This is a genomic window from Ruegeria sp. AD5, from assembly GCF_056542345.1.
Genome location: NZ_JBQFZR010000005.1, coordinates 1 through 57671 on the forward strand (window position 1 = coordinate 1; position 57671 = coordinate 57671).

Here is a 57671-nt window from a genome sequence, read left to right on the forward strand (position 1 = left end):
AGGCAGGCGCGGGCTGCGTCCGCGCCTGCCTGGCCCAACGGGAGGAGACGTTCCGTAAGGAATGTGGACGACGGGCGGGAGTGTTTTGGTTCAGACGTCCAGCGAACGGGCGATGAGCTCTTTCATGACTTCATTCGTCCCGCCATAGATCATTTGGACCCGCGCATCCGCATAGAGCCGCGCGATTGGGTATTCCATCATGAACCCATAGCCGCCGAACAGTTGCAGGCATTCGTGCATCACTTCGTTCTGCACCTCAGAGCCCCAGTATTTCACCATCGAGGCCGTCGCAGCATCCAATTCACCGGCCTCCAGTTTTCCAATGCAGTCATTGACGAAACTGCGCAGCACCTCGGCCTTGGTCTTACACTCGGCCAACTTGAAACGTGTGTTCTGGAAATCCATCACCCGTTGTCCGAACGCCTTGCGCTCCTGCACGTAGTCCACCGTCTGCGATATGGCGAAATCGATCGCGCCCAGCGCCATGATCCCGATGGTCAGCCGCTCCCACGGCAACTGTTTCATCAGTTGATAAAACCCCTGCCCCTCTTCCGGACCCAGTAGGTTGGTCATTGGAACTTTGACATCCTCAAAGAACAACTCGGCTGTGTCGTTGCCCTTCATTCCCAGTTTCTTGAGGTTCCGCCCCCTCCGGAATCCATCAGCCCCGTCGGTTTCGACCACAATCAGAGAGACACCCTTCGCCCCTAACGACTTGTCAGTTTTGGCAGCCACGATAACCAGATCAGCCGATTGCCCGTTGGTGATAAATATCTTGGACCCGTTGAGCCGATAAGAATTGCCATCCTTCTCAGCGGTCGTCTTCACGGCTTGCACATCCGATCCCGTGCCCGGCTCGGTCATGGCCAGCGCGCCGATCATCTCACCCGAGGCCAGTTTCGGCAGCCACTTCTGTTTCTGATCCTCACTGCCATAAGCGGTGATGTAGTGGGTCACGATAGACTGGATGCCATATCCCCATCCTGCGTCCCCGCGCGCAGTCTGCTCATACAAAGTAACGGAATCGAAACCCATCCCGCCGCCGACGCCACCATATTCCTCAGCAATCGAACCGGCCATCAGACCCGTCTCTCCCGCCTGCAACCAAAAGGTACGATCAACCGCCCCGTTCTCGGCCCATTTCTCGGTATTGGGTACCAAGGCATCATCCATGAACCGGCCCGCCATTTCAGCAAACATTCGGTGTTCGTCAGTAACCCAGGCGGCGGTGCTGGTAAAAAGCGACATCAAATAGCTCTCCAGATCAGGTGTTTGCCCAAAACTAGCCGGGTGTGTGATTCCTTCCAATCCATGTGACGTGGCGTCCAGGACAGATGCTACGCAACGTCCTTGGCAACGTTGCCGAATTTGGGGCCAAACGTTCACATCTGTGTTCCCACGCCTGACAGAGCAGGCCATCATCGACCATATTGCGCAAACGCCCCGGAAGACCCAGGAGACAGCATAATGCCCCGCGCCTTTTCTGAACTGACCTTCACACCCGCCGTTCGCGCCCATCAAGAACGCATGGGATCCGCAGCGACCTACGCGAAATTCCTGAGCCGAGGACCAAAACAGGGCCACCAAATCGGACCGATCGAAGAGGCGTTCATTCGCGCCCGCGACGGGTTCTATCAGGCCACCGTCTCAGAAACCGGCTGGCCTTATGTGCAGTTTCGCGGTGGGCCGATAGGGTTTCTGAAGGTGCTGGACCCGCACACCATCGGCTATGCGGACCTGTCTGGTAACAAACAATATATCTCGCGCGGCAACCTGGATGGAAACGACCATGTGGCGTTGATCTTGATGGATTACGCGAACCAGCGCCGTCTCAAGATTCTTGGGCGGATGACATTCAAGGAAGGTGCCGCGGCAGCAACTGATCTTTACATCGAAGGCTCCGAGACCGAGGCAGAACGGGCCGCGATCATCAAAGTTGAAGCGTTTGACTGGAATTGCCCCCGCCACATCACGTCGCGCTTTACCGAGGCCGAGCTTCGGCCACATCTGAATGATCTGGGTCAGCAACTGGCTGTTCTGCAAGCAGAAAACCAGCGTTTGCTGCGGGAATTGGCTGAGCTCAAAGCTGCTGGCGATATACGAAGCTGAAATCCGCGCCAGTTCAGATGTGAAACGAATGGCGCGCGATCCCTATGGATCTGGGCAGCAAATTGTGACGCAGGGTTGCCCTTTGGCCCAAGCTTTGCTTTGTCCTTTCTAAACATCACGACCTGCCGTCCGCTCGAGGCAGGAGCGGATAACAGAGAGGATCATCACATGGCAAAAGTTGCGTTCCTTGGCCTAGGCGTCATGGGCTACCCGATGGCCGGGCATCTTCAGGCTGCCGGCCACGAAGTCACCGTCTACAACCGCACCGCATCCAAGGCCGAGGCTTGGGTCGCCCAGCATGGCGGCGCGATGGCCCTGACACCGCGGCAAGCCGCAGAAGGGGCCGAATTCGTGATGGCCTGCGTTGGCAATGACGACGATCTGCGTATGGTTTGCACAGGTGAAGATGGCGCCTTTCACGGAATGGCCAAGGGTGCGGTATTTGTTGATCACACCACCGTCTCGGCCAAGGTCACGCGCGAGTTGTACGAGGCTGGCAAGACACAGGGGGTTGCTTTTTTGGACGCCCCGATCTCGGGCGGTCAGGCGGGAGCCGAAAATGGTGTGCTATCGATCATGTGCGGCGGTGACATGGACGCTTATCGTGCTGCTGAGCCGGTGATGCAGGTCTATTCCAAAATCTGCCGCCGCATTGGAGACAGCGGCGCGGGTCAAATGACCAAAATGTGCAACCAGATCGCGATTGCCGGGCTGGTGCAGGGCCTGAGCGAAGCATTACATTTTGCCGAGAAGGCCGGGCTGGATGGCCGAGCTGTGGTCGAAGTGATCAGTCAGGGCGCGGCTGGCAGCTGGCAGATGGCCAACCGGTATGAAACCATGCTGGATGACCATTTTGAGCATGGCTTTGCAGTCGACTGGATGCGCAAGGATCTGGGAATCTGTCTGGATACCGCCAATGAGACCGGGGCTTCACTGCCAGTGACGGCGCTCGTCGACCAGTTCTACAAAGACGTGCAGAAACTTGGCGGGGGCCGGTGGGATACGTCCTCGTTGTTCAAAAGGTTGCGAGCACTGGACTGAGCAAAGGGGGGCTGTCTGCCCCATCGCGCCAGGGCGCGACTCCGCCCGAAGACATTTTTGGCCAGATGAAGAGGATCACCGTGGCAGTTGCAAGAGATAGCGCATGAGCGACTTGAACACTTTCTGGGCTGGTCGCCTGCGTGAACACTGGGGTCTGGACGCCCGTCTGACGCGTCTGGATGGGGAGTACGACCTCAACTTTCTGGTCGAAGCCACCAACGGGCAGGATTATGTGCTCAAGGTGATGCACGCGGGGTGCGATGCGGCATTGGTCGATCTACAGATCAAGGCGCTGGGACATCTCAGCGCAGCAGCGCCTGGATTGCCCTTTCCTGCCGTTTATCCCGATTTGAACGGGATGATGTTGCCTGAGATTGCCGACGCGCATGGGCAACCGCGACAGGTCTGGCTGCAGGAACGACTGCCGGGGGCATGCTATGCAAGCAGCGCGCCCAAGACCGAAGACCTAATACTAAAACTGGGCCGTGTTCTGGGCGCAACCGACCGGGCGCTGGAGGGGTTCACCCACGAGGGCTTGCATCGCGCCGATTTCAAATGGGATTTGACGCGGGCGAGCTGGATCGTCGACCAACTAGAGGCCATCTCTGATCCGGCAAGACGCGCGCGCGTTCAACAAATCGCGGCGGATTTTGAGGCGATCTCTGATCAACTGGGTGCATTGCCAAAGCAGGCGATTCACAATGATGCCAATGATTACAATATCCTTGTTGAAGGCAATCTGGGCGAACGACGCAGCATCTCGGGTCTGATCGATCTTGGCGACATGTGCGCAGCGCCGCGCGTTTGCGATCTGGCTATTGCCGGGGCCTATGTCGTTCTGGACCACCCTAAACCCGAGCGCGCATTGGCTGCGCTGGTACGCGGGTATCACGCCGCCAATCGGTTACGCCCGGATGAGATCGACCTGATCTGGCCTTTGTTGCAAGCACGGATGGCGGTGTCCGTGGTGAATTCGACGCTGATGGCGATTGAGAACCCGGATGATCCGTATGTCACGATCAGCCAGGCCCCGGCGTGGCGATTGATTGAAAATGAGGCAATCAATGGCGCACTCATGCCCGCCCGATTGCGCGCCGCGTGTGGCTTGCCCGTTGTGGATGGGGCCGAGCGCATCCATGCCTATCTGTCCAACCATCGTGGACATTTCGCGCAGATGTTCGGGCAGGATCTGAGCGACACGCCAATGGGCTCACTGTCGGTGGAAAACTCAACCTGGCCTCAAAACCCGTTCCACATGCCGTTGGACGAGGCGGCGCGGGTTGGTGAGGAGTTTGGGGAAGGTCCCTGGCTTGGGTATTACAGCGAGCCTCGCCTGATCTATGCTGAGCCGGGGTTTCGCAAGGGACCGTGGAAAGCGTCGGATCGGCGCACAGTGCATCTGGCCGTGGATGTGTTTGCACCCGCCGGAACAGTGCTGCATGCACCTCTCAGCGGTCGGGTCGAAGCGGTTGAAAACAGGGACGCACATCTCGACTATGGCGGGGTTGTGATCCTGCACCACGAAACGCCCGAAGGGGATGCATTCTACACGCTTTATGGCCATCTGGACCCTGAGGTGAGTGAGCGTTTGAAACCAGGTGACCCGGTGGCTCAGGGTGCAGCTTTTGCCCGTCTGGGCGATGCCAGTCAGAATGGCGGATGGGCCCCGCATGTGCATTTCCAACTGGCGCTGACGACCGACGGTATGCAGGCCGACTGGCCGGGCGTAGCGGATCCTGATGAGCTCGAGCTTTGGCACGCGGTCTGCCCCAACCCCGCAGCACTGTTGAACTTGCCTGATGAAAAGGTTTTCTATCGACCAACCGACAAGCAGGCGATCCTGCAGGACAGGCGCGAACACTTCGGCGGAAATCTCAGCCTGACATACGACGACCCGGTCATGCTGGTGCGTGGCTGGAGGCATCACCTGTTCGATGAATGGGGGCGACCCTATCTGGATGCCTACAACAACGTTCCGCATGTAGGCCATGCGCATCCGCGTATTCAGGCGGTTGCAGCGGATCAGCTGAAGCGCATGAATTCGAACACGCGCTATCTGCACCCGGCGCAAACCGCCTTTGCCGACAAGGTATTGTCGAAACTGCCGGATCACCTTGAGGTCTGTTTCTTCGTCAACTCAGGGACTGAGGCCAACGAATTGGCTCTGCGTCTGGCGCGCGCGCATACCGGGGCAAAAGGGATCGTGACGCCCGATCACGGCTATCACGGCAACACAAACGCTGCGGTGGCGATCTCGGCCTACAAATTCAACAAACCTGGCGGTATTGGGCAGGCAGATTGGGTGGAACTGGTTGAGGTCGCGGATGACTATCGCGGCTCGTTCCGGCGTGATGACCCCGAGCGTGCCCGGAAGTTTGCTGACCTGATTGATCCGGCGATTTCGGCATTGCAGGCAAAAGGGCAAGGCCTAGCCGGGTTCATTGCTGAAACATTCCCCTCGGTCGGGGGACAGATCATTCCACCAAAAGGCTATCTGTCTGCGGTCTATGAAAAAATCCGTGCCGCCGGAGGGGTGTGCATTGCCGATGAAGTCCAGACCGGCCTCGGTCGTCTGGGCGAGTATTATTTTGGCTTCGAGCATCAGGGCGCGCTGCCTGACATCGTGGTAATGGGGAAGCCCATCGGTAACGGTCATCCGCTGGGCGTGCTGGTCACAACCAAAGAGATCGCCGAAAGCTTCGACAACGGGATCGAGTTTTTCTCGACCTTCGGAGGATCGACCCTGTCCTGCCGGATCGGAAAAGAGGTGTTGGACATCGTCGATGATGAAGGCTTGCAAGAGAACGCCCGTGTGATGGGGGCTCACCTGCTGGATGGCCTCAAACAGATCGAAGCTGACTTTGGCTGTGTCGGCGATGTGCGCGGTATCGGCCTCTTCTTGGGTGTGGAACTGGTCAATCCTGACGGTTCGGAAAGCGGTGAGATTTGCAGCTACGTCAAGAATCGGATGCGCGATCATCGCATTCTGATCGGTAGCGAGGGACCCAAGGACAATATCCTGAAAATCCGGCCACCGCTAACCATCGAAGCAGAGGACGTCGACATGATTCTTTGGGCGCTGCGGGAGGTTCTTGGCGAAGTGGGTGACTACAGCCCTGCCCCCATGTGCGATCACGATCATCATCATGCGGGCTGCGGCTGCTGCTAAGAAACACAAAACCCCAGCGAAATTGCTGGGGTTTTGTCGCCGTCGATCAGTGGAGCACTGAATGTGGGGGGTGGTGCCCGGTCGTCGGCAAAGGGATCGAAACGGTCATCCGGCGTAACGCCAAGCCCAGTTCCTCGGACAATGAGGCCAGTGCCGGGGCGAAATCGGGCCGTACGATCAGCGAGGCCATCATCATTGCATCTTCACGCGCCCCTTCAGAGGCGGCACCGATCATCTGGGCAAAACAATTCTCATCAGCGCCCAGACATGCACATCCCAGCCCATGACGCACCAGCGGACGGCGACCGTGATGTGCACAAAGTGAACACAGCCGGTCCAGCGTCAGCATCGTGGCGCGTCCCTGATCTGCACCTAGCGCGATGTCAAAATCGCTTGCGGCATTTGCCCGGCCTTCGGCCCCATCACCCCAAAGCCGCAGATACATGACGGCTCCGGCCTCAACGGGGTTCAGGTCAGCCAGACGGCCAACAGCCGCCCCGCCACGCGAAGAAGGTGCGCTCATTTTGTCAGGATCAGTTTGCCTGCGCGGGTGATACGCAGCGTATAAAGCTGATCGCCCAGCTCGATATGGGCCAGATTGCCGCCATTGGTGAGGTCTTCCGCCTTGTGGGCCGGAAGCATCGAAACAGCGTAGCTAAGGGTCGAGGTAGGGGTTTGCGCGTTCATTGGGGCATCTCCAGAGCATCTGTGGCACTTGGCCTTGTCTGTCTTCGTTTCGCTTGATCTGGCTGACCCTGTTTTGGGCTGGCTATCTGTTCGTGTGATTAATCTGATAAAAATAGTAAGGTTTGTCAAGCTGCTGTTTTTTCAATCGCTCCCACGGGTCTCTATTGCGCCGTCGCACAGCACGACCTAGGCATTGGACATCAACAAACAAAGGCGGATTCGCAGATGGCAGCAGTTGTCGTATTTGATCTGGATGGCACGCTGATAGACAGCCTCGCCGACCTTGCGGCCGCGGTAAACCGAATGCTGCACGATCAGGGGCAACCCGCCTTGCCCCAAGATACGATCCGAGGATTCGTCGGGAATGGATTACCCAAGCTGGTCAAGCGGGCGATGACCCATTGCGGGCTGGAGCCAACGCTTCACAAGGACCTGACACAGCTTACCCTCAAGCACTACAATGCAGGCGCATGCGATCAGACCGTGGTCTATCCCGGCGTATTTCAGGCTCTCGATGAGCTGCTCGATATGGGCTGTGCGCTTGGGGTCTGCACCAACAAACCCGAAGCCCCTGCCCGGCATGTGTTGGACGAGCTGGGCTTGCTACCCTATTTCAACACGGTGTTTGGCGGAGACACACTGGATATACGCAAACCCGATCCAGAGCACTTGCACGCCTGTTTCAAGACCCTTCCAGCCGCAGGCCCACAGATCTTCGTTGGCGACAGCGAGGTTGATGCCGAAACTGCGCAACGGGCTCAGGTCCCGTTTTTGCTGTTTGAACAGGGATATCGAAAGTCGCCGGTTTCGGACATGCCGCACACGCTCAGTTACGACAACAGTACCGCACTGCCTGCACTTGTTCGGAAAATCCTGACGCAGGCATAGACCCCAAAAAAGGTCGAGGGGCCGGCCAAGGGGGTAAGAAGCCAGCCCCTCTTCGGGGGAAATTAGTGAAAGTGGATTGGGCGCACTGGCCCGGTAGTTAATGAAAAGTTAACGCACCTGCGCGGATCGCGAAATTGGGGGATTCCCGTAGTGCTGCGATTTTTTTCCCAAGCCCCCAGATTATTTTGCGCGTAGAAGCCCAAAAACCAGGATTTATGCGGCTTTCTCAGCCGCGGCCCGCGCGATCACCAGTTCCTCGTTCGTCGGAATCACCATCAGTTTCACACGGGATAGATCGGTTGAAATGACGCGCAGATTGTCTGCGTTTGCATCGTGGTCCAGTTCAAGACCCAACCACCCCATGTCAGTGCAGATACGATCACGGATATAGGTCGAGTTCTCACCGATCCCGCCGGTAAACACGACGGCGTCCAGACCTCCCAACACAGCGGCCAAAGCGCCCAGCTCGCGGCGTATCCGGAACGTGTAGTAGTTGATGGCATTGCGTGCACCCGGCGTATTCGACGCCTCAAGCGTACGCATATCATTGGTCATTCCGGAAAGGCCAAGCAACCCGGATTTACGATACAGAAGATCCGAAATCTCATCCGCATTCATGCCTTGCTGATCCATCAGATACAGCACAACACCCGGATCCAGCTGGCCACAACGCGTTCCCATCGGCAAACCATCCATGGCCGAGAACCCCATGCTTGAACCGACCGAGCGACCTCCGATCATGGCGCACATCGAGGCACCGTTGCCAAGATGCGCCACAACCACCCGTCCGCCATGTATCAGCGGCGCAGTCTTGGCCAGATGGTCCGAGATGTAATCATAGCTCAGACCGTGGAAGCCATAGCGGCGAACGCCCATATCGTAATACTCGGTCGGCAATGCGAAGGTGTCATTGACCCAAGGGTGGTGGCGGTGAAAAGCGGTATCGAAACAGGCAACCTGCTTGGCATTGGGGAACCTGTCCATCGCAGTACGTGCGCCCTGCAGATTGTAAGGTTGGTGCAGGGGCGCAAAAGGCTCGAGTTTTTCCAGAATCTGCAAGCTTTCGGGGGTCAGCAGAATGGGCCTGTCATTATCCGGGCCGCCATGCACGATGCGGTGTCCAACTGCGGTCACGCCCGCCGACGGGAACTGCCGTTCCAGCAAATCCAGAATATAGTCCAAGGCGCTGGCCTGATCGCACAGCGCTTCAGAAGCGGTATCGGCAAGCACGCGGCCATCCGTGGTCTCTGCTTTGATGCGCGCCGCGCGGCTGCCGATGCGTTCCACCTCTCCCGAACAGACAAGGATCGGATCTGCTTCGCCCGCGGAGAACAACCCAAACTTCAGCGAGGACGAGCCTGAATTCAGTGTGATGATATGGTCCATCAGATCTTACCCGACATCCGCGCCGCATGCAGGGCCGCGACGGCACAGGAAACGAGCCGCGCCTTTTCGCCATCTGCGCGACTGGTCAGAATAATCGGTACGCGCGCGCCCAGCACCACCCCGGCAGCCTCGGCGTGCGCGATATACGTCAGTTGCTTGGCTAGCATGTTGCCTGCGTCCAGATTGGGTACGACAAGAATGTCTGCCCGTCCGGCCACCTCGGACACGATCCCTTTGGTGCGCGCCGCGGCCAGGCTGACCGCGTTGTCCATGGCAAGCGGCCCATCGACCAAGCCACCCCTGATCTGTCCCCGCTCGGCCATCTTCGACAGCAATGCGGCATCAATCGACGACCGGATTGCTGGATTCACCGTCTCGACCGCCGACAGAACACCCACTTTCGGAGCGCCAATTCCGATTGAGATTGCCAGATCGATCGCGTTCTGCGTGATGTCGATCTTGGTTTCCAGATCCGGCTCGATATTGATGGCCGCATCGGTCACCAGCAAGGGATGCGGCTGGCCGGGTATATCCATGACGAAGACATGCGTAAAACGGCGCCCCGCGCGAAGTCCACGATCCCGCCGCAACGCCGCCCGTAGCAGTTCGTCCGTATGAAGATGCCCCTTCATCAATGCTTCAACATGTCCTTCGACAACCAGATCAACCGCTTTCTTGGCGGCGTCCAGATGGTCCTTAACGGGAACGATCTCAACATCACCCAAGGGCAACTCAATCTCACGCGCTGCTGCAGCAATCTTGTCGGGGTCACCTATCAGGACCGGCTTGATGATGGTTTCACGCGCCGCCAATAAGGCCCCCCCCAGCGAGTTGGGCTCTTCTGGGGCGACAACTGCCGTGGGGATCGGAGGCAGCGGGCGCGAGCGATCGAGCAGTGCATCAAAATGCCGGTGCCGCTCGACGACCAGACCAGGCACTTCAATCTCATTGAATGACAGTTCTTTCTCCGGAGCGATCACGACCGCGATGCCGGACACGATCAGCGCCGCATCACTAGGGCGCATCACCTGAGTTTCCAGAACTACCTCGCGGTTATCGCGTTTTTTGATAACCGTAACTCTGGCCAGCAGTTCTTCACCCGCATATGCCCGGGCGCTAAAATCCAAGCTTTGCGACTTATACAGCGTACCCGCGCCCGGCAGGATATTCCCCAAAACGGCCGAGATCAGAGCCCCAAGAAACATCTCGGGCGCGATCGCCTCGTTTACGTTATCACCGTCCCCATCTTCGTCGGCCAGGTTCAAAGGGTTATGGTTGCCGGAATTCGATGCGAAGGCATAAAAATCATCCTCTGTGCAGAACCGGGTCAACTCGGCGGTGTCACCGATCTGAAGCTGATCAAAGGGCTTGTTGTGATACTGCATTGAAACTCTCGGCGGCTGTTTTGCACCGATCATTATGAGATTTCACGTAAATTTCCAATGACGTTTGGTGGGTTTCTAGGGCTCAAACCCATCTGGCACACCGAACAGTGGCGCATCCAGTGTGGTCCCGGTCAATGCACCCATGAACGCCACCAGATCTGCGATCTGGGCATCGGTCAGTTCCAGCGGTTCGATGTCAATTTTCTGACGATGACGCTCCATCTCGAACCGGTCCTGCCAGACGATGAAATCCACATTCTCAAGCCACGGCACGTTGGGCAGCCCGGCCAAATCAGGGGTCCAGGCAGCGAGGCTCTGAGATGGGTTCAAGTGGTGGCGAATAATGCCTTCCAGATCGGGAAAGGCACCGTTGTGACCATAAGGCGCTGTCTCTGTCACATTGCGCAGCATCGGTGTGCGAAAGCGATAGGCGTCCTCAAAACGGTTGCTTTCACCCATATGACCCACGTCGCGGGCATAGGGGTCCCATTGGCGGGTCTTGCCCGGTCCAAATGGCGGCAGGCCGAGCGCGTGGAATTTTTGATCCGATAGCAACGGGCCGGAATGGCAGTTTGCGCAACCTGCCTCACCATAGAACAAGGTCATACCATCGTATTGCTCGGGCGTCAGAGCGGCATGGTCTCCGGCCAGATATTGGTCGAACGGACTGTCGGTGCTGCGCCATTCCAGCGCCATGAACGCGGCCAGCGCGTTGGTGATCTGAGTTATCGTGATGTCCTCGGTCGTGTCGATGTCATCGAACGCCTTGACCATGGCGGGCCCATAGCGCGGATCAGTGCGTACCCGTTTGGCGAGGATCGGCCAGCCCTTGTCGATGCGGTCATGCACCGCGCCGGTGACCTGATTTTCGGCCACATTCCCGGCCATTTCAAACTGCGAAGTCAGCGGGAAAAGCGCCTGCGCGGCCAGCAGCGAATTCAACCCGTCCGGCAACCACTCCTGCGCGGGTGAGTTGAAACCGTTACCGTAGACGTCAGAGATACTTAGACGGCCATCATGGAAAACCGTGTGAAGTCCCTTTGCACCAAGGTTCCAAAGCCCCGGCGAATTGCGGGGAATTCGCTTGCGGATTTTGTCCGTTCCGATGCCCGGCGTCCGGTCTGGCCCCAAGCCCATCCCACCTTCTCCGATGCCCAGCGACAAGCCGTCCGAGGTGCCGAAATCCGGGTGATGGCAATGGGCGCAACTTATGTTCCGGTTTCCCGATAAAATGGGATCGTAAAACAGTTGATGACCGATAGCGGCCTGTTCCATATCAAAGGGGATGAAATCGTCATCCGTCAGCGGGCGCGGCAGATCCTGAGCAGCCACAGTCCCTGCCAAAAGGAAAGAAATCCCATGCGCCAGTTTGTATTTGCCCTTTGCCTTCTCGCGACCCCAGCGCTGGCTGAACTGGAACAAGCACGCGATCTGATGGAGGCCGGAGAGTTTGAGGCTGCGCGCGAAGAGTTGATGCCAGCAGCGCGGTCCGGCAATGCCGAAGCCGAGGAATTGATCGGTGTGATGTACGGGTTGGGACTTGGAGTCGAACAGGACTATGAACGCGCGTTTGAATGGTACTTGCGCGCCTCGATGAAAGGTCATCCCGGGGCGCAATCCGGTATCGGTTGGTACTACGAGCTGGGTCTGGGCATGCCCGCGCCTGATCTGGTTCGAGCGTACATGTGGTACACGCTCAGCGCCATTGGCGGCGATCCCGATGCGGCGATCAGCCTTGAAGAAGTGGTCAAAAAAATGTCGCCGGAGCAGATCGAGAAGGCGCATGTTCTGGTCAACGACTACAAAGGGTGGATGTACCCGTTTCGGTGAGGGCCGGACCCCAGGGCCCGGCCCAGCAATTCAGTTCAGATCCGCATCACGTGAGGCATTAACATCCGCCTCGGCTGCTGCCACAGCGTCAGTCAACGCTACAAAGATCTCATCACCACGTGCCACATTGGACTGGAACCAGTCATAGACCGGGGTTGCGGCTTCTTTGAACGCAGCTTTCTGATCGGGTGTCAGGACATAAAGGTCACCACCGCCGGCTACAAAATCCTCATAAGCCTGGATCGACTTGCGCTTGGGTGAGGCAAAGGTCGCCTGCTGCAGCGCATAAAACCCGTCGACTACCACGCGGCGCATATCTTCTGGCATCTCCTGGAACTTGGCGTTGTTCATCCACCACAGCGCACCCATGTAGGCATGCCCATCCAGCGTGACATATTGCAGGCCTGCATCAGGGAACTTCATACCCATGATGTCAGTGATGCCGTTTTTCGAGCCCTCAACCACGCCGGTCTGGAAGCTGGTGAACAGTTCTGGCCACGGGATCGGGGTCGGTGATGCACCCAGTGCTTTGACCAGCTCCTGCGGCAGGTCGGCAACCACGGTGCGGATTTTCAGACCTTCCATGTCAGCCGGCTCAGCAACACGGCGTTGTGTATTGGCGAAGTTGCGCCAGCCACCTGTATTGCCGATTGTCATCAGACGGATCGCACCGCCGGAATCCTCCAGCGCCATGTCGCGCATCTGCCGGGTGAAATCACCAGATAGGACATGTTCGGCAATGCGGTCATCGGCCATCAGGTAAGGCAGGTCCAGAACCTGCACGTAAGGGAAGATGCCCGAGGCCCCTCCAGAGGTTGAGATGTAGATGTCGATCGTACCGTCTGCCACACCCTGCAGGCACTCGGCACCGTTCGAGCAGAGCTGCGTACCTATGAACAGCTCAACCTCAATGGCTCCGTTCGAGGCCGCCTCAACGTAGTTCTTGAAAACGACCAGACCGTCATAGTCTTCGTCGTTTTCATTCGAGTTTGCTGTGGCGCGTAGCGTGTAGTCGGCGGCTGCCGCGGCAATCGCAGACGCGGCCACTAGCGACGTGGCCACCGCTGCGGTTTTGATAAATCTTCTGAGCATGCGTTTCCTCCCTGTGATACTCAGTTCAGTTTGCAAATCCCGTTATCCTCGGGATCGTCATGGATAGTGCGGGGATGTATGTGATCAAGAAGATCACGATGATTTCGACCGCCAGAAACGGCAGGATTGCCTTGGCGATGGTTTCAACCCGTTCCCGAGACACGGCGGCGGCTACGAACAGCACCAGCCCCATGGGCGGGGTGGCCAGACCGACGGTCAGGTTGACGCTCATGATAATGGCAAAATGGATCGGGTCTACACCGAGGCTGGTGAAGATCGGACCGAGGATCGGGCCAAGGATGATAATAGCGGGGCCTGCATCCAGGAACATTCCGACGATGAACAGCAGCAGGTTGATCAGGAACAGCAGGATCAGCGGGTTTTCCGACAGGCTGAGGATCAGCGAGGCCAGTTGTTCGGGCGCATGGCTGAGGCTGACCACCGTCTTGAAGGCCATTGCCGCCCCGACCAACAACAGGACGACAGCTGAGGTCATACCTGCATTGCTGAGCACTTCGGGGACTTCTTTCCACGTCAATGTGCGCAGGACGAAGAAACCGATGATGAAGGCATACCCTACTGCGACTGCGGCGGCCTCGGTTGGGGTAAAGATGCCACCCAGTATTCCGCCCAGGATGATCACAGGGGTCATCAGTGGGAAGAACGCCTTTAGGCTGGCCTGACGGCGTTCCGGCCAAGTGTATTTACGGCTGGCGACCGGGAAGTCGTAGCGATCCGCCATCAGCTTGATCATGAGCATCAAACCGACACCGACCATGACCCCAGGCACGATGCCAGCGAGAAAGAGCGCAGCCACACTTTCACCCATGACATAGGCATAGATGATCATGATGCCCGAGGGCGGGATGATCGGCCCGATCACCGAACTGGCTGCCGTGATCGCGGCGGCAAATTTGCGGGTATAGCCTTGCTTCTCCATCGCCGGGATCAGCATTGACCCAAGCGCCGAAGTATCGGCGACAGCGGATCCTGAAAGGCCCGCGAACAGGATCGAGCTGAGGACGTTCACATGCGCAAGGCCGCCCCGCAGGTGGCCCATCAGGGCCTGGCTGAACTCCACAAGTCGGATGGTAATGCCGCCCCGGTTCATCAGTTCTCCGGCCAGCATGAAGAAAGGGATCGCCATCAGCGGGAAGCTATCCATACCGTTATAGACATTGCGATAGAGCAGCGTAATGTCGTTGGTCTGACCGCTAAGCCATAGCAGAATGCCGGGCGCTGCCAGCAGTGCGAAAAAGACCGGCAGGCCGATCAGCAGGAAAATCAGGAAGGTGGGCAGGAACCAAATCAGCATTTATTCAGCCCCCACCGCAGCTTCGGGAATTTCAGGCAAAAGATGTGCTCCCCCCAACATGGTTACTATCGACCGCAAGATCAGTTCGATATTGACCGAGATCAGCAAGATGATCCCAACCAGCAGAGAGGCCATCATCCAACTGCGCGGAATACGGTACCATTCATCGAACCCGAAAGAGGTAGGCAGGTACAACGCCGCAGTGGCGAACCGGCCACCAAAGCCCGTAACCTCAGACCAGCCGATATTGACCGCAACCAGCAACACGGCCAGCGAGATCAGCAGCAGGAACAAATTGAGCGATTGACCAAGCACGCGCGGCAGGAAACGTGCAAGCATATCGATGGCGACGAACCCTCCGCGACGGAAAGCTGTGGGGGCCATCAGGCCCGTCATCCAGAGCATGCAGAACCGGGCAGCCTCATCCGGCCATGGCAGGGCGTTACCCAAGACATATCGGAAGAACACCTGAATCAGGATCGCGATAACCATAACTGCAATCGCAACAACACCGACCGCGCGGCCCAGACGCAGCACGGTTTCGTTCACGAATGCAATCGGCGTCAACGCCGATGCCAGTCCGCCCATGCGGATCCTCCCACTGTCAGCTGCGGGTTTGACCCGCAGTCTTCATATCGCGCTTAGCTCTGCGCGAATTGGCCGAGTTTTCCGGCAAAGAACGTCAGCGCGTCTCCATCCGCCATGCTGACTTTCAGAACTTTGCCCACCACGATCACATGATCGCCTGCATCGTGATAAGCGTGCTGCTCGCATTCGAACCGGGCAAGACTGCCCGGCAACAACGGGGTGCCGTTTTCACAACGGTCATGTTCGATATCACGCAGCGCATGGGCGTCTTTTGAACAGCCAAAGCACAGCTCGGCCTGTTCAGCAGACAGAACATGCACACTGAAGTGACGCGCCGCGTGAAAATAGCGGAACCGGCGCGAATTGCGGTCGCCCGCCCACATCACCAGCGGCGGATCCAGCGACAGGGACGAAAAGCTGTTGGCGGTAATGCAGATTGGCCCATCCTCACTGTCGCAGGTCACGACAGTAACTCCGGTGGCAAAACGGCCAAAAGCATCGCGCAGGGTTCGCGTGTCGTCCTTATGCGGGACGAATGTATGGTTCATATCGCGCGAGATTGCGTTCATCATGGCACCTCATGTCCCAGCGCCGCCTCATACAGGCGGTACCAGCTTTCACGATCCAGCTTGACCTTCAACGCATCCGAGGCGCGTTTGATACGGCCCAGATTATTTGTGCCCAAAACCGGCAGGATGTTCGCCGAATGCGCGAGCAGGAAGGCAACCGCAACGGCGGCGCGGTCCACCCCGAATTCCTCGGCTATCTCATCCGCAACAACACCAACCGGAGGGTTCCCGGCCATCAAAAGGCCCCCGCCAAGTGGGGACCACGCCATCAGCGGATGACCATGCTGCTGATGGAACGCCAGATCGCCGTTAGTGAACGGGCTGATCTCGCCCAGAGATATCTCGATCTGATTGGTGACCAACTTGGTTTTCATCGCCGACTGCAGCAAAGACCAGTCCCAAGGGCGGAAGTTGGACACACCAACCGCGCCGACCTTGCCACTGGCAACCACCTCATCCAGCGCTGCACCGGTTTCATGGTGATCCATCATTGGATCCGGGCGGTGGATCAGTAGCAAGTCGATGTGGTCGATCGCCATTTCCGACAGAGATGTATCGACCGACTTCAGAATATGAGCACGCGACGTGTCGTAATATTTGACCTTGGCCTCGGCATAACGCCCCATCGGCGCGACGATGTCACATTTGGTGACGATCTCCATTTTCTGGCGAAGGCTGGGATTGGTGCGCAAGGCATTGCCCAGAACGGCTTCGGCCGCGTATCCGCCATAAATGTCGGCCTGATCGAAGGTGGTGATGCCCTGATCCAGACAGGCCTGAATCTTGGCCTCAACATGCGCAGTCGAGGTGTCACTGTCATCACCCAAGCGCCACATGCCATAGACAAGACGGCTCATTTCCAGCGTGTCAGATAGTTTCACACGTTGCATCAGCGACGAACTCCGTTGCCCAGCGGGGTTGCCGGGGTGGTTGCTGGCACGCGCCCGTAGGCTTCGGGAAGCGAGCAGGTTTTCAGGTTGGGCATCACGCGGGAGCCAAAATGCTTGGCCTCGTCCATGTGCGGATAGCCCGAAAAGATGAAGGCGCGAATGCCCATCTTCTGATACTCTTCGATTTTAGACATAACTTGATCGGTCGAACCGACCAGCGCAGCACCACAGCCCGACCGTGCGCGTCCGACGCCGGTCCACAGTCCAGGTTCGACATAGCCATATTCGTCGGCCAGATCGCGGTTCTTGGATTGATGCGCCACGCCCAAGGATGTCGCGTCCAGTGCCCGCTCGCGGATCGCACGACCATATTCGTCATCCAGTTTCGAGACGATGTAGTCGGCGTATTCCTGTGCCTCAGCCTCGGTATCCCGCACGATCATGTGGACGCGCAGGCCGTAATCCAGAGTACGATTGTAATTCTCGGCAACTGCATGAACGGCTTTCATCCGCTCGGCCAACTGATCCTTTGTTTCCGGCCACATCAGGTAGACATCGCAATGTTCACCGCACAGGTCCAAAGCAGACGGCGAGTAGCCGCCGAAATACAGCAGTGGGCCACCGGTCTGGTAAGGCCGAGCCGGGTCGGTGGTCAGGCCTGAAAAGTTATAGACCTCGCCCGCATGGTTGATTTCGTCCTGCGTCCAGGCCTGTTTCAGGATCTCGACCACTTCGCGCGAACGCTGATAGCGGTACGCACTGTCGGCTTTCTCGCCCGGGAAATCGGACGAGATGATGTTAACCGTCAGCCGCCCCTTTAGCATGTGGTCCAGCGTCGCGATGGTACGGGCCAGCATGATGGGCTGCATTTCGCCACAGCGCACGGCGGCCAGCAGGTTGATCTTTTCAGTGATCGGGGCGCAGCCTGCAACAAAGCTCAACGTATCCTGACCGACCTGGTACGATGACGGACACAGGATGTTGCGAAAGCCTTGCGCCTCGGCCTCTTTCACGATGCCTGAACAATGCTCCCAACCGGATCGCAGATCACCATCGGGCACACCCAGAAACTGGTAGTCATCCGAGCAAAGCGCTGCAAACCACGAAACCTCGGCCGCATCCAGGTCGGGGGATGTGATGGGGACGATGGTCATTTGATTCACGCTCCGTACATCTTTGACTTTCCTCTTGCGTAGCAAGCGCATTGATGTAGATCAATAGTGTATCAATTTTTCCTGCGACCGAGTGAAGCGCCCTCAATGTCCTCCAGCAGCCGCAACCCCAACGCCCTGCCGATCTATGTCCAGATCTCAGAGCTTCTGATCCGCGATATAGCTGCGGGCCGTCTGATTGATGGTGAGCGTCTTCCACCTGAACGGGACATGGCTTCGAACCTAAATGTCTCGGTCGGGACCTTGCGAAAATCCCTCGCCGAGCTTGAGAAAAAAGGCATGTTGGAGCGTATTCAGGGTTCGGGCAACTACATCCGCGAGACCGGAACGCAGAACAGCGTCTATGCGATGTTCCGGCTGGAACTGCCCGAAGGCGGCGGGTTGCCGCGTGCCGATATTCTGTCAGTTGATCATCTCAAGAAGCCTGCGAAGCTGCCGAAGTTCGGCCTGTCTGATAGCGGTTCGCGCGTACGCCGGATGCGTTATCTGAATGACACAATCATCGCGGTCGAAGAAATCTGGCTGGACGAATCAGCCGGGACCATAGACCAGAACCTGCTGTCCGACTCGCTTTATCGCTATTACCAGCAACAACTTGGCTTCTGGATCACTCGGGCAGAGGATCGCGTTTCTGTCAGTGCCCTGCCCGACTGGACTCCTGAAGGCTTCACCAAACCTGCGGGCCAAGCCGCAGGGTATATCGAACGGTTCAGTTGGTCTGAGAAAGCTGAACCTATCGAGTTTTCAAAAACATGGTTTGATTCAGATCGAGCCACATACGTTCAACGCCTGAAATAAAAGGAACTGCGCATGACCCGGACCACCAACTATGGGCTGATCGGATGCGGTATGATGGGGCAGGAACACCTGCACAACATTGCTCTGCTTGAGGGCACACGAGTCGCCGCAATCTTCGAACCCGACCCGGAGATGGCGCATAAGGCGCAGGCAATTACACCCGACGCGCAGATGGTATCTTCCCTTCAGGACCTTCTGGCAGTCAATGATCTGGACTGTCTAGTCATCGCCAGCCCCAACCACCTGCATGTTGATCAACTGGCCGAGATTGCGGAAACCCGCCCACTGCCACTGTTGATCGAGAAACCGTTGTTCACTGATCCCACCGATCTTGCACGGCTTGAGGAGTTGGAACGCAGTTTTCCGCACCCGATCTGGGTCGCAATGGAATATCGCTATATGCCCCCGATCACGGCGCTGATCGATGAAGCAGCGACCGCAGGTGGTGGGATCAAGATGCTCACGATCCGCGAACACCGCTTTCCGTTTCTCGAGAAGGTCGGCAATTGGAACCGGTTCAACCGTAACACTGGCGGTACATTCGTCGAAAAATGTTGCCACTTCTTCGACCTCATGCGCCTGATCCTGCAATCAGACCCGGTTCGTGTTTCCGCAAGCGGAGGCCAAGCTGTCAATCATTTGGACGAAGTTTATGACGGCGATACTCCAGATATTCTGGACCACGGCTATGTCATTGTCGATTTTGCTTCGGGCACACGCGCGATGCTCGAGCTTTGCATGTTTGCCGAGGGTTCGCGGTATCAAGAAGAAATCTCGGCCATTGGGCGCGATGCCAAGATCGAAGCGCTTGTGCCCGGCCCGGGCCGCTTCTGGCCCGAACATTTGGGCGACGCGCCTGTACCACAGCTGATCATCAGCCCTCGTGCACCGAAAGGCCCAATCCAGCGCGACATCCCCGTTGATCCCGAGTTGCTGGCGGCTGGCGACCACAATGGCTCAACTTATTACCAGCACAAAGGCTTTCTGGAGCTGGTCAGGGGCGAGCGCACCAAACCCGAGGTCTCACTGCGTGATGGGATTTGGGCCGTGCGTATCGGCCTTGCCGCACAACAGGCGTCAGAGCAGGGCCAAACGATCAGCCTAGCTGGGTGATTAACAGGGTCAGAAAATCACATTCAGCATCAACAGTGAGACGATCAAGAAAATGATCGTCATGATCCCGCCCGAACGGACGAAATCGGTCACTTTGTACCCAGCTGGCCCCATGATCAGCGCATTCACCTGATGGGTCGGGATAATGAAACTGTTCGAGGTCGAAATCGCGACGGTTAATGCAAAGACCGCCGGGTTGGCACCCGCCGCAACCGCAATTGAAACCGCAAGGGGCACCAACAGAACCGTCGCGCCGACGTTTGACATGACCAGAGAAAATGCCGTCGCCAGAATGGCGACGCCCGCCTGTAGCGCCCAATTCGGCCATCCATCCAAGATGATCATGATCTGTTGCGCAATCCATGCCGCAGTCCCGGTATTCTGCACCGCCTGACCCAACGGGATCAGACACGCCAGCAGAAAGACCGTGTTCCATCCAACTGCTCGATACGCCTCGTCAACACTGAGCACCCGGGTCAACATCATTCCTGCGGCTCCGGTCAGCAAACAGAGCGACAAACGCACATCCGTGAACAGGATCAGCGACAATGAGATCAAGAAGAACAAGAGCGCCCAGCCTACTTTCTGCGGGCGCAATTCGTCCTGCGGGAAATCAGACGTGACCACAACAAAATCCGGATCACGCTTTATCCGCATCAGGTTGTCCCAGCGGGTATGAGCAACCAACATGTCGCCAGCCTTGAACTTCTCAAGCCCTATCTGGGTGGATTCATGCGTCTCAGTCTCGACATGACTCAGCGTCTCTTCACCCCTGTGAATGGCGAGCAATGACATTCCGTAGGTTTTGCGGAATAGCAATTCGCGAGGGCATTTGCCGATCAGTTTGCTGTCAGGCGTAACAACCACCTCTGCGACCCCGGCATTCGTGGGTGCGAACTCTTCGACAAACACATCCAGATCAGGCAGCACCGTCAGCCCGTACTTTTCGGCAAACTCTTCGACAACCCAGCGCCGACCCACAATCGCTAATCGACAAGGCGCAGCAATCTCGGCTGTTAGCACCTGAACCATCGAGGTCTTGCCGCGGTAAAAGGTCGAGATGATATAGAGATGATTTTCAAAGTTGATGTCGGCCAGTATTTGCCCGACCAGCGGGCTGTCGGCCGGAACCACAACCTCGAACACATCGGCCTTCAGCCCGTAGACCCGCTGAAGATATTCCTGAGTCCCGCGCCCGGTACCCGTACTCTCCGACCCTGAATCACCCGGCAGCACCCAACGTCCCAGCAGCAGGAAATATGCGATCCCCGTCAGGATCAGCACCGCACCGATGGGGGTAACGGAAAACAATCCAAAGGGTTCCATCTTCTGGGCTTCGGGCAGCCCTTCGTTTGCAGTTTGGATCAGGTCATTCAACAGAATAAGCGGTGAGGACCCGACCATCGTCATTGTCCCCCCCAGAATGGCACAAAACCCCATGGGCATAAGCAAACGTGACAACGGAATACCCGATCGCGATGAGATACGGCTAACCACCGGTAGGAACAACGCCGCCGCCCCGACATTTTGCATGAATGATGAGATAACACCGACTGTGCCCGAAACGATCGGCAGCACTCGGTTTTCAGACTTACCACCATATTTCAAAATGACGGACGCGACCTTGTTCATTAGGCCCGTTTTATCCAAACCCGCCCCTACGATCATGACCGCAATGATCGAAATCACGGCATTGGACGCAAACCCGTCAAACAGATGAGGAACATTTGCCAGATTTTCGAGACCCGGTGCATAACTCAGCAGACCCACAATGACCAACACCAGGATGGCCGAAAGATCGATCCTTACAATCTCGGACACAAACAAGAACACCGTGAAGGCCAAAAGCACCGAGACCACACCCATTTCGTATGTAAACGCCAATTGCTCCACTGGGATCACCTGGTTCCAAAAGCAAATCTAATAGGCATTTCTAGGCAATCAGCGCGGGCCTGTCATGGACTTTGTCTGTTTGGTCGAAATCCACCGTGACAAAACTACCGGCGTCGTAAGAAGCCGTCCGGTGCCACCGAAATTTGCAGCTTGTGATCGATACTCTTGTCGATCTCGAAATCAGGATTGACTTTCAACCAATCATGAACTGCAGTCTTTGGGTTGTCTCCAGGTCCCCATGGACGATCAGTGAACATAGTGGGAGGCATATCCTCAACGATTGTATCGAACACAATGCAATAGCTACCCGAAGAAACAAGCGGGGCATACGCATTTAACTCGGCAAGCACATGATCGTGTGTATGATTGCTGTCGAGACAAACAAGTACCTTATGGTAATCTTCAGCAGCAGTTCGAACCTGGTCCACAATGTCTTCGTCAATAGATGAGCCTTGAATCATCTCGATTCTGGAGGCCATCGGATGCTCTTCTATGGCTGCACGATTGTGGGCGCGAATATCAATGTCAACGCCAAGCACTTTGCGTTTGGGACTGGCGGGGTCAAGCGTCTTGCCCGCTTCTACGGCGTCGCAATACTCTAACATCGCGAGAAGTGAGGCCGAGTAAATCAGTGAACCGCCATGTGCGATGCCCGTTTCAATGATCAAGTCCGGGCGAACATTCCAGACGATCTCCTGCAACCCCCAAGCGTCATTGGGGAATTGAATTGCAGGACGACCAAGCCAAGAAAAATTGTACGCCCATTTATGCGGCGCAATTTCACGTACCCAAATGCGGGATAAGGCTTGCAGGTCCTGATCCGCTCCAAGACTATTTATGTTATCTCGGACTTCCGCCTGAAAAGCCTCAATCGGATCCATTGATGAACTCCTTCCAGTTGACTGATCCTGATCGGATCATCGTTTCGCCCGCTCTACCACAATTAGCGATAAGGTCGAGTGCTGTGACATATGGCGTAAAAGCGCCATGTAATTGAGGATAAGGTGCACAATCATATGAAATGTAACGAACTTCTAACCCTGCATCCTCGAAAATTGAGTGATCCAGGTAGTTTTTAGCACCATGTCCGGTTAGATAGACGCTTCCACCTGCCGCCAAAGTTAGGTCGCGTAGTCGTTGGCTCGAAGCCCCCGCAACGTTCAATTGCTCAGACGACATAAAGGTCGTTTTTTGATCAAGATCGAAATATCTTGCAAGTGCCTGAACCGAATAGCTGGTTAGCTCATCAAGCGTCTGCGATGGCTGCTGGAAAACGTCATAGACCACTTCTAGCATATCATCGACATACGGCGCCGAGTAGTATGCTTGTTTCAACAAATTTAAATGTTCTTCACGCCAGGGCCTTCGGTCATCAATCTTCACTTCATTAATGTTCTGCCCGCGATGACGGTCGCGCGTTGGTACCGTCATCCAACGAACTCCATCCTTTGATTTTATCTGGACTCGGTTAAGAAAACCTCGCGCAAATTGCACGTCGTCATAGTGAACAAATACATCCGCCAGGCGAAGTTGCTCGAGCAAGCCATACCAAGGGAAATACATAGATTGCGATATTACGACGGTTGCGTTGGCCACGAGATGCCCTCGTTTCTAAGGAAAGAGCGAAACGCATCGTTCAATTTTTTATCTGCAATCGCAGGTTTTGCGACCACGCTTGAACTGGTGCCTTTTGTCCCCATTAGCGTCAACGCCCGCTCTATATGCCCGTTTGCCAGAGCTTCTTGAAGTAACAAAAGCAAATAGAGCTTTTGCGCGAAAGACACTCTTTGGATTGTTTCCCTGGTAGTTGGCCGGGGGGACCAGACCTGAGCGATTATGGGTCCGCCATCCATCGATTGATCGACTCGGTGAGCGGTCGCGCCCATGATAGTCATCCCAGATGCATGCGTCGCCGTCAGAGAACCTAATCCCGGGAACAACGGTAACAGCGACGGATGAAGATTAATGCAGGGCTTAGAGTCGTAGATTGAAGGCCCTACGAGGCGAGTAAAAAGCAGAACAGAACAATCGCATTTCTTCTCCTCAAACAGCCAATATGAGGCTTTGGAACTGAAGTCCACGGCATTTCGGTATTCCACTCGCTTGATGGGGATACCTCGGATATCTGCCCTTTGCTCAGCATTGCAGGCCCGGTCGGAAACCATCACCCAATTAGGAGTGCGAGAAAGCTCAGTCAGAATATCGTAGGCCGCAGCCATTACCGCACCGCCACCAGAACAAATGAGACCAATTCGATTCATCTCGCGGTGACCGAACGGTGCGCACCATACGCAAGACCAGGCGCATCAGAGTGGTACAGGTAAAGAGTGTACTCATACAGTGGATAAGCATGATCAAGTTGGACACGAGATGTGAGTTGCGACATGCACCAGGCGAGTAATTCAGCTGGGTTGCGATAATAAAGGTTAGAAGATTGAAAATTTACATGGGTCGTCATAACGTTGAAGGCGATCCCAACTCGCGACATAGTAAACATATGGGTTACCAGTTTTCGCAAGTAAGCGTCCATGTCAGGTTGTGACACCGAGAGCTTCTGAGTGAGTATACCATTGCAAACCGCGTAGTCATACTGAGGCTCCGACGGTAGGTCGAGTACATCACCCGCTATCCAAGTTGCGTCTCGATGGCGATCTCTTGCAGTTTCAATCATTGAACTCGCCATATCGATGCCGGTGAATTTTATATTGAGTTTCCTATCTTTCATTCGATCCAACAGGCTGCCATAGCCGCATCCAACATCAATTATGCTTGGCTGTGTCAGATCACCTAAGTTGGTTACCGCAATCATTCGGTCGAGGCGTATAAGGTGGTCAGATGGGTCAGAACCCCAATCCACACCCTCACCCGTGGCACCGTGACGGGCAAAAGTTTCAGAGTAATGTGCGCCCAATTTCACGCTTATTTTCTTAAGATCCGGCAACGTGTAATTCTACCTTTGTCCCGCAACTACAGCGACTACGTCTGCGATTTGATCCAGATCTCTATCTGTCATATCGTGATAGCTCGGTAAATTTATCGCACGGCAAGGGATATCCCATGCATGAATATTCTCAGAACATTCTTCGAACATTTCAAGCGAACTCAGGGGCCAGAAAAACACCCGAGCATCAATGTTGGCTTCAGCAAACGCGGCCTGCAATATCTCGCGAGTGACCCCAGTTTCTTTTGTAAAAACGACAGTCGGCATCCATGCGCCATTTATGCCATCGGATGGTTCTGGATTTAGTGAAATGCCTGTTTCATTTATTAACCTTGTCTTGTAGCCCGCCAGAATTTCCTTCTTTCGCGCCGTAAGCTCTTCGATGCGCTGAAGCTGGGCACAACCGATCGCTGCCTGAATATTGGACATCTTATACTTGAAGCCAATCATATCGGCCCAGAACTGGCGGCTTTGCCCTCGCACGCGCCCATGATTAGACAGCGTCAGAACCTTTTCGAACAGCTTTGTGTCATTGGTTGCGAATAACCCGCCCTCGCCGGTTGTCAGGGTCTTGGTGCCATGGAATGAGAACGTGGAAAACAAACCCATCGAACCAGCTTTTTTTCCCAACCACTCCGATCCGATCGCCTCTGCTGCATCTTCGATCACTGGAATTCCATAACGCTCACCAAGCGCCAACAAGGCCGTCATGTCTGCCAGATTACCATAAAGATGCGTCGCGATAATGGCTCTAGTACGAGGGGTAATTGCCGCATCAGCCCGTTCAGGATCGATGCACCATGTGACCGGGTCAATATCAACGAAGACCGGGCTTGCACCCAGATGCTTCACTGGAGCCACCGTGGCAATCCAATTGGTGTCGGCCAGAATTACTTCGTCGCCAGGTCCAATACCTAGCGCAGCAAGGCCCATATGCATCGCACCCGTACAGCTAGAGGTGGCGATGGTGTGATTCACACCAAGATATTTCCCAAACTCGTTTTCGAACCGATCAATGTACTCATAGCATTGGGCACCCCAACCATGCCGCGCTGCATCTGCAGCGTATTCGACCTCAAGTTCAGTAATTGATGGCTTTGTATATGGTATCCGATTGGTCATCTGATGCATAACTCAGGCACAAATGTCACGAAGGCTGAACCTGCATCAGCCAAATCCGCCAACTGAGCGGTAATTTCACTCGCGATATTCCATGGCAGTATTAAGATGTAGTCAGGCCGGCTGTCGGTCAGCTCTTGGGGCGGGCGGATGGGAATATGGCTACCCGGCATGAACTTGCCTTGCTTGGAAGGAGCCGCGTCCGATACGAATTGAATCAGGTCTCTGCCGACGCCTGCAAAGTTAAGCAACGTATTGCCTTTTGCGGCCGCTCCATACGCGCTGACGGTCTTGCCGCTACGCTTGGCCTCCAGTAGGAAAGAAAGCGCCATGTCCTTTACCGTTTCTACGCGAGATTGGAAGGCAATGTATGGTTCCTGGGTCTCTAGACCCGCGGCTTGTTCCTTAGCCAAAACGCTTGCAACCGAGTCAGTTAGAAGATGTGACGCGTCATGCAAACATCCGTGTACTCGCAGGCTACCACCGTGGGTTGACAGTTCTTCGACATCGAAGATACGCAATCCCGCCATTTCAAAAATCCGCCGCGCCGCGCCTAACGAAAGATACGAGAAGTGCTCATGATACACAGTATCAAATTGACATTCATCTAGAAGCCGGAGCAAATGAGGGAATTCCAGAGTAACAACACCCTCTGAATTCAACACTGTTGCCAACCCCAGAGCAAAGTCATTGATGTCGGGCACATGTGCAAATACATTGTTGCCGCACACAAGATCAGCCTTGTGGCCTTGGGCTACCAGTTGCTGCGCCAGCGTTTCACCGAAGAAGGCCCGCATTACTGGAATGCCAATGCGTTCCGCAACTTCTGCCGTGGCATCAGTAGGCTCGATACCCAGGCAAGGTATTCCTGCCTGCACGAAATTCTTCAGTAAGTATCCATCGTTGGAGGCTACTTCGATCACATAAGAGTCAGCACCCAGATTTAGCCTTTGGGTGATTGTGCTTGCATACTCAGCGGCATGCGAAACCCAAGACTGTGAAGTCGATGAAAAATATGCGTAATCCGCGCGAAAAATCTCATCTGCTCTGGCGTAATCTTCTGTTTGGACCAGCCAACACTGTTCACACACACGTAACCGCAAAGGAAAGGTGACTTCAGGTGCATGCAGATCGGCCTGCGTAAGATAGGCATTGGAAGGTGGTGCAAACCCGAGGTCAAGAAAGGCCGGGCCGAGCGGATGATAGCAGTGACGGCATTTCATGACTCTAGCGGCTCCAGTTCGGCAAGTAGTGGCAGAGCACGATCTTTAGGTGAGATCACAGTTTTTGACAACGGCCAGCCGATACCAATCTCAGGATCGTCGAAATGGACTCCACCGCTGTACTCAGGACTGAAGGGAATCGAGTGCAAGTACACCATCTCGACATCATCTGTCATGGTCTGAAAACCATGGGCAAATCCCTCCGGAATGTACAACGCAACGCGGTTGTCTGCGCTGAGCTCCTGAGCGATCCAATGTCCAAAGGTCTCTGATCCGGATCTCAAATCAACGGCAACATCAAAAATCGCGCCCTGCACGACGCGCACAACCTTTGCCTCTGCAGCCGGGGCTCGTTGAAAGTGAAGCCCCCTGATTGTGCCCATATGCCGAGTATAAGAAGTGTTAATCTGTGCGATTTCCGAGAATAAGTGTCGCGACTGAAATTCTTCGCTACAAAAAGAACGCGCAAAAAAACCGCGATCATCCTCAATACGATTTAAGTCGATACGCAGCACATCACTGATCATCATCGGTTCGAATTTCATCACTCGGCCTTTTCGAACTCTTCAATATCAGTATCTACTAGGGTTTTTGCATCGACGCCTGAGCTGAATTGCCGATACCAATCGACTGTGCGGGTTACTGCCTGGTCAAAGTTCCAGCGAGGCGCCCACCCCAGCAGGGAATTCGCCTTGTCTATTGACAGTGTCAAGCGGCCAGCCTCGTGTGGTGCATTTGTTTCGCTTTGATATCTGACCTCACCCGGCCAGGCGTTCAAGCTGGTTGATACCAAATCTTGAACGGGACGTTGATCGGAAACCACAGGACCGAAATTAAAGGCAGTTTCCAAATCACTACGACCATCAAGCAAACCATCAGCCAGATCCATGTATCCCTTCAAAGGTTCCAGAACATGCTGCCAAGGTCTTATCGCGTGCCGGTTGCGCACGACCAAAGCTTGACCATCTCCAAACGCGCGGGCCAAATCGGGCAAGATGCGGTCTTCGGCCCAATCCCCGCCACCAATTACGTTACCCGCTCTGGCCGTCGCAACTCGAACTGGCGAACCCGAAAAAAACGATGATCGGTAGCTTGCAATAGCAATTTCCGCTGCTGCTTTACTGGCGCTATAAGCATCATGACCACCAAGCTGGTCATCCTCGAAGTAGGGCGCATTCTGTTCAAGATTCTTATAAACTTTGTCGGTAGTGACGATCACGACCGCAGTGGGCTTGTTTCTCTCTCGCAAGGCATCAAGAACGTTCACCGTCCCCATCACATTAACATCCATCGTGCCTTGCGGCTCGCGATAGGATCGGCGGACAAGTGATTGGGCTGCGAGGTGAAACACAATGTCGGGATCAGCATCGGCAACACGTGCGTTGACATTCGCCGAATTGCGGATATCGCAAATCGAGTGATCCATACGCTCGGCCAACTCGAGCTCATCAAAAAGACAGGGTGAGTTTTCGGGCGCCAATGAAAGACCAAAGACTTTGGCACCGCGCGATAGCAGCCAATGCGACAACCAGGCGCCTTTGAATCCTGTGTGTCCCGTGAGCAGGACACGGCGTCCCTTCCAGTCGGTCGTCACCTCCAGACTCTCCACGGCGGCTTCCCACTAGCCCAAAGATCTTCCAGAAAGTTCTTGTCTCTCAGCGTATCCATAGCCGACCAGAAACCATTATGTTTATAGACTGCCAGTTGTTTGTCGGCCGCCAGCGCCTCCATTGGTTCACGCTCCCAAAGCGTGTCATCACCGTCAATACGGTCTAGAACGGACGGCTCACATACGAAGAAACCACCAGATACCCATTGTCCGTCACCTTTCGGTTTCTCTAAGAAACTTTTGACCCGCGCACCTTCGACCTGAATTGAGCCGAAGCGTCCGGCCGGTTGAACAGCGGTCACGGTTGCCTCCACACCTTCTGCCTCGTGGAATGCTATCAGTTCGCTGATATCAATGTCGCTAACCCCATCTCCGTAAGTAAGCAGGAACCGATCGTCCAGATGCTCGCGCACACGCACGATTCTTCCACCCGTTTGTGTCATCTCTCCCGTATCAACAAGTGTGACACGCCAAGGTTCCGCATGGCGTTGATGTACCTCCATTCGATTTTCCTGAATATCGATCGTGATGTCTGACATATGCAGAAAATAATTTGCGAAATACTCTTTGATTATGAATCCCTTGTAGCCGCAACATATTACGAAGTCGGTTATCCCATAAGCTCCGTAAATCTTCATTATGTGCCACAGTAGTGGACGGCCACCGATCTCAATCATCGGTTTAGGCTTCAAGTGAGATTCCTCACTAATCCGGGTACCGAGTCCACCGGCAAGCAAAACAGCTTTCATCTAGTTCCTAAGACCTTCTGTAATTTTGCTATGATGCGCTGACTTGCGCAAAGATATACCACCTAGCCACCCTATGCTTCCCTAAAACCGCATAGCTTTATACCCAGTATTCATCCAGTAGCGGCGCACTGTTCGATCGCCTAAGCCAAACCCCACAATCACATCTTTTTACTACAAGCGAGACGAGTCCAAACAAAGGAAGCTTGCACGCGCCAACCGCTCGCCAACAGTAAATTCGGGAACTCTAAACCAGTTTCCAACTACAAATGCAACTGAGCCGGGATGTTGGCTTAAGTCATGAAATGTACCGTGAAGCCGCTGCTTCAATCCGTTAAAAAGAGTTACAATCATACCTGCCTGTAACATTGAGGCGATCCTTTGCCGCAGTTTCTATTCCGGCAGTGCAAATCCCAGTTAAGGAAGGTGCTGCATAACGATGGCGATCCAATCTCGCGGCCTGCACAATACAGTTGGTAGTGTCGCGAACAAGCACAATGAAGTAGTTTCTGTCAGCTGTAATTTTGCGAATAGAAGGAAGGTTGCAGTCGTCTAGGTTTGCTGCAAGAACCGAAGCAGTCAAACTAGGTTTAGTATCAAGCTTGGACGCATAAAACGATGGTATGTTTTGAAGATCTAACTCTTGTCATCCCAACTTTTGAGCGACAACAGCTAGTGCTGTTAGCAATGTCATATTGGAATGAGTTAGGTGTCGAGCTGCATGTGATCGACGGATCGGCGAAGCCAATTCCCACTGAAGCACTACCGCAGAGTCAAAAAATACATTACTATCATATGCCTGCACCTCTGTTCGACCGATTGAGTTTCGCAACAGAAATAGTCCAGACGCCATTCTGCAGTCTGATCTCAGATGACGAATTTTTCTTACCAACCGGCCTGAGAGCATGTTTGACAGAACTTTCGAACGACCCAGAACTGGTCGCATGCATTGGAAGGGCACTTGCCTTTGATGCAACATCCGATCGGGTTGAAGGAATTCCTGCCTACCCTGAAATGGCCGGGCGCCGAATTGACCAAAAGACTGCTGCCGAGAGGGTGAGAGCACACTTGGGAGACTATCGGCCTTCCACAATTTATGCAGTGACAAGGACAGATATTTGGAAAAAGGCATTACGTGCATCGGTAGCAAAGTCTTTCCCCGTATTTGCCCTTCCTGAACTCAGATTCGAGGCCGCAATCGCGTACCAAGGTCCAAGCCGAGTGATACCGGTACTGAGTTGGCTTCGAAACGTAGGCGAACCGCCTAAACGCGGACAAGATGAAACCTTAGATGTGCGCAACACATTCCATGAATGGTGGAATGACGAAAACAAATTTGATCAGCGCTGCGAGTTTCTAAGCTTAATGGCCGAGCATCTTCGAACAGATGCCGCGTCAGATGAAGAGCGTCAAATTGTACATGATCTAGAACAAGCGTTCACACATTATGACAATACCATCCAGGAACGAAAGACAGCTTGGCAAACACGAAACTCGGCTGCTCGATCTGATCGGGTAGTAAAAAAGAAACAAAACTTATTGCAAAGGTTTCAAAAACTAATTTTTGGAGCCGGTGACAAAACCCCGCAATCCACTCATTCCACGAAAGGACGGCAAAAACCCGCAATGGAGAAAGGCTCATCAAGTCAAAAGTCAAAAGCTCCGAGAAGAAAAGACATCTTTCTCGCCGTTGAGGATTTGCGCGAGGAAGGTGTGCTTGTTAACTTGAGTGAGATCAAAAAAGTGGTGCAACTTTTAGGATTTACGGCAGACCGATCCACCTTTTCAACGTGTGATGATGAAAGTCAAAAACACACGCGGCCAGACTAACTGTTCAATCCCAACCTCTGGTTATGATCTTCCCGCTTGGAAGTGCTTCTCCGCTATATTTAGGAGATTGGTGGAACCACATGGCCACTGACCCAGCGCCTTTGAACCGGGCAGTATGGATGCAGAAACCGTACCCGTTTCATTCTCATGGCTAGATTGGCGATTCCTTTAGGCGCCTGTTTAGGATAATTAAATAGAGTGGTGGCGCAAATGCCCCTAAAATTGGACAATTATACCATTATGCTTTAAATCTGCACTCTTATGGTTCATCCGTCAGAGTGCAAAGTTCTGCGATGAGTTCTTTAAGATCGAGACCGGATCTCGCAATCAGACTTGGATCGGTGGTGACGCCGTCAAGAAGGCCCAAGTCTATCAGGTCTTTGATTTCGCTTACTTCTGCAGTATCCGCAAAAAACTTCATGAGTTTTCCTCATGTGTGTGAACTTAATTTGGTTGCACGTGAATTCACCCAGAGGAGCTGCATCGACGGATGGCGGGGTCCAGGGCGTAAATTCAGAACGCGTGGCGCGTCCCGAATTCGGTGTAGTTCTGGTTTAATCTTAGGTCGGCATTTCGGCTAGTGCTGATGACGAGTTTTGCATTTGGCAGATCGTTCGCTTTCGCGCGTTTCAATGCCGTGATCGGGTCAAAGCCATGGTTGATCCAGCGGTTTTGCAGCCTGTTTTCAAGCTCTTCCAAAGTTGGGCTGATAAAAACCGTTGCGGCATAGACATCCGTCAGGTTTCTCCACGGGTCGCTGTCCATCAGAAGATAGTTACCCTCAACGACGACGACCGGAGTTGCCGGGTGAACCGCAATGGCGTTGGCAATAGCGAGGTCCATTGTGCGGTCGAATTTGGGATGAAAGGACTCGTGGCGCGTAAATTGAAGCTCTCTGATTGCAGCGCAAAACCCGACCCCGTCGAAAGTCTCTGGCGCGCCTTTTCTCGCCAGCAATCCACGCGTTTCCAGCACGCAGTTGTCCAAATGGTAACCATCCATTGGTACAAGTGTGGCTGACGGAACCGCCGAGCTCTGTTGCGTGTTCAGCGATTGTACAACGCCTTCCGCTAAGGTCGACTTTCCGGATGCAGGGGGGCCGGCGATTGCGATAATCGTCCGGACTCCAACTTGCCGCCGGGAGGAGATCAGGTCGCAAACGCGCTTTACGTCCTGCTCGATCACGCTGCGTCCTCTTTTGGGGGTTCCTTGGCACCGGTCATGAAGGCGACTGCATCGGACATCGTGTAATCCTTGGGATCAATTGTGCAGAGCCTTTTGCCCAACCGATGCACATGAATGCGGTCGGCAACCTCAAAAACATGAGGCATGTTGTGGCTGATCAGGATGATCGGAATGCCACGCGCCCGCACGTCCTGGATCAGCTCAAGCACCTTGCGGCTTTCCTTAACCCCCAAAGCAGCGGTCGGTTCATCCATGATGATAAACTTGGTTGCAAAGGCAGCGGCACGAGCAACGGCAACACCTTGGCGTTGGCCACCAGAAAGAGTCTCAACCGCCTGATTGATCGACTGTACAGTCATCAGCCCAAGCTCGGTCAGTTTTTCTCGGGCAAACTTCTCCATCGCTGGACGGTCAAGCTTACGCATGTATTTGCCCATGAACCCCTGCTTGCGGATTTCGCGCCCCATGAACATGTTGTCCGCAATCGAAAGGGCAGGAGACATGGCGAGCTGCTGATAGACAATCTCAATCCCCATATTCCGCGCATCGATCGGAGAGGTGAAGTTAACCTTTTTGCCCTCGATCAGAATCTCGCCTTCATCCGGGATTGTGGCGCCGCAGATCGCCTTCACGATGGATGATTTGCCCGCGCCGTTATCTCCGATCACTGCCAGGATTTCCCCCTGGCGCAGTTCAAAGTCGGAATGGTCGATGGCGGTAACGTGGCCATAACGCTTTACGATCCCGCGGCCTTGGACGACTGGAGTTGAGTCTGACATTAGCCCGATACCTTTCTAATCCACTGGTCGACGGCAACCGCAGCGATAATGAGAAGTCCGATAAGTAAGAAGGTCCATTGTGCGTCTGCGCCCAGAAGCCTAAGCCCCAAAGTGAACACGCCAACAATCAGCGCGCCAAACAGCGATCCCAGGATGGATCCCCGCCCGCCGAACAAAGAGATGCCCCCGATCACAACCGCGGTGATGCTTTCGATATTGGCCAATTGACCGGATGTAGGTGAAACCGACCCGATGCGTCCGATCAAAGCCCAGCCCGCAAAGGCACAGATCAAACCGGATAACATATAAACGGACATCAGCGTTCTGTGCACGTTCACACCGGATAGTTCAGCCGCCTCAGGGTCATCCCCCACTGCATAGACATGCCGGCCCCAGGCCGTGTGTTTGAGCGCGTAAGCCAGAACGAAAATCAGAACGAGCATGAATATCACGCCAACCGTGAAGGTCGCGCCACCGATGCTGAATTTGGTACCAAAGAATTGCAGGAACGGGGCGTTGGCCTCGATATCCTGGCTGCGAATTGTTTCGTTTGCGGAATACAGGAAGTTTGTCGCCAGAACGATCTGCCACATGCCGAGCGTGACAATAAAGGGTGGCAGCTTTACGCGACTGACCAGCCAGCCATTGAGAGCCCCGATCAGCGTACCCATTGCCAGCCCGCACATCACAGCAATGGGCACGGGGATACCGTAGCGGAAGGTGAACTGACCCATGATGACGGATGAAAACACCATGATCGCACCGACGCTCAAGTCGATGCCGGCGGTCAGAATGACAAGGCTTTGCGCTGCGGCCACGATGCCCACGATCTGAACTTGCTGCAAGATCAGCGTCATCGCAAAGGGGGAGAAGAACTTGGACCCCAGCAGCAGACCGAAAATTACGATGGCGCCGACCAGAACGATCAACGGCACAAAGGAAGGGTTGACATGGAGAAGATGCTGCAACTTCCCCAGAACACCACGCCGGTGATCTTCAAATTCCGCTACGGTTTCTGACGCGTTGGCGGCGGTTTCGAATTCCTGGGCGTTTTGGTTTGCTTCAGACATCTCTCCCCCTTTTCGTGGCTGGCATCGCGTCCACGAAATCAGTTTACAGGAAGTTTAGGTTTGCTGGTGAAAGGATTGATGAGGCGCTGCGGCGCGCCTCACCTTGTAGGGCTGCCTTTAGCCCCAGCAGAGATCCAAGCCTTCTGCGACAGACAGCGACTCGACCCCATCAACCGGCTGGTCGGTGATGAGCGCCACGCCCGTGTCATAGAAGTCTTTGCCGGGTGTGTTTTCCGGCTTCACGCCCTCTTCGGCCCATTTTTTCACGGCCTCAACGCCAAGCGACGCCATCAACAGCGGGTACTGTTGGCTTGTCGCCCCGATCACACCGGCTTCGACGTTTTGGACGCCGGGGCACCCCCCGTCAACCGAAACGATCAGTACGTCGTTTTCACGCCCGATGGATTTCAGCGCCTCATATGCGCCCGCAGCAGCCGGTTCGTTGATCGTGTGAACAACGTTGATGGATGAATCCTTGGCCAAAAGGTTTTCCATGGCGCGGCGCCCGCCTTCTTCATTACCGTCGGTCACGTCACTGCCAACCAGCCGCGCATCGGTTTCGTCACCGATGACGTTCGGGTCCGCCAAGTCCACGCCGAATCCGTCGAGGAAACCCTGATTGCGCAGAACGTCCACTGTCGGCTGACTGACGTTCAGATCCAGCGTCGCGATCTTGGCATCGGCTGCGGCGTCGCCCATTTTGGCCTTAGCCCATTGACCGATCAGAAGGCCGGCCTTGTAGTTGTCCGTCGCGAATGTCGCGTCCGCCGAGTCAATCGGGCTAAGCGGCGTGTCCAGCGCAATGACCAAAACCCCCGCATCCCGCGCCTGTTTGACCGCAGGAACGATTGAGCTGGTGTCGGATGCTGTCAGCAGAATGCCTTTTGCGCCATCGAGAATACATGTCTCGATAGCCTGAACCTGAGTTTCATGGTCGCCATCGACCTTGCCGGCAAACGCCTTGAGCGTCATGCCCAGCTCTTCTGCCTTGGCGGTTGCGCCTTCCTTCATCTTAACGAAAAAGGGGTTGGTGTCGGTCTTGGTAATCAGGCAGACGGTTTCACCAGCCGCTTGCGCGGATGCAGCGGCCAAAGTCAGCGCAGTCGCGGATGCGGCGAGCTTGAGTAGATTTCTCATGTTCTCCTCCCAGAAAATTGTTGTGGCCCCGCGCGGAATAGCGACAAGGCGGGCCTCCATCCTCCAATGAAGGTCTCGTTCAAGAAACCGTGATTCTAGCCTCTGTGTCAATAAATAAATAAAGTTTATTTATTAATTTGCCCACGTATCTTTTCATAAGAAAACAAGGTGTTTATGTTTAAGGTTATGGAAAGAGAGGCGTTGAAAATACTAACCGGCGGGGTAAGCCAAAGCGGTGTTCGTGATCATAACGAACGCCTCATTCTGACGGTTTTACAACGGCATGGACCTGCTGCCGGGGCGGACGTCGCGCGGCTGACGGGCCTGTCTCCGCAGACCGTGTCGATCATTCTGCGTAAGCTCGAAAAGGACGAGATTCTCAAACGTGGGACGCCGTTAAGGGGCAAGGTAGGGAAACCTTCGATCCCCATGGAACTCAATCCAGAAGGCATCCTATCCGTGGGAATGAAGATCGGTCGCCGCAGCGCAGATCTTCTTTTGATCGACTTCACCGGTAAGCCACGCCAACAGCTCTCGACGACTTATGACTACCCGCTGCCCGAAGCAGTGTTCGGTTTTTTGGAGGAAGGACTGCAAGAACTTCTGGCCAATGAACCCCAGAAGCTTCGCGACCGTGTATGCGGGATCGGGATCGGTACACCGTTCGAGCTGTGGAAATGGCACGACCTGTCTGGGCTTGCGGCTCAGAAATTCAGGTCCTGGAGAAACGTGAACTTCTTTTCCGAGGTGGCCAAGTTCAGCGAACTGCCGGTCTTTGTGGTCAATGATGCTACTGCCGCGTGTCACGCGGAGCACCTCTATGGCCGCGGGGCTGAGTATCGAGACTATTTTTATTTCTTCATAGGCTCAATGATTGGCGGAGGCGTTGCCCTGAATGGCACCGTATTTGAGGGCAACCAAGGCAACGCCGGTGCCTTGGGCGCCATGCGGACAACAGGTCCTTTGGGTGAAAGCCAGCAACTGATTGACACTGCATCGCTGTTCCTGCTCGAGGACAGGTTGATAGAAGCGGGTGTTGATCCGGGAATTTTGTGGAAAAAGCCGCAGGACTGGAGCAGCATTTCGCGCTATGTCGAACCATGGATCGGTACCACTGCGCAGGAACTGGCCAAAGCTGCGCTGTCTATTTGCGCAGTCATCGACTTTGAGGCAATTTTTATCGACGGCGCATTCCCATCTGAAATACGGGAGGAGTTGGTCTCACGGGTTCGTCGTTACCTAGTCAACCAAGATAAACGCGGTTTGATTCCTCCGGTTGTAGAAGCTGCGGCTGTTGGGGAAAACGCCCGCGGGATTGGGGCGGCAAGCAGCCCGATTTTCCGCCAGTTTCTATTGAACACTAATGCTGGGCTTTCTGGGATGTAGTCGAAATTCATAGGGGTCAAATTTCCTAAGTAGAAAGGGACCGCATAATGTCAATCTTCTCAAAACTCTTTGGTGGCGGTGAAAAGTCGGAGCTGCAACCGGTCTCGTACAAAGGGTTCGACATCTTCCCCGTTTTGATTGCCGAGGGCGGAAAGTATCGCCTGTCGGCCCGTATCGAAAAAATCATCAACGGAGATCGTAAGACCTATGCGCTGATCCGGGCGGATGTCTTCGAAAGCCGGGATCAGGCCGAGAGCTTTAGCATCACCAAGGCGAAACAGGTGATTGACGAGCAAGGCGAGTGTATTTTCGGTTAAGGGAACTGTTGGCTATCATCCCTTTCCACGAGCGCTACGGCGTCAACGTCAAATCTCTCGGCCTTGCCCTCCATAATGCTGCGAGACATGTTTCCTCCCCAACTCTTGTCCAGACACCAAAGGCCAAACTACGAAACAAGAAGGTCCCGCAGGTGTTTTCTAAGCAAAAAAAGTGCACCTAAAAAAGTGCACCTACCGCTACTGGCAAATTGGCAGTTCTAGCGGCGGCTGCTTGGGCAGGGCCGCCCTCCATTGATTGATGATCGGTTGCAAAGTTCTTTTCGGCCAAAACTTGGGTGCGTCAATCGCCTTCAGACATGCTGCGTTCCAGTAGACGCCCGCGCGCGAAAGCGATTTTCCTTGCTCCACCGCTTTGGCAACCGCGTTAATGTCTTTTGATTCCGGGTAGATATAGAGCGTGGTCGGGTTTCCTTCGACAAGCTCCAAAATCTCTTTTGAAGCGGATTGCGACCAGGTTGTGCAGCCGTTGCTGCGCCCACCGACGTAGTTCACAAGCTTGCCGTACGGTACATATCCATCCTTGTCAGCGTTCGCGCTTTGCGGGTTTTTGAAGCGGCACTTCCACTTTAGAAAAACAGCAGGATGACCGCCTATGGCGCGTTCCCGGGCATTGCTTGTCTCTCCTTCCCCGTCAAACAACAGGAACGTGCGGTAAAGTGGCTTCATCTTACCGGAGTGTTGGTAATATCCTTTGAATGAAGTTCGGGCCTCGGCCGTAAGGTATGACCCACCTGCGGTCAGTTTCGAACCTTCTGCGTTGCTGAAGTTCTTCGCGCATTGCCGACCATTTGCGAAATTGGCCCGCTGCAACTTTCGACCATTGCCATAGCCGGATGAAACGGCGCGAAATGACTTATGCGCTTCGCAAATCACGTAGAACCGACGCCCTGGGTTTCCGGTCCGCGCCGTACTGGGACGCGTGGCGTCTTTTGCTAGGTAGCAGGAGTTCGAGATTTTGCCTTGCCGGAGTTTCTGCAGATAAAGCGCTCTCGCACGCTCGAGGACGATCGGCGCGATTTGCCCTTCAGCCGTGCCTACGTGTTTCCGTAGCCAGGCTGGTATTTCTTTTGATAATGCGTCGCCTCGGTTGGGGAAAGACCCAGCAATGGTGGCGACGACTAAGACGGCGATGGAGAGACAGAGTGAATTGGGTCGCAACGGGACTGCTCCTGCTAGACTATTCTCGTGCCTATTCTAACACGGAAACCTGGCCCGACCTTTGGGATGATTTCGGGATCGATAGGTACTGTTGCTTTATGTCCCGACTTGTAAGCCTTAGGTCCTGTTTGTGATGGGGCTCGGTCAAAAACAGAAATCGAGCGACTGGACATCTTCGGGTTAGCGTCCACATGAAAGGCTATGTTTGCACGTCGTTCGTGCCTGATTGCTTCGACCGTCTCTGTGTCCGCGCCGATCGTTGTGCGGGGGCAATCCCCAGAGATTGGCGAGATGATCGGCCGCTTGTCGCGGCTCCATTCGCTTCAGATTCAGCGCGGGGAGGACGTCATCTTTGCGCAAGCTCCCAAAGAGCCTGGACTGGATCGCCCGGCAAACATCAGACCCTGTTCGAAAAGCATCGTTGCCCTGTTGCTAGAAACCGCAATCGATAGGCAGGAAATCTCTTCAGACGATGCTACGCTGCAAGACGTGGCGCCGCGCTTGCTGCCGCCGAATGCAACTCCGGGCGCCGAAAGTATCACGATGGAGGATCTAGTCACGCTCCGGGCAGGGCTGGAACGGACGTCTGGCGGGAATTGCGGTGCATGGATCAGCTCGCCCAACTGGATCGCCGACGCACTCACCCGACCGATGGTGGCCAAGCCCGGGTAACGCATGTTGTACTCAACGGAATCAACACAAATCCTGGGGGCGGCGTTAAACGAGGCAACGGGGCAAAGCCTGCTAACGCTGGCGCGGGCGCGATTGGGGACTCTGCTGGGAGTTGAGATACCCGCCTAGACCCAGGATCCTCAGGGATATTATCTAGGCGCTAACTAGATGACAATATCACCGAGATCGAGGTTGAAGATCGCCTTATTACTTAGGGACAGGGGAGTCTTTGAAAAAATCTTATTAGTCCCGAAAGTTGGGTTTCCGCAGCCACCAAGGCCTACAGCCGGTCACAGTTTTCTGAGTTGGAATACGGATACGGCTGGTTTCTCACACCGTCCGGATACGCTCTGGCCCGAGGGTATGGAGGTCAAATCATAGCGGCCCATCACAGGCGCAATCTTGCAGTCACAATCACATCCGATCCGACCCGTCCCGCGAGATCTGCTGGTTATTTCGGGAATTTGATCCGGTTTCTAGATGGACCGGTTCTGAATTTGGCGTGATGCATTGAACTGGGCTCGAACAGTTTTCGCCGTTTATCAACAAAGCCGCCTTTTGATGTGGGACGTACGACTTTATGTCTCAGGCTGTAAGCATGATGTATTTCGGTTGTAACGAAGGTCCGGTTCTGCTGACTGCAGTGCAGTGTCTTGAGGAGACGTTGGGCGGCAGGAATGGGCCGTTTGCAGCGCACGTAATTGATGCTAATTGGCGTGATCCATGAAGTTCTTCCTCCAACATAAATGGTATTAAGTGATATAAAACAATGGGTTGCCCTACTTCCTTCTTTCTACTAAAAAATTAGTTTGACAGCAGCGCCGAATATCATTGATGCTGTTTGCCATCCGGTCTGCACCGGATCACATAATCTTTGGGAGGAGACAGATGCGGAGACATCTACTTTCCGCCGTGGCGGCAGCGGCCGTCATTGCGGGGCATGGTCCTGCTTGGGCCGACGAAGCCGCAGCACAACGTTGGATCGACGACGAATTCCAGCCATCGACCTTGTCGAAGGATGAACAGTTGTCCGAAATGAAGTGGTTCATCGAAGCTGCACAACCGTACTCGGGCATGGAAATCAATGTCCTGTCCGAGGGTATCCCGACGCATTCCTATGAATCCGAGGTTCTGACCAAGGCGTTCGAGGAAATAACCGGGATCAAGGTCAATCACCAGATTCTCGGCGAAGGCGAAGTGGTTCAGGCCGTACAGACTCAGCTACAAACCGGACGGAATCTGTATGATGGCTATGTCAACGACAGCGACCTGATCGGGACACATTCGCGCCTGCAGTTGGCCTATCCGTTGACCGATATGATGGAAGGTGATTGGGCGGCGACAACCTCGCCAACGCTGGATCTGGATGACTTCATGGGCATTCAGTTCACCACCGGCCCTGATGGCAAGCTTTATCAATTGCCTGACCAGCAGTTTGCGAACCTATATTGGTTCCGCAAGGACTGGTTCGATGACGAAGCCAACAAGGCCGCGTTCAAAGAGAAATACGGCTATGATCTAGGCGTTCCGGTCAACTGGTCGGCCTACGAAGACATCGCCGAGTTCTTCACCAATGACGTGAAAGAAGTCGATGGCACCACGATCTATGGCCACATGGATTATGGTAAGCGCGCGCCTGACCTCGGCTGGCGCATGACTGACGCCTGGCTGTCGATGGCCGGCGCCGGTGACGTGGGTGAACCGAACGGCGTTCCCGTCGACGAATGGGGCATCCGCATGGAAGCGGGCACCTGTAACCCTGTTGGCGCGTCCGTTTCGCGTGGTGGTGCTGCGAACGGCCCGGCTGCGGTCTATGCGATCCGCAAGTGGGATGAATGGCTGCGGGCTTATGCGCCTCCGGGTGCGGCGTCTTATGACTTCTACCAGTCGTTGCCAGCGCTTAGCCAAGGCAACGTGGCTCAGCAGATCTTCTGGTACACCGCCTTCACCGCAGACATGGTGAAGCCGAAGTCCGAAGGCAACAACACCGTGGATGACGAAGGCACGCCGCTGTGGCGGATGGCGCCCAGCCCGCACGGCCCCTATTGGGAAGAAGGCCAGAAGGTTGGTTATCAGGACGTGGGGTCGTGGACCTTCCTGAAGTCGACGCCTGCGGATCGTGCTCAGGCGGCTTGGCTCTATGCCCAATTCGTGACGTCCAAGACTGTCGACGTGAAGAAATCCCATGTGGGCCTAACCTTCATCCGCGACAGCTCGGTCAACCACGAGTCGTTCACCGAGCGCGCACCCAAGCTGGGTGGTCTGGTCGAGTTCTACCGCTCACCCGACCGTGTGGCATGGTCACCGACCGGCATCAACGTGCCGGACTATCCGAAGCTGGCCCAGATCTGGTGGCAGCAGATCGGTGACGTGAACTCGGGCGCCTTCACCCCGCAAGAGGCGATGGACCGTCTGGCAGAAGAGATGGACATCACTATGGCCCGGATGCAGGCCGCTGACGAAAGCGCCGGTGTCTACGGTGGCTGTGGCCCGCGTCTGAACGAGCCGCAGGATGCCGCCTTCTGGTTGGAAAAGCCGGGCTCGCCCAAGGCCAAGCTTGAGAACGAAAAGCCGCAGGGCCAGACCGTCAACTATGACGAACTGGTTCAGCGCTGGCAGTCTCAGTAAGCAAACGAAACCGGGGGTGCCGTGTGCGGCATCCCCACCCCAAGGCCAGTGCGACGCACTGAAGGACCGGAACCCACGGACATGATCGAACTTAAAGACGCCACCAAACGGGTTGGCAATGTCATCCATATCAAGCCTACGAACCTGACGCTCAAGACTGGCCATTTCAATGTGCTGTTGGGCGCGACGGGGTCGGGCAAAACCTCGCTGATCAAGATGATGGCCGGGCTGGACCCGATCGCCTCGGGCAAAGTTCTGATGGACGGGCAGGACGTCACCAAGCTGAACACGCAAAAGCGGCAGATCAGTTTGGTACACCAGTTCTTCGTGAACTACCCGCATATGACCGTTTTCGACAACATCGCCTCGCCCTTACGCGTGGCAGGGATGGCAAAATCCGAAATCGAAGGCCGCGTCGAAGAGGCCGCCGACTTGCTGCAGTTGCGCCCAATGCTACAGCGCCGTCCGCATGAGTTGTCAGGTGGCCAGCAGCAGCGTACCGCGCTGGCCCGCGCGATTGCAAAGGAAAGCCGCGCAGTGTTTCTTGACGAACCACTGGCCAACCTCGATTACAAGCTGCGTGAAGAACTGCGTGAACAACTGCCCGACCTGTTCGCCGGGCGCGGGGCCGTGGTCGTCTATGCCACCTCGGAACCGGAAGAGGCGTTGATGCTTGGCGGCTACACCGCTTTGATGGAGGACGGGCGCGTCACCCAATTTGGACCCACCTCAGATATCTATCGCAACCCCGAGAACATCTCTGCAGCTCGTGTGTTCTCTGACCCGCCCATCAACGTGGCGCGCATCACTGTGTCTAATGCGCAGGCGCAATTGGTCGGCGGTGGTGGCTGGAAAGTCACCGATATAGCCGATGGTGACTACTTGGTCGCCGTGCGTCCGCACCGGGTGACCCCGTTCCGCTCTTCCGACGCCGACGTGGAGCTGACCGGGCGTGTCATCGTGACCGAGCTTTCGGGCTCGGATTCCAGCGCGCACTTCCAGCATGGGGATGAGGCGTGGGTGTCCCTGGCCTCGGGTGTCCATCCCTATCAGGTGGGCGAAGACCACAGCTTCTACATGAACCCGGCCCATTGCCGGTATTTCGGCCAAGACGGCAAAAGGATAGCCTGACATGGCACAAATCAAGCTTGCAAACCTGCGACACAGCTATTTCCCCAATCCCAAGGGGCCACAGGATTACGCCCTGAAGGAAATCGACGTCACCTGGCGCGATGGCGGCGCCTATGCGCTGCTGGGGCCATCAGGATGCGGCAAGTCAACGCTGCTGAACATCATCTCGGGGTTGCTGACGCCTTCCGAAGGACAGATTCTGTTCGATGGTCAGAACGTTACTGCCTTGCCCCCAGATCAACGCAACATTGCGCAAGTGTTCCAGTTCCCGGTGATCTACGACACGATGACTGTGGGCGAAAATCTGGCCTTCCCGTTGAAGAACCGGGGGGTTGACCCGGCAACGATCAAACGTCGCGTCGATGAGATTGCAGAAATGCTGGACGTTACGGATATGTTGAATACCCGGGCCTCAGGTCTGAGCCCGGACAACAAACAGAAAATCTCGATGGGTCGTGGGTTGGTGCGCGACGACGTGAACGCGGTGATGTTCGATGAGCCGCTGACTGTTATCGACCCACATCTGAAATGGAAACTGCGGTCCAAGCTGAAAGAGCTGCACCAGCGCGTCAAAGCCACGATGATCTACGTCACGCACGACCAGACCGAGGCGCTGACCTTCGCGGACGAAGTTGTCGTGATGCAGGAGGGCGAAGTCGTGCAGATCGGCACCCCTGTGGAACTGTTCGAGCGCCCTCAGCACACATTTGTCGGCCATTTCATCGGCTCACCCGGCATGAATGTGCTGCCATGCGAAGCGAAGGGCGATCGGGCCCTGTTCGAAGGCCATGAAGTGATGCTGGAGGGCCAGACCCACGGTGACGGAGGCCGCACCGATCTGGGTATCCGGCCTGAATATATAAGCTTTGGCGAAACCGGCATCCCTGCCCATGTCACCAAGGTCGCAGATATCGGACGACACTATGTGGTCAGTGCCATGGTCGGTGATACGCCGGTGAAAGCCGTAGCAGAACACAATGCGCCCAACCCTGGCTCACATGTGTACCTGCAATTCAAACCCGAACAATCTCGCGTCTACCGCGACGGCTGGATCGCAACCGAGGAGCGGACGCAATGAGAACTGAAAACCAAAAAGCATGGTTCTTTGTCCTGCCGGTGCTGGCGCTGGTCGCGTTTAATGCGCTGGTGCCGATGATGACGGTGGTCAACTATTCGGTGCAGGAGACCTTCGGTAACAATCAGTTCTTCTGGGAAGGACTGGGCTGGTTCGAACAGATCCTGCGTTCCGACCGGTTTCAGGCGGCCCTCGGTCGGCAGTTCCTCTTTACCTTCCTGATCCTGCTGATCGAGGTGCCCTTGGGCATCATCGTCGCCCTGTCGATGCCACGCAAAGGGTTCTGGGTGCCGGTCTGTCTGGTCCTGATGGCCCTGCCGATGCTGATCCCGTGGAATGTGGTCGGCTCGATGTGGAATATCTTCACTCTGCCCAAGATCGGCCTGCTGGGCTACTTCCTGAATGACGTCCTGGGCATCAACTATGATATGACACAACAGCCACTGTCGGCCTGGATCACCGTGATCGTCATGGATGTCTGGCACTGGACGTCGCTGGTTGTGCTGCTGTGTTATGCGGGCCTCGTGTCGATCCCGGATGCCTATTATCAGGCCGCTAAGATAGACGGTGCCAGCCCCTGGTCAGTGTTTCGCTATATCCAGCTGCCCAAGATGAAGACTGTCCTAACCATCGCCGTTCTGCTGCGCTTTATGGACAGTTTCAACATCTATACCGAGCCTTTCGTTCTGACCGGCGGTGGCCCCGGCAACTCAACCACCTTGCTGTCGATCGATCTTGTAAAGATCGCGCTGGGACAGTTCGACCTTGGCCCTGCGGCCGCGATGAGCCTGATCTACTTCGCCATCACGCTGCTGGTCAGCTGGGTCTTCTACACTCTGATGACAAAGGATGACGCGCAATGAAGAAGCGGTCCCTTATCCCGATCCTCTATGTCGCGTTCCTGATGCTGCCGATCTATTGGCTGGTGGCGATGTCTTTCAAGACCACGAACGAGATCCTGTCGGGCTTTTCCCTGTTCCCCCAGACCTTCACGCTGGAGAACTACATTACCATCTTCACCGATCCGACGTGGTATTGGGGCTATATCAACTCGATAATCTACGTGACGATCAACACGGTGCTGTCGGTCTGTGTAGCGCTGCCAGCGGCCTATGCGTTCTCGCGCTATCGGTTTCTGGGCGACAAGCAGTTATTCTTCTGGCTGCTGACCAACCGGATGGCGCCAGCGGCGGTGTTCGCGCTGCCCTTCTTCCAGCTCTATTCGTCAATCCACCTGTTCGACACCTATCTGGCCGTGGCGCTCGCGCACACGCTGTTCAACGTGCCACTGGCGGTCTGGATTCTCGAAGGCTTCATGCGCGGCATCCCGAAAGAATTGGATGAGACAGCCTATGTCGACGGCTATTCTTTCCCACGCTTCTTCGTGACGATCTTCCTGCCCAACATCAAAGCGGGTGTCGGCGTCGCGGCCTTCTTCTGCTTCATGTTTTCATGGGTCGAGATGCTGCTGGCCAAGACCCTCACCGCGGTCGAGGCCAAGCCCATCGCCGCCGTGATGACCCGCACCGCCTCCAGCGCGGGGTATGAGTTGGGTCTGCTGGCAGCCGCGGGAACACTGACCATTATCCCTGGTGCCATTGTCATCTGGTTTGTCCGCAACTACATCGCGCGCGGTTTCGCGATGGGCCGTGTGTGAGGTTCGATATGCGTAGACTTCTTCTCACCCTCCCCTTCCTGCCTTCGATGGCATTCGCCCAGCAAGCCGGATGGGGCAATGTTGGCCAGCAAGAGGAAAAGGGATTCTCGTGGACCGCCCCTCTTTGGCCTGATTTCTGGATGGCCTGGACCCCGGCGACGTTGGCGGTATTCGTGGGTATCTTCGCGGCCATCGCACTAATTGGACTATTGGAAGGGTTCAAGTTCCGCGACGGCCTTGAACGTCGCGGTGTACTTGGTCTGACAACCACGTTGGGCGATCGGTTGTTCATAACACTGCTCGGCTCGACCTATATCTTCCTTGCCTGGCTTGGGCTGGTAGGCCAACCTGTATGGACGCCTCTTTTCCTGTCCATCGGTTGGGGCGTCTTCGTCTTCTGGAAAGTTTGAGCTTTGAGAAACAGCGAAAGGATGCTTGTCTGTCAGGCATACTAAATAATGGCGACACCGAGATCGATGCGAAAGAAAAAGACAACAAATCTTCTGACCGACGTGGAACTTGAGTTCATGAACGAACTCTGGGCGCTTGGTCAGGGCTCGGTCCGTGATGTCCTTGATCGCCTGCCTTCTGATCGAAATTTGGCCTATACATCCGGCGCGACCATTCTGCGTATCCTTGATGAAAAAGGGTTCGTCGAAAGCGAGAAGAACGGCAAGTCGCTGATCTACAGACCCCTGCTGGAAAAGGACAGGTACCAGTCGCGGTCGCTGCAGAATCTTTCTCGGACCCTGTTTGACGACACACCCGCAACGCTGGTTGCAAGGCTGGTCGACGATGAGGGGCTGACAGAAGATGATTTGGAGGAAATTCGAGCACTGGTAGAGAGGAGACTGCAAAATGACAGCGGTTAAACCGGTTCTCGATACGTTTCTTGATCTGAATGTCGTGCTTGGATTGTCGGCCTTTATCTGGTTGGCAGTGCGCGCGGCGCTGGATAGGACATCGATGCGATATGGATTTGTGGCTCAGCTTCGCTTGCTCAAGGCACTTTGTATCTGCGTTCTTGTCAGTCCCATTTTAGCTACAGGGGTCTCGAGCCTTGCAGGACTGGTCTGGCCGGGGCAACCTGTTGCACTGGGGGATATTGCCGTGGCCGCTTATCTGCGCGGCGACATTGCCATGCCAGCAGCACAATTTGAAACCCTACTGAACACGCGCGAGCGGTGGCTGGACCACGTACTGGCAGGCGCAAGCATGGCCGCAAACTGCGCCTTGATCGCATTCGCTCTTATTGCAGCGGTGCTGACAGTTCGTGTGATGCGCGATGCATGGGCCATCCGCAGCGCGATCACGACCAGTTTTCTTTGGCGGCAATCCGCCAAGGTGGACATTCGCCTGTCAGATCGGATTACCGTACCGTTCGCTGTGCGTGGCCTTCGCCGCCGGCACGTCGTGCTGCCCAGTCATCTGTTGAACACACCAAATGAGTTGCGATTTGCCCTGGCGCACGAGTTTCAGCACATCCGAGCCAATGACGTGGAATGGGAGCTTGGGTTCGAGCTTTTGCGACCTTTGCTGTTCTGGAACCCGGCCTATCTGGTGCTCAAACACCAATTCGACCGGCTACGCGAATTGGCCTGTGACCAATCCGTCGTGTCTCGTAAGGGAATAGATTCAAAGGAGTATACGACCTGTTTGCTGGAATTCTGCGCGCGATCGATTACGTTGAACAATCCACGTGTTCTTAATGTGGCACTGGTTTACGGAACAAAGGCAAAGCACGTACTGCGGCAGCGCGTGTTAGCGTTGACCGAAGCGCCGATGGCAGACACCCGATTGCCTGCCGTATTTCTTGGACTGATACTTTCATTTGCATTAGTTCTCGCCATCGGATCAGCATCAGTTCGCCAAACACAGGACTGGAGCCACGATCGGCTAATGCTGTCTACAGTCATCAATCTGGAACGGCTGGAGGCTCGCAATCGAGGGAACTGACGGTGTTAACAATGTGCCGAATCGGACCAAGCATGCAGACGTGTCTGACGCCAGCACCAATGGGATAGTTTAGGTTGATCTGATAGTAGAGGGTTTCTGGCTCAACATAACCGCCAAGGAGTGGAGAGGAAAAAGAACCCAGGGACCAAGTTGAGCCACAGTGAGAAGGTGGTAAAGGACACTCGCCATGTGACCCGCTAGCAATTTTCAGCAGAAGAGAAGATCAGGATTGTGCTGGACGTCCTGAAGGGCGAAGACAGCATCGCGGAGTTGTGCAGCGGTAAAGGCATTGCCCGGAGCCTAGCCAAATTTTGCAAATGCAGCGATTGTCGGCAATGTCCGTGCAAATGCAGCATCCGATGATCAGTCTACGCTCGGTAAAATGCCGGGACGACAAGTCATCATTTATGACAAGCGCCGCGAAGTGATCGATAAGAAAAAACTGATCTGGTAGGATATCTGGAACGCTAACCTTGAGCGAGACGGTTTAGCCCATTTAGACCCTTCTGATGCGTCTCAGAGCCGCGTATGGCGCGTTGAAGTACGTGCCGGGAAGGACTTGCTCAAGGATCGTTGGCAGATCAGAACATGGCCCCAGTTCGATGCTATGTTCGGTGATGTAATTTCCGAGGCGCTAAAGAAGATTCGTTACTGCGAGCCTGATCCGGACGACGGAAACCGCGCGCGCTGGTCTAACCATGAAATCTGGGACTTGGTTTCTGAATCGTCAGACGATGATTTGCTGGAAATGCGTAGCCACGTCGACGCAACCAGCATCAAGCACGTAAATCAAGTTGAGCAAAAAAGGTTGATATCAGCGCAAATTGCGGGCCTTGGGATCACGCTGACCGCGTTGGAAGATACTCGGGAAATTGAGCTGTGTGATTTCATGGATAGGGTTGGAAGCAGGCTCGCAGAGAACATAAGAGCGGACCCTGAGCGCGCCGCAAACAAACTGCATGAAGCCAGGAACAGATATCGGTTCATTGCGTGAGGCACTGACCAGCACCCAACTTTTTCTGACGCGTCCATTTGGGAAGCAGTGTCTCTACCTGTTATTCCATGAAGCAATTCTTCGATGCGCAGTACCTCGAAATACTCTTGATTAAACCCTTGTTTAGGTGATCGCCTCATTACATCTTCCTACTTGCAAACTAGAAAGGGCAAACCTTTGATTAACCCCGAAATACTCGACTTCATCGAACGCTTCAGACCCTGCTTGCCGGTTTGTTCGGCTTCATAGACGTCATTTGGACGTTGCGAACCAATGCCAGACATTCGGAAGAATAGTATCGAAGGCAATCTAGAACGGGCATTTGTGGGGGTAGACCTTGACGAAGGTTACATGATTGAAGTCGCCGTAACCGCAAAAGTTCTATAGACGCCTTTCAACCGGACGGGCACGATGAGGCAGAAAATGGGCGATAGGTGGGTTTTGAAAAAGATCGTTTTCCACGCAGGCTTTCAAAAAACAGGTTCCACAGCGGTTCAGAACCGAATTCTGGACAATATTGACCATTTGTCGCCATACTTTCACTATTTGGGAAAACGCGACCTAAAAGACCTAAAGAAATTTGCCCAGCAAGCGATTCGAAATCCATCCTCAAGAGGGCGCGAAAAGCTTCTCGAGGCGCTACAGGAACTGGCTAGCGACACTGCTTCGATACAGCAACCTGTTGTCCTGATGTCTAGCGAAATCCTGTTTGGCAACGATATCTATTCGGAGTCTGGAAATTTGGTGTCGTGGATGGAACAGATACTTCCGCTTTTTGCGAAAGCATTTTCAGACCACGAGCTAGAATGTGTGTTTTACACCCGGGAACCAGAAAGTTGGTTATTCAGCACTTATCGACAAAGCGTTTTGATGCGCGGGTACACAATTACTTTTGATGAATACAGAAGGAATCTGCCATTCGCACTAGACTGGGACTCCATAAGGAAAACCGTGGAAGAGTGCGTTGCCCCTTCAAATGTGACTTTCGTCGATATGAAAACAGATGTTGGCGAGGCGACTGGATTGGGAACGGCCCTTTTTCGACACTGCCAAGTCCCAGAGACTGTATTGTCGCAGTTGTCCTTTGCCGCTTCGGATAACGTGTCATTGAACGAAGACGCATTGCAGATCATGCGCGAAGCCAATGCTCAAGGTCTTTGGAAAACTCATCTAACACTGTTGGGCGAGCTATTGAAGGAGCTGCAAAGCCTGAAGCCAACAGAGCTATCCTCGATCAATCCAGCAACAATTCAGGATATCCAGTCCGAGTTCCGGCGTATCATATCTAATCGACTGCAATTTGATGATGGTATGAACGCGATAGGTCAACTTGATCCAAAGTTTGATTGCATTGTCTCCAAGGCACGCGCAGAGGGATGGGATGAAGTAAGGCTCTCATTCTTGGGCGAGCTCTTTTCTCTTTTGAGGAAATTTGACCCCGACGTTATTGGCGAAAAAACCCCCAAAGTTGTCAAGCATGCGCGTGTTAGCATACGAATGACACTTCAGAAAAAGTTGCATCCTGAACTTTCAGCGGTAGCTGTTGGGCGAGTTGGGGCAACAGCGCCTCCAGTGATTTCTCAATCTCAGGTTTCAGGTCAAAAAATCAAGATCGCGATTGGGACCTGTGCCCGGGACGAAGGTCCTTTCATACTAGAGTGGATTGCGTTTTATAAGGCAATCGGCGTCACAGATTTTGTAATTTATACAAACGATTGTAGTGATGGCACCGACGAAATTTTGGACCGATTAAGTGAAATGGGTGTTGTCTCTCGGTATGATAACCCAGCCAAAAATGGAAAGCACCAAATCGTCGCGCTGCGAAAAATTCGAGATCATCCCGAGTTCGAGAACGCAGATTGGAAGCTAATAGTTGATCTTGACGAATTCCTGAATATCCACGTTGGGAATGGCACAATTCCGGAACTTCTTCAGGCAGTAAATTACGCAGATGTTATTTCTGTGAATATGGCTATGTTTGCCAATGGTGGCATCAACGACTTCAGGGATGAACCTATTACCGAACAGTTCATCTTTCGAAACGACTACACGTCATGGAATGGAAAGGATGAAAGCCCTGTCAAATCTTTGTTTCGCGGAGATCTCCCGATAGGTCGTATCGGTGCACATCGCCCGTTTGTGGCTGAGAAAGCGCTTGAAACAATTCGATGGGTAAATGGATCCGGGCAACAAGTGCCTGACCACTTCAAAAGAGCTGAAAAAGGCAAACGCCTACGACTTCCCTCTGCAATTGCGCACGACTTTGCAACGCTAAACCACTATGCACTTCGCTCTCTGGATAGTTTTCTGGTGAAACGTTCTAGGGGTGACGTAAACAGCCCTCATCGTCTTTTTGACGAAAGCTATTGGTCAGCGCGAAACGAATCTGCTGTCAAGGATCAAAGGATATTGCGAATAGGGGGCAGATTCAGAGAAGAACTGGATAAGCTTAAATGCGATGCAACGTTGCGCGACCTGCACGATACATCGGTGGACCTGCATCGGAGAATGGCCGAAGCATTGAGATCGCAACCCGACTTTGAGAGTTTCCTAAATTCGTTCAGAACTTAAACTGTGTATTAGGGGGATTTGTTGCAAACTTTTGACTGCTGACGCTCATAAGTGCTTCAAGTGAATGGGGCTCCGTTGCAAAGATTTAGCTGTTGACGCGCTGGGATTTCGCGCGTGGATGGCTTTCGGTCCAACTAGTCGAAAGCCAATTCATGATCTCCTTCAAAGGCGCACAATATCCTAAGGTGTGATCCTCTTTTCTGTGTACTTCTAATGTCTCTTTTAGATGCATATGTTGATAGCGACTATCACCGTTTCTACAACAGTGTGCATTGGCTTGATCTAGGTGTGTCGCTGCCGCAGCCATTGGTGAAAAGGATTGCTCAAAGAGTTCTGTTTTCACATTGAGGCAAAGATGCCAGTTGATTTTAGACAATTGGACAAGCTGTGGCGCGTCGGCAACAAAGATCTCAAGTCAATATGCTTCCGTATTGCTTCCAGCAAGCCGCGCACCACGAAGCGCACCTCACACAACACCGTGCAAGCACTTGTTTTCATTTAAAAAAGTGGTGAGCCGTGCAGGATTCGAACCTGCGACCCACTGATTAAAAGTCAGTTGCTCTACCAACTGAGCTAACGGCCCACTCTTTTTAGGATCTCTTCGATCCGCAGCACTCTGTAAGGTAAATACCCGACCGGGTTCAAGACCTTATTTCGTACTTCAGTTCGCCGTCATTCGTATGAGTTCGGCGCCCCGATAGGCGGCCTAATTAGGCAGGTGGAACTGGGGGGTCAACCCCTTTTTTCAGGAATCTACGCGACAGGGTGGATTCATGTCCGGACCGGCGTTATATGCCCGCCATGCAACAGATACTCGACACCGGTTTGGCCTTTATGAAGATGCACGGGTTGGGCAACGACTTTGTCGTTGTCGATGCGCGCGCGCATGCCGTGCCGGTCACCCCGGCCCTTGCCAGGGGAATCGGGCACCGGCAGTTCGGAGTGGGATTCGATCAGTTGGCGGTGATCGAACGCGGCGAAGCGGATGCGCATCTAGTGTTCTACAATGTCGACGGGTCGACTTCGGCTGCGTGTGGCAACGCCACGCGCTGTATCGCTCGGTTTCTGATGGACGAGTCGGGCAAATCCGAACTCACGCTCACAACTGAACGCGGCACACTGCAGGCCCGCGACGCTGGCGATGGACTGACGTCGGTGAATATGGGGCACCCCCAACTTCTTTGGAACGAGATTCCACTGGCGGAAGAGATGGACACGCTGGAACTGCCGATAGAAGGTGGCCCAACGGCGACCGGCATGGGCAACCCGCACTGCACTTTCTTTGTCGACAACGCCGAGGCCATTCCGATGGAAGAGTTCGGCGCGCGTTACGAATACCATCCACTCTATCCCGAACGCACCAATGTTCAGGTCGCACAAATAGTCGCCCCCGACCACATCCGCATGCGGGTGTGGGAGCGAGGAGTGGGGATCACTCTGGCCTCGGGGTCATCATCTTGCGCCACCGCTGTTGCTGCCTCACGTCGAGGCCTCACTGGGCGTAAGGTGCAAGTGGATCTGGACGGCGGCACGATCTGGGTCGACTGGCGCGAGGATGGGGTCTGGATGACGGGGCCCACAGCCCATGTGTTTTCGGGCACGCTGACGCCTGAATACCTGAGGTCACTGGAATGAACCCGCCTAAGTTCAGCACTCTGGGCTGCCGCCTGAACGCCTATGAGACCGAAGCGATGAAAGAGCTGTCGCAGAAGGCGGGATTGACGGACGCCGTGATCGTGAACACTTGCGCGGTTACGGCCGAGGCCGTCCGTAAGGCGCGGCAGGAGATTCGCAAGCTGCGCCGCGAAAACCCCTCGGCACGCCTGATCGTCACGGGATGTGCTGCGCAAACCGAGCCGCAGACCTTTGCTGCCATGGACGAAGTAGACGCGGTCATCGGCAATACCGAAAAGATGCAACCGGATACTTGGAAAGGCATGGCCGCCGATTTCATCGGTCAGACCGAGGCGGTTCAGGTTGACGACATTATGTCTGTCACGGAAACTGCCGGCCACCTGATTGATGGCTTCGGAACCCGTTCACGCGCCTATGTACAGGTTCAGAATGGTTGCGATCACCGTTGCACCTTTTGCATTATCCCTTATGGCCGGGGTAACTCTCGCAGCGTTCCTGCGGGGGTCGTGGTGGACCAGATCAAGCGATTGGTCGATAAGGGTTACAACGAAGTGGTTCTGACCGGGGTCGATCTGACCTCATGGGGCGCTGATCTGCCCGCTCAGCCGAAACTGGGCGATCTGGTGATGCGCATCCTTAAACTGGTGCCCGATCTGTCTCGCCTGCGCATCAGCTCAATCGACTCGATCGAAGTCGACGAGAACCTGATGCATGCCATCGCGACCGAGCCGCGCCTGATGCCCCATTTACATCTGTCCTTGCAGCATGGCGACGATCTGATCCTGAAGCGCATGAAACGCCGCCACCTGCGCGAAGATGCGATTCGTTTCACTGAAGACGCCATCAAACTACGACCCGACATGACTTTTGGCGCGGACATCATCGCTGGCTTCCCGACCGAGTCCGAGACTCATTTCGAGAATTCCCTCAAGCTCGTCACCGAGTGCAACCTGACCTGGCTGCATGTATTCCCCTATTCCAAACGCAAAGGCACTCCGGCAGCCCGCATACCGCAACAGATCAACGGCAATGTCATCAAAGAACGCGCCGCGCGCCTGCGTGCAGCCGGCGATGCACAGGTCATCAAGCATCTGACGGCACAGATCGGCAAAACCCACAATATCCTGATGGAAAATCCCACAATGGGCCGCACCGAACAATTTACCGAAGTAACCTTCGGCAACGCCCAACCCGAAGGCGAGATCGTAATCGCGACGATACGGGGGCACAGCAAAGCTCAATTAAAAGTGTGATCCGTTCTTCATCTGGCCAAAAATACCTCGGGGATGAATTGGCCGCAGGCCAAGAAGGGGCTGGCCCCTTCCACACCATCGCAACAAAAAAACCCCCGTCACCGTGATGGCGCGGGGGTTTAGTTTTTAGTTATACGTCGACCTTAGTCCAGACGCTTGCCCTTTATCGGTGCCCACAGGCGCTTGTTCACAAGGTACAGCAGAACAGACAGAACTGTCAGGAACAGAACACCGACGAAACCGGCATTTTTGCGCTCCATCATTTTCGGCTCGGCGCTCCACATCAAGAAGGCTGCTATGTCTTCGGACATTGCCTCAACGGTTGCAGGATGTCCGTCGGCAAATTCAACCTGTTCTTCTGCCAGCGGCGGAGCCATGGAAATCCAACCACCGGGGAAGGCTTTGTTCTCATAGAGAACAGTACCGGCTTCTTCCTTTTCTTCACCGGTATAACCATCCAGAAGCGAGGCAATATATTCCGCGCCCCCCATGCCTTTGACCAGCTGGTTGATGCCCAGACCGTAAGGACCATGGAAACCGGCACGGGCCTTCGCCATCAGGCTCAGGTCAGGCGCGCCGACACCGTTGTTGGCCGGGAAGTGGTCGGTCGGGATTGCCGGGCGGAAATCGTCCAGCTCGGGATCGAACACCTCGAAGTTGTCGGCCGCGTAGGTGATGACTTGCTCTTCCGAATACCCCAAATCTTCAAGGGTCCGAAGAGGTACATATTGCAGACCATGGCAGGCTGCGCAGACCTCGGTATAGATCTGCAGGCCGCGCTGAAGCTGGTTCTGATCCCAGGTTCCAAACGGTCCCTCGAACGAGAAGTCGAAATCTTCGATGTGCTGCTCACCGCCACCTGCCGCAAAAGTCGAGGCGGGCGCAAGGGCCAAAGCGAACGCGGCACCGATTGCAAGTTTCTTGAACATGTTTCCGGTCCCTCTTCTTACTCGGCCGGCGTGGCGTCGGCGTTTGCCTTGCCATAATGCGCGTTGAAGTCTTCTTCGATGGTTTCCGGCTGCGCCTCAGGTTTTTCGATGACACCCAGGATCGGCAGGATCACGAAGAAATAGGCGAACCAGTAAGCCGAAGCGATCAGCGAGAAGGTCGCATAGGGCTCTTCCGCGGGCATCGCACCCAGCCACATCAAAGCAAAGAAGTCGATGATCAAAAGGTAGAACCACCATTTGAACATCGGACGATACTTGCCCGAACGCACGGTCGAGGTGTCCAGCCAAGGGGCTAGGGCCATGGCCAGGATCGCACCAAACATCGCAATCACACCAAAGAACTTGGCGTCGATGATGCCGCCGGTGATGAAGCTGGCGAACTGAACGACCCAGACTTCGCCAGTGAACGCACGCAGGATCGCGTAGAATGGCAGGAAGTACCATTCAGGGACGATGTGCGCAGGTGTAACCAGCGGGTTGGCTTCGATGTAGTTATCCGGGTGACCCAAGTAGTTCGGCATGTAGCCCACGATGGCCCAGAACACGACCAGAATGACCGCCAGCGCGAACAGGTCCTTGATCACGAAATAGGGCCAGAACGGCAGCGTGTCTTTCTCTGCCTCTGCTTTCGAGCCACGGCGAACCTCAACACCTGTCGGGTTGTTGTTGCCTGTGGTGTGGAAGGCCCAGATATGCACGATCACAAGCGCCGCGATAACAAACGGCAGAAGGTAGTGCAGCGAGAAAAAGCGGTTCAGAGTGGCGTTGTCCACCGCAGGTCCGCCCAGCAACCAGGTCTGGATCGCATCACCAACAAACGGGATCGCACCAAACAGGCCGGTGATCACGGTCGCACCCCAGAAGGACATCTGACCCCAGGGCAGAACGTAGCCCATGAACGCAGTACCCATCATCATCAGGTAAATGAGCATCCCGATGATCCACGTAATCTCACGCGGGGCTTTGTACGAGCCGTAGAACAGGCCGCGGAAGATGTGGATGTAGACTGCTACAAAGAACAGCGATGCGCCGTTCATGTGCAGATAGCGCAGCATATAGCCGCCGTTCACGTTGCGCATGATGTGTTCGATGCTGGCAAAGGCCAGATCAACATGCGGGGTGTAGTGCATCACCAGAACGATACCGGTGACGATCTGCAACGCCAGGCAGAATGCCAGGACGATGCCCCAGATCCACCACCAGTTCAGGTTCTTGGGGGTTGGGATCATCAGGGTATCATAAAGCAGGCCGACGATGGGCAGACGGCTGTTCAGCCACTTCTCGCCATTTGTCTTCGGCTCGTAATGATCGTGGGGAATTCCGGACATAAGTTAGGTCTCCCTTAGCCGAGCTTGATGGTGGTGGCGTCCACCCATTCAACGGGCGGAATGGGCAGGTTTTCAGGCGCGGGGCCTTTGCGGATACGACCGGCAAGATCGTAGTGCGAGCCGTGGCAGGGGCAAAACCAACCGCCAAAATCGCCAGCATCGCCAAGCGGCACACAACCCAGGTGTGTACAAACACCCATCTGAACGATCCACGCCCCTTCTCCTTCGCCTTCGGGCGAAGGCATGACGCGATTGGCGTCGGTCGCTGGTGCGTCGGCGTTCAAATTGAAGTTGCGAGCCAGCGGGTCAGGCAGCGCGTCGACACCTTCAGCGTCCTGCTCCTGAGCTTCCTGAATCTCGGCACCTGTGCGGTGACGGATGAAAACAGGCTTACCCAACCACTTTGCAGTCAGCTGCGTACCCGGCTCTACCCCGCTTACATCCACACGGATCGAGGACAGCGCCTGGACGTCTGCCGATGGGTTCATTTGATTTACCAGGGGCCAAACGGCAGCCCCGGTGGCAACGACACCTGCGCCGCCAGCGACGTAGTAGAGGAAATCTCTGCGGGTGCCTTCGTGGTCTTCAGCTTGGGACACGAGGTTATCTCCGATTATCTGGCGCCCGCGAACGGGCATAAAGCTCGCGCACCGCACAAGTGCGGCGTCTTAAACGGGGTATCTATCGGGGAGAATAGAGTTCGTCCAGCGCTCTTAAACGCGCAATACGCCGCATCTAAGCATTCATGTCACGGTGAAAGGGCAAAATTTCAATCTCAAATGTAGATTTTAATCCTCAGAGCGGCGAATTGGCGCCAGGCAGGTAGGACGTGATTCGGCATCGACCCGCGCTGGTAGATCCCCAAATTGAAATCTCCTCACCCTATGCGAACGCCGCCGATTTCACGTGCAGCTCCACCTTAGGAATACTGTATTTCTTCTATTTTAGCGCGATACGATTTCTCTTAAATTATTAATATAAAATAGATATTTCAAACACGTGATTATCTACCAGAATTCGATTGCACTCTAAACGGGAATACGTGAAAGGCCACAGGCGCAATATTCCCAGCCGGAGATGTTCAATGCTCAAAATAGCAGCAACCGTAGTTTTTGTTTCGTTTCTGACTTCAGTACAGGCGATCGCAGCCGGCGATCCGGCGAAAGGCGAACAGCTCTATAACAGATGCTCTTCGTGCCATGCGATCATCAAAAATGGCGAGGTTCTGGTCAAAGGCGGCATCACCGGGCCGAATCTCTTTGGCGTAGTTGGCCGCACCGCCGGAACTGAGAATGATTATCTTTATGGAAGTGAACGTTTGCCCATCGGGATGTTCACCGACGACATGATCCGCGCCGGGCAAGAAGGGCTTGTG

General features: G+C 54.9%; 55 protein-coding genes, 1 tRNA gene and 1 pseudogene (1 of these 57 running past the window's edge). 25 read left to right on the forward strand and 32 right to left on the reverse strand.

The features are described from left to right. Positions 1-90 precede the first annotated feature (90 nt). On the reverse strand, positions 91-1248 hold the full coding sequence (locus tag ACR0JG_RS18495; RefSeq protein WP_170398374.1) for an acyl-CoA dehydrogenase family protein: 1158 nt from the start codon (positions 1246-1248) through the stop codon (positions 91-93). A 219-nt stretch (positions 1249-1467) separates the two neighbouring features. Here ACR0JG_RS18495 and ACR0JG_RS18500 point away from each other — a divergent pair, with 219 nt between their 5' ends. From ACR0JG_RS18500 to ACR0JG_RS18510, 3 genes are all read left to right on the forward strand, one after another. Continuing rightward, positions 1468-2109: a pyridoxamine 5'-phosphate oxidase family protein gene (locus ACR0JG_RS18500; RefSeq protein ID WP_480571769.1), complete on the forward strand. Its 642-nt coding sequence runs from the start codon at positions 1468-1470 to the stop codon at positions 2107-2109. A gap of 114 nt (positions 2110-2223) precedes the next feature. Then, complete coding sequence (locus ACR0JG_RS18505; protein ID WP_480439555.1) at positions 2224-3150, forward strand: NAD(P)-dependent oxidoreductase; 927 nt, start codon at positions 2224-2226, stop codon at positions 3148-3150. A gap of 103 nt (positions 3151-3253) precedes the next feature. Continuing rightward, positions 3254-6319, forward strand: a complete 3066-nt coding sequence (locus ACR0JG_RS18510) for an aminotransferase class III-fold pyridoxal phosphate-dependent enzyme (RefSeq protein WP_480571772.1) — start codon at positions 3254-3256, stop codon at positions 6317-6319. Positions 6320-6365: 46 nt separating this feature from the next. Here ACR0JG_RS18510 and ACR0JG_RS18515 read toward each other — a convergent pair whose 3' ends face one another. Continuing rightward, complete coding sequence (locus ACR0JG_RS18515; protein WP_480571774.1) at positions 6366-6842, reverse strand: hypothetical protein; 477 nt, start codon at positions 6840-6842, stop codon at positions 6366-6368. Beyond that, on the reverse strand, positions 6839-7006 hold the full coding sequence (hemP, locus tag ACR0JG_RS18520; RefSeq protein ID WP_170398358.1) for a hemin uptake protein HemP: 168 nt from the start codon (positions 7004-7006) through the stop codon (positions 6839-6841). The genes ACR0JG_RS18515 and hemP overlap by 4 nt, the downstream gene beginning before the upstream one ends. Before the next feature lie 225 nt (positions 7007-7231). Between hemP and gph the strand changes: the two genes are divergently transcribed. Further along, positions 7232-7894 carry a phosphoglycolate phosphatase gene (gene gph / locus ACR0JG_RS18525; protein WP_480571778.1) on the forward strand — a complete coding sequence of 221 codons (663 nt, stop codon included), beginning with the start codon at positions 7232-7234 and terminating at the stop codon, positions 7892-7894. A gap of 213 nt (positions 7895-8107) precedes the next feature. Here gph and ACR0JG_RS18530 read toward each other — a convergent pair whose 3' ends face one another. The 3 genes from ACR0JG_RS18530 to ACR0JG_RS18540 form a co-directional block, all read right to left on the reverse strand. Further along, positions 8108-9280: an acetate/propionate family kinase gene (locus tag ACR0JG_RS18530; RefSeq protein ID WP_480437627.1), complete on the reverse strand. Its 1173-nt coding sequence runs from the start codon at positions 9278-9280 to the stop codon at positions 8108-8110. Next, positions 9280-10665 (reverse strand): bifunctional enoyl-CoA hydratase/phosphate acetyltransferase, encoded by a 1386-nt coding sequence (locus ACR0JG_RS18535; protein WP_480571782.1) that lies wholly within the window; start codon positions 10663-10665, stop codon positions 9280-9282. The genes ACR0JG_RS18530 and ACR0JG_RS18535 overlap by 1 nt, the downstream gene beginning before the upstream one ends. A gap of 75 nt (positions 10666-10740) precedes the next feature. Next, entirely contained in the window at positions 10741-12009 is a 1269-nt protein-coding gene (locus ACR0JG_RS18540; protein WP_480571785.1) for a cytochrome-c peroxidase, read from the reverse strand. Between the two features lie 15 nt (positions 12010-12024). Between ACR0JG_RS18540 and ACR0JG_RS18545 the strand changes: the two genes are divergently transcribed. Continuing rightward, positions 12025-12495: a tetratricopeptide repeat protein gene (locus ACR0JG_RS18545; protein ID WP_170513715.1), complete on the forward strand. Its 471-nt coding sequence runs from the start codon at positions 12025-12027 to the stop codon at positions 12493-12495. A 30-nt stretch (positions 12496-12525) separates the two neighbouring features. Here ACR0JG_RS18545 and ACR0JG_RS18550 read toward each other — a convergent pair whose 3' ends face one another. Genes ACR0JG_RS18550 through ACR0JG_RS18575 form a run of 6 tightly spaced genes read right to left on the reverse strand, consistent with a single transcriptional unit; the run spans position 12526 to position 18103 of the window. Further along, the gene (locus ACR0JG_RS18550; RefSeq protein WP_170408182.1) at positions 12526-13587 is read right to left on the reverse strand and encodes a TRAP transporter substrate-binding protein; all 1062 of its coding nucleotides are present in this window, start codon (positions 13585-13587) and stop codon (positions 12526-12528) included. 25 nt (positions 13588-13612) lie between these two features. Further along, positions 13613-14902, reverse strand: coding sequence for a TRAP transporter large permease (locus ACR0JG_RS18555; RefSeq protein ID WP_170398321.1), 1290 nt, complete (start codon positions 14900-14902; stop codon positions 13613-13615). Next, a complete protein-coding gene (locus tag ACR0JG_RS18560; protein ID WP_170398319.1) occupies positions 14903-15490 on the reverse strand; it encodes a TRAP transporter small permease in 588 nt (195 codons plus the stop codon). Positions 15491-15543: 53 nt separating this feature from the next. Beyond that, the gene (locus tag ACR0JG_RS18565) at positions 15544-16059 is read right to left on the reverse strand and encodes a flavin reductase family protein (RefSeq protein ID WP_170408253.1); all 516 of its coding nucleotides are present in this window, start codon (positions 16057-16059) and stop codon (positions 15544-15546) included. After that, positions 16059-16949, reverse strand: coding sequence for an aldo/keto reductase (locus tag ACR0JG_RS18570; RefSeq protein ID WP_480571788.1), 891 nt, complete (start codon positions 16947-16949; stop codon positions 16059-16061). The genes ACR0JG_RS18565 and ACR0JG_RS18570 overlap by 1 nt, the downstream gene beginning before the upstream one ends. Then, a complete protein-coding gene (locus tag ACR0JG_RS18575) occupies positions 16949-18103 on the reverse strand; it encodes an LLM class flavin-dependent oxidoreductase (RefSeq protein WP_480571791.1) in 1155 nt (384 codons plus the stop codon). Before ACR0JG_RS18575 ends, ACR0JG_RS18570 begins: the two co-directional genes overlap by 1 nt. Positions 18104-18208: 105 nt before the next feature. Here ACR0JG_RS18575 and ACR0JG_RS18580 point away from each other — a divergent pair, with 105 nt between their 5' ends. Both ACR0JG_RS18580 and ACR0JG_RS18585 read left to right on the forward strand, forming a co-directional pair. Next, positions 18209-18919, forward strand: a complete 711-nt coding sequence (locus tag ACR0JG_RS18580; RefSeq protein WP_170425613.1) for a GntR family transcriptional regulator — start codon at positions 18209-18211, stop codon at positions 18917-18919. Between the two features lie 12 nt (positions 18920-18931). Beyond that, positions 18932-20032, forward strand: a complete 1101-nt coding sequence (locus tag ACR0JG_RS18585; RefSeq protein ID WP_480571794.1) for a Gfo/Idh/MocA family protein — start codon at positions 18932-18934, stop codon at positions 20030-20032. Positions 20033-20041: 9 nt separating this feature from the next. On the opposite strand, the gene ACR0JG_RS18590 is transcribed toward ACR0JG_RS18585, so the two are convergent. The 10 genes from ACR0JG_RS18590 to rfbF all read right to left on the reverse strand — a co-directional run bounded on the left by ACR0JG_RS18590 (position 20042) and on the right by rfbF (position 29566). Continuing rightward, positions 20042-21898 (reverse strand): SLC13 family permease, encoded by a 1857-nt coding sequence (locus ACR0JG_RS18590; RefSeq protein ID WP_480571977.1) that lies wholly within the window; start codon positions 21896-21898, stop codon positions 20042-20044. A 131-nt stretch (positions 21899-22029) separates the two neighbouring features. Beyond that, positions 22030-22806, reverse strand: a complete 777-nt coding sequence (locus tag ACR0JG_RS18595) for a cephalosporin hydroxylase family protein (protein WP_480571797.1) — start codon at positions 22804-22806, stop codon at positions 22030-22032. Next, positions 22793-23521, reverse strand: a complete 729-nt coding sequence (locus tag ACR0JG_RS18600) for a WbqC family protein (protein ID WP_480571800.1) — start codon at positions 23519-23521, stop codon at positions 22793-22795. The genes ACR0JG_RS18595 and ACR0JG_RS18600 overlap by 14 nt, the downstream gene beginning before the upstream one ends. Continuing rightward, positions 23500-24186 (reverse strand): formyltransferase family protein, encoded by a 687-nt coding sequence (locus ACR0JG_RS18605; RefSeq protein ID WP_480571803.1) that lies wholly within the window; start codon positions 24184-24186, stop codon positions 23500-23502. Before ACR0JG_RS18605 ends, ACR0JG_RS18600 begins: the two co-directional genes overlap by 22 nt. Continuing rightward, a complete protein-coding gene (locus ACR0JG_RS18610; protein WP_480571806.1) occupies positions 24183-24866 on the reverse strand; it encodes a class I SAM-dependent methyltransferase in 684 nt (227 codons plus the stop codon). The genes ACR0JG_RS18605 and ACR0JG_RS18610 overlap by 4 nt, the downstream gene beginning before the upstream one ends. Before the next feature lie 9 nt (positions 24867-24875). Next, entirely contained in the window at positions 24876-25988 is a 1113-nt protein-coding gene (locus ACR0JG_RS18615; protein WP_480571809.1) for a DegT/DnrJ/EryC1/StrS family aminotransferase, read from the reverse strand. Continuing rightward, entirely contained in the window at positions 25985-27208 is a 1224-nt protein-coding gene (locus ACR0JG_RS18620; protein ID WP_480571812.1) for a methyltransferase domain-containing protein, read from the reverse strand. Before ACR0JG_RS18620 ends, ACR0JG_RS18615 begins: the two co-directional genes overlap by 4 nt. After that, positions 27205-27753: a dTDP-4-dehydrorhamnose 3,5-epimerase gene (rfbC, locus tag ACR0JG_RS18625; RefSeq protein ID WP_480571815.1), complete on the reverse strand. Its 549-nt coding sequence runs from the start codon at positions 27751-27753 to the stop codon at positions 27205-27207. The genes ACR0JG_RS18620 and rfbC overlap by 4 nt, the downstream gene beginning before the upstream one ends. Beyond that, a complete protein-coding gene (rfbG, locus tag ACR0JG_RS18630) occupies positions 27753-28817 on the reverse strand; it encodes a CDP-glucose 4,6-dehydratase (protein WP_480571818.1) in 1065 nt (354 codons plus the stop codon). The genes rfbC and rfbG overlap by 1 nt, the downstream gene beginning before the upstream one ends. Then, complete coding sequence (gene rfbF / locus ACR0JG_RS18635) at positions 28799-29566, reverse strand: glucose-1-phosphate cytidylyltransferase (protein WP_170408162.1); 768 nt, start codon at positions 29564-29566, stop codon at positions 28799-28801. Before rfbF ends, rfbG begins: the two co-directional genes overlap by 19 nt. Before the next feature lie 615 nt (positions 29567-30181). On the opposite strand from rfbF, the gene ACR0JG_RS18640 reads away from it, so the two are divergent. Further along, positions 30182-31393, forward strand: coding sequence for a TIGR00180 family glycosyltransferase (locus tag ACR0JG_RS18640; protein WP_480571822.1), 1212 nt, complete (start codon positions 30182-30184; stop codon positions 31391-31393). A 259-nt stretch (positions 31394-31652) separates the two neighbouring features. Here the strand turns inward: ACR0JG_RS18640 and ACR0JG_RS18645 are convergent, their stop codons facing one another. The 5 genes from ACR0JG_RS18645 to ACR0JG_RS18665 all read right to left on the reverse strand — a co-directional run bounded on the left by ACR0JG_RS18645 (position 31653) and on the right by ACR0JG_RS18665 (position 35564). After that, positions 31653-31814 (reverse strand): transaldolase family protein, encoded by a 162-nt coding sequence (locus tag ACR0JG_RS18645; protein WP_480571825.1) that lies wholly within the window; start codon positions 31812-31814, stop codon positions 31653-31655. Between the two features lie 92 nt (positions 31815-31906). After that, positions 31907-32368, reverse strand: a complete 462-nt coding sequence (locus ACR0JG_RS18650) for a nucleoside/nucleotide kinase family protein (RefSeq protein ID WP_480571828.1) — start codon at positions 32366-32368, stop codon at positions 31907-31909. A gap of 206 nt (positions 32369-32574) precedes the next feature. Next, entirely contained in the window at positions 32575-33357 is a 783-nt protein-coding gene (locus ACR0JG_RS18655) for an ATP-binding cassette domain-containing protein (protein WP_170402609.1), read from the reverse strand. Beyond that, on the reverse strand, positions 33357-34427 hold the full coding sequence (locus ACR0JG_RS18660) for an ABC transporter permease (protein WP_170392953.1): 1071 nt from the start codon (positions 34425-34427) through the stop codon (positions 33357-33359). Before ACR0JG_RS18660 ends, ACR0JG_RS18655 begins: the two co-directional genes overlap by 1 nt. Before the next feature lie 117 nt (positions 34428-34544). After that, entirely contained in the window at positions 34545-35564 is a 1020-nt protein-coding gene (locus ACR0JG_RS18665) for a sugar ABC transporter substrate-binding protein (protein ID WP_170392952.1), read from the reverse strand. Between the two features lie 186 nt (positions 35565-35750). Here ACR0JG_RS18665 and ACR0JG_RS18670 point away from each other — a divergent pair, with 186 nt between their 5' ends. Next, positions 35751-36950: an ROK family transcriptional regulator gene (locus ACR0JG_RS18670; protein WP_480571980.1), complete on the forward strand. Its 1200-nt coding sequence runs from the start codon at positions 35751-35753 to the stop codon at positions 36948-36950. A 47-nt stretch (positions 36951-36997) separates the two neighbouring features. Then, a complete protein-coding gene (locus tag ACR0JG_RS18675) occupies positions 36998-37267 on the forward strand; it encodes an HlyU family transcriptional regulator (protein WP_170402606.1) in 270 nt (89 codons plus the stop codon). Between the two features lie 198 nt (positions 37268-37465). Here ACR0JG_RS18675 and ACR0JG_RS18680 read toward each other — a convergent pair whose 3' ends face one another. Beyond that, on the reverse strand, positions 37466-38446 hold the full coding sequence (locus ACR0JG_RS18680) for a hypothetical protein (protein WP_480571831.1): 981 nt from the start codon (positions 38444-38446) through the stop codon (positions 37466-37468). Positions 38447-38647: 201 nt separating this feature from the next. Here ACR0JG_RS18680 and ACR0JG_RS18685 point away from each other — a divergent pair, with 201 nt between their 5' ends. The 12 genes and pseudogenes from ACR0JG_RS18685 (at position 38648) to ACR0JG_RS18740 (ending at position 51130) form a co-directional block, all read left to right on the forward strand. Further along, positions 38648-39118 (forward strand): hypothetical protein, encoded by a 471-nt coding sequence (locus tag ACR0JG_RS18685; protein ID WP_480571834.1) that lies wholly within the window; start codon positions 38648-38650, stop codon positions 39116-39118. An 888-nt stretch (positions 39119-40006) separates the two neighbouring features. Continuing rightward, entirely contained in the window at positions 40007-41746 is a 1740-nt protein-coding gene (locus ACR0JG_RS18690; protein ID WP_170392843.1) for an ABC transporter substrate-binding protein, read from the forward strand. Between the two features lie 81 nt (positions 41747-41827). After that, positions 41828-42877, forward strand: a complete 1050-nt coding sequence (locus ACR0JG_RS18695) for an ABC transporter ATP-binding protein (protein WP_480571836.1) — start codon at positions 41828-41830, stop codon at positions 42875-42877. Between the two features lies 1 nt (position 42878). Next, positions 42879-43955 (forward strand): ABC transporter ATP-binding protein, encoded by a 1077-nt coding sequence (locus ACR0JG_RS18700; protein WP_170401961.1) that lies wholly within the window; start codon positions 42879-42881, stop codon positions 43953-43955. After that, a complete protein-coding gene (locus ACR0JG_RS18705) occupies positions 43952-44815 on the forward strand; it encodes a carbohydrate ABC transporter permease (protein ID WP_170392846.1) in 864 nt (287 codons plus the stop codon). Before ACR0JG_RS18700 ends, ACR0JG_RS18705 begins: the two co-directional genes overlap by 4 nt. Next, positions 44812-45609 (forward strand): carbohydrate ABC transporter permease, encoded by a 798-nt coding sequence (locus tag ACR0JG_RS18710; protein ID WP_480571839.1) that lies wholly within the window; start codon positions 44812-44814, stop codon positions 45607-45609. The genes ACR0JG_RS18705 and ACR0JG_RS18710 overlap by 4 nt, the downstream gene beginning before the upstream one ends. Before the next feature lie 8 nt (positions 45610-45617). Beyond that, positions 45618-46019 (forward strand): DUF2160 domain-containing protein, encoded by a 402-nt coding sequence (locus ACR0JG_RS18715; RefSeq protein ID WP_170401966.1) that lies wholly within the window; start codon positions 45618-45620, stop codon positions 46017-46019. Between the two features lie 66 nt (positions 46020-46085). Further along, positions 46086-46481: a BlaI/MecI/CopY family transcriptional regulator gene (locus ACR0JG_RS18720; RefSeq protein ID WP_170392848.1), complete on the forward strand. Its 396-nt coding sequence runs from the start codon at positions 46086-46088 to the stop codon at positions 46479-46481. Beyond that, positions 46468-47565, forward strand: coding sequence for a M56 family metallopeptidase (locus ACR0JG_RS18725; protein WP_170567383.1), 1098 nt, complete (start codon positions 46468-46470; stop codon positions 47563-47565). The genes ACR0JG_RS18720 and ACR0JG_RS18725 overlap by 14 nt, the downstream gene beginning before the upstream one ends. Positions 47566-47715: 150 nt before the next feature. After that, positions 47716-47868 (forward strand): annotated as a pseudogene (locus tag ACR0JG_RS18730) (transposase); the annotation flags it as partial. Between the two features lie 256 nt (positions 47869-48124). Beyond that, the gene (locus ACR0JG_RS18735; protein WP_480571842.1) at positions 48125-48559 is read left to right on the forward strand and encodes a hypothetical protein; all 435 of its coding nucleotides are present in this window, start codon (positions 48125-48127) and stop codon (positions 48557-48559) included. Positions 48560-48970: 411 nt separating this feature from the next. Beyond that, entirely contained in the window at positions 48971-51130 is a 2160-nt protein-coding gene (locus ACR0JG_RS18740) for a glycosyltransferase family 2 protein (protein ID WP_480571845.1), read from the forward strand. A 507-nt stretch (positions 51131-51637) separates the two neighbouring features. On the opposite strand, the gene ACR0JG_RS18745 is transcribed toward ACR0JG_RS18740, so the two are convergent. Beyond that, positions 51638-51713: transfer RNA gene (locus ACR0JG_RS18745), tRNA-Lys, on the reverse strand. A 209-nt stretch (positions 51714-51922) separates the two neighbouring features. On the opposite strand from ACR0JG_RS18745, the gene dapF reads away from it, so the two are divergent. Both dapF and mtaB read left to right on the forward strand, forming a co-directional pair. Next, on the forward strand, positions 51923-52765 hold the full coding sequence (gene dapF / locus ACR0JG_RS18750; protein WP_480571848.1) for a diaminopimelate epimerase: 843 nt from the start codon (positions 51923-51925) through the stop codon (positions 52763-52765). Further along, positions 52762-54018 carry a tRNA (N(6)-L-threonylcarbamoyladenosine(37)-C(2))-methylthiotransferase MtaB gene (gene mtaB / locus ACR0JG_RS18755; RefSeq protein ID WP_480571850.1) on the forward strand — a complete coding sequence of 419 codons (1257 nt, stop codon included), beginning with the start codon at positions 52762-52764 and terminating at the stop codon, positions 54016-54018. The genes dapF and mtaB overlap by 4 nt, the downstream gene beginning before the upstream one ends. 143 nt (positions 54019-54161) lie before the next feature. Here the strand turns inward: mtaB and ACR0JG_RS18760 are convergent, their stop codons facing one another. From ACR0JG_RS18760 to petA, 3 genes are read right to left on the reverse strand one after another with little or no spacing between them, the layout of a single operon-like run. Beyond that, positions 54162-54947, reverse strand: coding sequence for a cytochrome c1 (locus ACR0JG_RS18760; RefSeq protein WP_480571853.1), 786 nt, complete (start codon positions 54945-54947; stop codon positions 54162-54164). A gap of 17 nt (positions 54948-54964) precedes the next feature. After that, on the reverse strand, positions 54965-56296 hold the full coding sequence (petB, locus tag ACR0JG_RS18765) for a cytochrome b (RefSeq protein WP_170398296.1): 1332 nt from the start codon (positions 56294-56296) through the stop codon (positions 54965-54967). 14 nt (positions 56297-56310) lie between these two features. Next, complete coding sequence (gene petA / locus ACR0JG_RS18770; RefSeq protein WP_170398293.1) at positions 56311-56895, reverse strand: ubiquinol-cytochrome c reductase iron-sulfur subunit; 585 nt, start codon at positions 56893-56895, stop codon at positions 56311-56313. Between the two features lie 485 nt (positions 56896-57380). Between petA and ACR0JG_RS18775 the strand changes: the two genes are divergently transcribed. Continuing rightward, a protein-coding gene (locus ACR0JG_RS18775; protein WP_170425585.1) for a c-type cytochrome crosses the window boundary here: on the forward strand, positions 57381-57671 show its 5' portion. It continues 156 nt past the right edge of the window; only the first 291 of its 447 coding nucleotides appear in the window; its start codon is at positions 57381-57383; its stop codon lies beyond the right edge, outside the window.

Bases quoted from the DNA above. Each gene is read 5' to 3' on its own strand.
- ACR0JG_RS18495 (WP_170398374.1), bottom strand. From the start codon at position 1,248: ATGTCGCTTTTTACCAGCACCGCCGCCTGGGTTACTGACGAACACCGA.
- ACR0JG_RS18620 (WP_480571812.1), bottom strand. From the start codon at position 27,208: ATGAAATGCCGTCACTGCTATCATCCGCTCGGCCCGGCCTTTCTTGAC.
- rfbF (WP_170408162.1), bottom strand. From the start codon at position 29,566: ATGAAAGCTGTTTTGCTTGCCGGTGGACTCGGTACCCGGATTAGTGAG.
- ACR0JG_RS18615 (WP_480571809.1), bottom strand. From the start codon at position 25,988: ATGACCAATCGGATACCATATACAAAGCCATCAATTACTGAACTTGAG.
- ACR0JG_RS18515 (WP_480571774.1), bottom strand. From the start codon at position 6,842: ATGAGCGCACCTTCTTCGCGTGGCGGGGCGGCTGTTGGCCGTCTGGCT.
- dapF (WP_480571848.1), top strand. From the start codon at position 51,923: ATGCCCGCCATGCAACAGATACTCGACACCGGTTTGGCCTTTATGAAG.
- ACR0JG_RS18690 (WP_170392843.1), top strand. From the start codon at position 40,007: ATGCGGAGACATCTACTTTCCGCCGTGGCGGCAGCGGCCGTCATTGCG.
- hemP (WP_170398358.1), bottom strand. From the start codon at position 7,006: ATGAACGCGCAAACCCCTACCTCGACCCTTAGCTACGCTGTTTCGATG.
- rfbC (WP_480571815.1), bottom strand. From the start codon at position 27,753: ATGAAATTCGAACCGATGATGATCAGTGATGTGCTGCGTATCGACTTA.
- mtaB (WP_480571850.1), top strand. From the start codon at position 52,762: ATGAACCCGCCTAAGTTCAGCACTCTGGGCTGCCGCCTGAACGCCTAT.
- ACR0JG_RS18555 (WP_170398321.1), bottom strand. From the start codon at position 14,902: ATGCTGATTTGGTTCCTGCCCACCTTCCTGATTTTCCTGCTGATCGGC.
- ACR0JG_RS18645 (WP_480571825.1), bottom strand. From the start codon at position 31,814: ATGAAGTTTTTTGCGGATACTGCAGAAGTAAGCGAAATCAAAGACCTG.
- ACR0JG_RS18585 (WP_480571794.1), top strand. From the start codon at position 18,932: ATGACCCGGACCACCAACTATGGGCTGATCGGATGCGGTATGATGGGG.
- ACR0JG_RS18565 (WP_170408253.1), bottom strand. From the start codon at position 16,059: ATGAACGCAATCTCGCGCGATATGAACCATACATTCGTCCCGCATAAG.
- ACR0JG_RS18710 (WP_480571839.1), top strand. From the start codon at position 44,812: ATGAAGAAGCGGTCCCTTATCCCGATCCTCTATGTCGCGTTCCTGATG.
- petB (WP_170398296.1), bottom strand. From the start codon at position 56,296: ATGTCCGGAATTCCCCACGATCATTACGAGCCGAAGACAAATGGCGAG.
- ACR0JG_RS18685 (WP_480571834.1), top strand. From the start codon at position 38,648: ATGTTTGCACGTCGTTCGTGCCTGATTGCTTCGACCGTCTCTGTGTCC.
- ACR0JG_RS18695 (WP_480571836.1), top strand. From the start codon at position 41,828: ATGATCGAACTTAAAGACGCCACCAAACGGGTTGGCAATGTCATCCAT.
- ACR0JG_RS18715 (WP_170401966.1), top strand. From the start codon at position 45,618: ATGCGTAGACTTCTTCTCACCCTCCCCTTCCTGCCTTCGATGGCATTC.
- ACR0JG_RS18595 (WP_480571797.1), bottom strand. From the start codon at position 22,806: ATGGATCCGATTGAGGCTTTTCAGGCGGAAGTCCGAGATAACATAAAT.
- ACR0JG_RS18725 (WP_170567383.1), top strand. From the start codon at position 46,468: ATGACAGCGGTTAAACCGGTTCTCGATACGTTTCTTGATCTGAATGTC.
- ACR0JG_RS18545 (WP_170513715.1), top strand. From the start codon at position 12,025: ATGCGCCAGTTTGTATTTGCCCTTTGCCTTCTCGCGACCCCAGCGCTG.
- ACR0JG_RS18500 (WP_480571769.1), top strand. From the start codon at position 1,468: ATGCCCCGCGCCTTTTCTGAACTGACCTTCACACCCGCCGTTCGCGCC.
- ACR0JG_RS18760 (WP_480571853.1), bottom strand. From the start codon at position 54,947: ATGTTCAAGAAACTTGCAATCGGTGCCGCGTTCGCTTTGGCCCTTGCG.
- ACR0JG_RS18705 (WP_170392846.1), top strand. From the start codon at position 43,952: ATGAGAACTGAAAACCAAAAAGCATGGTTCTTTGTCCTGCCGGTGCTG.
- ACR0JG_RS18550 (WP_170408182.1), bottom strand. From the start codon at position 13,587: ATGCTCAGAAGATTTATCAAAACCGCAGCGGTGGCCACGTCGCTAGTG.
- ACR0JG_RS18575 (WP_480571791.1), bottom strand. From the start codon at position 18,103: ATGACCATCGTCCCCATCACATCCCCCGACCTGGATGCGGCCGAGGTT.
- ACR0JG_RS18580 (WP_170425613.1), top strand. From the start codon at position 18,209: ATGTCCTCCAGCAGCCGCAACCCCAACGCCCTGCCGATCTATGTCCAG.
- ACR0JG_RS18510 (WP_480571772.1), top strand. From the start codon at position 3,254: ATGAGCGACTTGAACACTTTCTGGGCTGGTCGCCTGCGTGAACACTGG.
- ACR0JG_RS18670 (WP_480571980.1), top strand. From the start codon at position 35,751: ATGGAAAGAGAGGCGTTGAAAATACTAACCGGCGGGGTAAGCCAAAGC.
- ACR0JG_RS18605 (WP_480571803.1), bottom strand. From the start codon at position 24,186: ATGAATCGAATTGGTCTCATTTGTTCTGGTGGCGGTGCGGTAATGGCT.
- ACR0JG_RS18665 (WP_170392952.1), bottom strand. From the start codon at position 35,564: ATGAGAAATCTACTCAAGCTCGCCGCATCCGCGACTGCGCTGACTTTG.
- ACR0JG_RS18590 (WP_480571977.1), bottom strand. From the start codon at position 21,898: ATGGGTGTGGTCTCGGTGCTTTTGGCCTTCACGGTGTTCTTGTTTGTG.
- ACR0JG_RS18535 (WP_480571782.1), bottom strand. From the start codon at position 10,665: ATGCAGTATCACAACAAGCCCTTTGATCAGCTTCAGATCGGTGACACC.
- ACR0JG_RS18675 (WP_170402606.1), top strand. From the start codon at position 36,998: ATGTCAATCTTCTCAAAACTCTTTGGTGGCGGTGAAAAGTCGGAGCTG.
- ACR0JG_RS18720 (WP_170392848.1), top strand. From the start codon at position 46,086: ATGCGAAAGAAAAAGACAACAAATCTTCTGACCGACGTGGAACTTGAG.
- gph (WP_480571778.1), top strand. From the start codon at position 7,232: ATGGCAGCAGTTGTCGTATTTGATCTGGATGGCACGCTGATAGACAGC.
- ACR0JG_RS18530 (WP_480437627.1), bottom strand. From the start codon at position 9,280: ATGGACCATATCATCACACTGAATTCAGGCTCGTCCTCGCTGAAGTTT.
- ACR0JG_RS18560 (WP_170398319.1), bottom strand. From the start codon at position 15,490: ATGGGCGGACTGGCATCGGCGTTGACGCCGATTGCATTCGTGAACGAA.
- ACR0JG_RS18655 (WP_170402609.1), bottom strand. From the start codon at position 33,357: ATGTCAGACTCAACTCCAGTCGTCCAAGGCCGCGGGATCGTAAAGCGT.
- ACR0JG_RS18740 (WP_480571845.1), top strand. From the start codon at position 48,971: ATGAGGCAGAAAATGGGCGATAGGTGGGTTTTGAAAAAGATCGTTTTC.
- ACR0JG_RS18640 (WP_480571822.1), top strand. From the start codon at position 30,182: ATGGTATGTTTTGAAGATCTAACTCTTGTCATCCCAACTTTTGAGCGA.
- ACR0JG_RS18570 (WP_480571788.1), bottom strand. From the start codon at position 16,949: ATGCAACGTGTGAAACTATCTGACACGCTGGAAATGAGCCGTCTTGTC.
- ACR0JG_RS18700 (WP_170401961.1), top strand. From the start codon at position 42,879: ATGGCACAAATCAAGCTTGCAAACCTGCGACACAGCTATTTCCCCAAT.
- ACR0JG_RS18660 (WP_170392953.1), bottom strand. From the start codon at position 34,427: ATGTCTGAAGCAAACCAAAACGCCCAGGAATTCGAAACCGCCGCCAAC.